This is a genomic window from Bacteroides sp. HMSC067B03 (assembly GCF_001811315.1).
GTDB lineage: Bacteria > Bacteroidota > Bacteroidia > Bacteroidales > Bacteroidaceae > Bacteroides > Bacteroides faecis.
The window spans coordinates 8,049-65,719 of sequence record NZ_KV804408.1 but is presented as its reverse complement, the minus strand read 5'-3'; the positions used below and the strand labels follow the sequence as shown (position 1 = coordinate 65,719).

43 protein-coding genes and 2 pseudogenes (1 of these 45 only partly in view) are annotated in these 57,671 nt (G+C 43.9%); 24 read left to right on the top strand and 21 right to left on the bottom strand.

Annotated features, from left to right (window positions below):
- Positions 1-212 carry the end of a malate dehydrogenase gene (locus HMPREF2794_RS17990; protein WP_010535477.1) on the top strand. Its footprint begins 790 nt before the window's first position, so the window shows 212 of its 1,002 coding nt (coding positions 791-1,002); its start codon lies off the left edge, out of view; it ends in the stop codon at positions 210-212.
- Between the two features lie 93 nt (positions 213-305).
- Here HMPREF2794_RS17990 and HMPREF2794_RS17985 read toward each other — a convergent pair whose 3' ends face one another.
- The 10 genes from HMPREF2794_RS17985 to rpoN form a co-directional block, all read right to left on the bottom strand.
- Entirely contained in the window at positions 306-731 is a 426-nt protein-coding gene (locus HMPREF2794_RS17985) for a Fur family transcriptional regulator (protein ID WP_010535478.1), read from the bottom strand.
- Between the two features lie 6 nt (positions 732-737).
- Positions 738-2,693, bottom strand: a complete 1,956-nt coding sequence (locus tag HMPREF2794_RS17980) for a heavy metal translocating P-type ATPase (RefSeq protein WP_070752129.1) — start codon at positions 2,691-2,693, stop codon at positions 738-740.
- A 147-nt stretch (positions 2,694-2,840) separates the two neighbouring features.
- Complete coding sequence (locus HMPREF2794_RS17975) at positions 2,841-5,156, bottom strand: GH92 family glycosyl hydrolase (protein WP_010535480.1); 2,316 nt, start codon at positions 5,154-5,156, stop codon at positions 2,841-2,843.
- A gap of 137 nt (positions 5,157-5,293) precedes the next feature.
- Positions 5,294-5,851 carry a YdeI/OmpD-associated family protein gene (locus HMPREF2794_RS17970; RefSeq protein WP_010535481.1) on the bottom strand — a complete coding sequence of 186 codons (558 nt, stop codon included), beginning with the start codon at positions 5,849-5,851 and terminating at the stop codon, positions 5,294-5,296.
- Positions 5,852-6,557: 706 nt separating this feature from the next.
- Positions 6,558-6,992, bottom strand: a complete 435-nt coding sequence (locus HMPREF2794_RS17965; protein ID WP_010535482.1) for a DUF6078 family protein — start codon at positions 6,990-6,992, stop codon at positions 6,558-6,560.
- Positions 6,993-7,096: 104 nt separating this feature from the next.
- The gene (locus tag HMPREF2794_RS17960) at positions 7,097-8,938 is read right to left on the bottom strand and encodes a 4-hydroxy-3-methylbut-2-en-1-yl diphosphate synthase (RefSeq protein ID WP_070752110.1); all 1,842 of its coding nucleotides are present in this window, start codon (positions 8,936-8,938) and stop codon (positions 7,097-7,099) included.
- 118 nt (positions 8,939-9,056) lie between these two features.
- Complete coding sequence (purE, locus tag HMPREF2794_RS17955) at positions 9,057-9,566, bottom strand: 5-(carboxyamino)imidazole ribonucleotide mutase (RefSeq protein ID WP_008763604.1); 510 nt, start codon at positions 9,564-9,566, stop codon at positions 9,057-9,059.
- Positions 9,567-9,678: 112 nt separating this feature from the next.
- Positions 9,679-10,059, bottom strand: a complete 381-nt coding sequence (gcvH, locus tag HMPREF2794_RS17950) for a glycine cleavage system protein GcvH (RefSeq protein ID WP_010535484.1) — start codon at positions 10,057-10,059, stop codon at positions 9,679-9,681.
- Between the two features lie 30 nt (positions 10,060-10,089).
- A complete protein-coding gene (locus HMPREF2794_RS17945) occupies positions 10,090-10,761 on the bottom strand; it encodes a membrane protein (protein ID WP_010535485.1) in 672 nt (223 codons plus the stop codon).
- A 42-nt stretch (positions 10,762-10,803) separates the two neighbouring features.
- Positions 10,804-12,288, bottom strand: a complete 1,485-nt coding sequence (gene rpoN / locus HMPREF2794_RS17940; protein ID WP_010535486.1) for an RNA polymerase factor sigma-54 — start codon at positions 12,286-12,288, stop codon at positions 10,804-10,806.
- Positions 12,289-12,426: 138 nt separating this feature from the next.
- On the opposite strand from rpoN, the gene HMPREF2794_RS17935 reads away from it, so the two are divergent.
- From HMPREF2794_RS17935 to HMPREF2794_RS17920, 4 genes are all read left to right on the top strand, one after another.
- The gene (locus tag HMPREF2794_RS17935; RefSeq protein ID WP_022301523.1) at positions 12,427-13,800 is read left to right on the top strand and encodes an aminopeptidase P family protein; all 1,374 of its coding nucleotides are present in this window, start codon (positions 12,427-12,429) and stop codon (positions 13,798-13,800) included.
- Between the two features lie 204 nt (positions 13,801-14,004).
- Entirely contained in the window at positions 14,005-17,460 is a 3,456-nt protein-coding gene (locus tag HMPREF2794_RS17930; protein WP_055268919.1) for a glycoside hydrolase family 78 protein, read from the top strand.
- A gap of 10 nt (positions 17,461-17,470) precedes the next feature.
- Positions 17,471-20,116 carry a glycoside hydrolase family 78 protein gene (locus tag HMPREF2794_RS17925; RefSeq protein ID WP_022301524.1) on the top strand — a complete coding sequence of 882 codons (2,646 nt, stop codon included), beginning with the start codon at positions 17,471-17,473 and terminating at the stop codon, positions 20,114-20,116.
- Positions 20,117-20,265: 149 nt separating this feature from the next.
- Entirely contained in the window at positions 20,266-21,570 is a 1,305-nt protein-coding gene (locus HMPREF2794_RS17920; RefSeq protein ID WP_162097083.1) for an acetylxylan esterase, read from the top strand.
- 143 nt (positions 21,571-21,713) lie between these two features.
- Here HMPREF2794_RS17920 and HMPREF2794_RS17915 read toward each other — a convergent pair whose 3' ends face one another.
- Positions 21,714-22,112, bottom strand: coding sequence for a hypothetical protein (locus HMPREF2794_RS17915; protein ID WP_010535491.1), 399 nt, complete (start codon positions 22,110-22,112; stop codon positions 21,714-21,716).
- Positions 22,113-22,313: 201 nt separating this feature from the next.
- Entirely contained in the window at positions 22,314-23,987 is a 1,674-nt protein-coding gene (locus HMPREF2794_RS17910) for a nucleoside kinase (RefSeq protein ID WP_029425039.1), read from the bottom strand.
- 85 nt (positions 23,988-24,072) lie between these two features.
- On the opposite strand from HMPREF2794_RS17910, the gene HMPREF2794_RS17905 reads away from it, so the two are divergent.
- The gene (locus HMPREF2794_RS17905) at positions 24,073-25,770 is read left to right on the top strand and encodes a Na/Pi cotransporter family protein (RefSeq protein ID WP_070752108.1); all 1,698 of its coding nucleotides are present in this window, start codon (positions 24,073-24,075) and stop codon (positions 25,768-25,770) included.
- Positions 25,771-25,781: 11 nt separating this feature from the next.
- Here the strand turns inward: HMPREF2794_RS17905 and HMPREF2794_RS29025 are convergent, their stop codons facing one another.
- Positions 25,782-25,943, bottom strand: a complete 162-nt coding sequence (locus tag HMPREF2794_RS29025; RefSeq protein WP_022301526.1) for a hypothetical protein — start codon at positions 25,941-25,943, stop codon at positions 25,782-25,784.
- Between the two features lie 214 nt (positions 25,944-26,157).
- Between HMPREF2794_RS29025 and HMPREF2794_RS17900 the strand changes: the two genes are divergently transcribed.
- The 5 genes from HMPREF2794_RS17900 (at position 26,158) to HMPREF2794_RS17880 (ending at position 34,816) form a co-directional block, all read left to right on the top strand.
- The gene (locus HMPREF2794_RS17900; protein ID WP_010535494.1) at positions 26,158-27,249 is read left to right on the top strand and encodes an Sb-PDE family phosphodiesterase; all 1,092 of its coding nucleotides are present in this window, start codon (positions 26,158-26,160) and stop codon (positions 27,247-27,249) included.
- 126 nt (positions 27,250-27,375) lie between these two features.
- A complete protein-coding gene (locus HMPREF2794_RS17895; RefSeq protein ID WP_010535495.1) occupies positions 27,376-28,701 on the top strand; it encodes an IPT/TIG domain-containing protein in 1,326 nt (441 codons plus the stop codon).
- Positions 28,702-28,716: 15 nt separating this feature from the next.
- Positions 28,717-31,845: a SusC/RagA family TonB-linked outer membrane protein gene (locus HMPREF2794_RS17890; RefSeq protein ID WP_010535496.1), complete on the top strand. Its 3,129-nt coding sequence runs from the start codon at positions 28,717-28,719 to the stop codon at positions 31,843-31,845.
- A 20-nt stretch (positions 31,846-31,865) separates the two neighbouring features.
- On the top strand, positions 31,866-33,893 hold the full coding sequence (locus tag HMPREF2794_RS17885) for a RagB/SusD family nutrient uptake outer membrane protein (RefSeq protein ID WP_022301527.1): 2,028 nt from the start codon (positions 31,866-31,868) through the stop codon (positions 33,891-33,893).
- Between the two features lie 20 nt (positions 33,894-33,913).
- Complete coding sequence (locus HMPREF2794_RS17880) at positions 33,914-34,816, top strand: BT_3044 domain-containing protein (protein ID WP_070752106.1); 903 nt, start codon at positions 33,914-33,916, stop codon at positions 34,814-34,816.
- Between the two features lie 423 nt (positions 34,817-35,239).
- On the opposite strand, the gene rd is transcribed toward HMPREF2794_RS17880, so the two are convergent.
- Positions 35,240-35,404 carry a rubredoxin gene (gene rd, locus HMPREF2794_RS17875; protein WP_010535499.1) on the bottom strand — a complete coding sequence of 55 codons (165 nt, stop codon included), beginning with the start codon at positions 35,402-35,404 and terminating at the stop codon, positions 35,240-35,242.
- A gap of 219 nt (positions 35,405-35,623) precedes the next feature.
- Here rd and HMPREF2794_RS17870 point away from each other — a divergent pair, with 219 nt between their 5' ends.
- From HMPREF2794_RS17870 to HMPREF2794_RS17840, 7 genes and pseudogenes are all read left to right on the top strand, one after another.
- Entirely contained in the window at positions 35,624-36,799 is a 1,176-nt protein-coding gene (locus HMPREF2794_RS17870; protein ID WP_010535500.1) for a sensor histidine kinase, read from the top strand.
- 86 nt (positions 36,800-36,885) lie between these two features.
- Positions 36,886-39,594 carry a calcium-translocating P-type ATPase, PMCA-type gene (locus tag HMPREF2794_RS17865; RefSeq protein ID WP_070752104.1) on the top strand — a complete coding sequence of 903 codons (2,709 nt, stop codon included), beginning with the start codon at positions 36,886-36,888 and terminating at the stop codon, positions 39,592-39,594.
- On the top strand, positions 39,584-40,207 hold the full coding sequence (locus tag HMPREF2794_RS17860) for an HAD family hydrolase (protein WP_010535502.1): 624 nt from the start codon (positions 39,584-39,586) through the stop codon (positions 40,205-40,207). Before HMPREF2794_RS17865 ends, HMPREF2794_RS17860 begins: the two co-directional genes overlap by 11 nt.
- A gap of 10 nt (positions 40,208-40,217) precedes the next feature.
- On the top strand, positions 40,218-41,177 hold the full coding sequence (locus tag HMPREF2794_RS17855) for a bifunctional riboflavin kinase/FAD synthetase (protein WP_022300836.1): 960 nt from the start codon (positions 40,218-40,220) through the stop codon (positions 41,175-41,177).
- 326 nt (positions 41,178-41,503) lie between these two features.
- Positions 41,504-42,265, top strand: a pseudogene (locus HMPREF2794_RS17850) (lysostaphin resistance A-like protein); the annotation flags it as partial.
- Between the two features lie 60 nt (positions 42,266-42,325).
- Positions 42,326-42,982, top strand: a complete 657-nt coding sequence (locus HMPREF2794_RS29610) for a DUF2975 domain-containing protein (RefSeq protein ID WP_070752127.1) — start codon at positions 42,326-42,328, stop codon at positions 42,980-42,982.
- A gap of 22 nt (positions 42,983-43,004) precedes the next feature.
- Positions 43,005-43,220, top strand: a complete 216-nt coding sequence (locus HMPREF2794_RS17840) for a helix-turn-helix domain-containing protein (protein WP_010535506.1) — start codon at positions 43,005-43,007, stop codon at positions 43,218-43,220.
- A gap of 130 nt (positions 43,221-43,350) precedes the next feature.
- Here HMPREF2794_RS17840 and HMPREF2794_RS17835 read toward each other — a convergent pair whose 3' ends face one another.
- The 4 genes from HMPREF2794_RS17835 to HMPREF2794_RS17820 form a co-directional block, all read right to left on the bottom strand.
- Positions 43,351-43,776, bottom strand: coding sequence for a SufE family protein (locus HMPREF2794_RS17835; protein ID WP_010535507.1), 426 nt, complete (start codon positions 43,774-43,776; stop codon positions 43,351-43,353).
- A 90-nt stretch (positions 43,777-43,866) separates the two neighbouring features.
- Positions 43,867-44,862, bottom strand: a complete 996-nt coding sequence (locus tag HMPREF2794_RS17830; RefSeq protein WP_010535508.1) for a M20 family metallopeptidase — start codon at positions 44,860-44,862, stop codon at positions 43,867-43,869.
- A 70-nt stretch (positions 44,863-44,932) separates the two neighbouring features.
- On the bottom strand, positions 44,933-45,841 hold the full coding sequence (locus tag HMPREF2794_RS17825; protein ID WP_010535509.1) for a S66 peptidase family protein: 909 nt from the start codon (positions 45,839-45,841) through the stop codon (positions 44,933-44,935).
- A 9-nt stretch (positions 45,842-45,850) separates the two neighbouring features.
- Positions 45,851-46,657, bottom strand: coding sequence for a glycoside hydrolase family 16 protein (locus HMPREF2794_RS17820; RefSeq protein ID WP_010535510.1), 807 nt, complete (start codon positions 46,655-46,657; stop codon positions 45,851-45,853).
- A 179-nt stretch (positions 46,658-46,836) separates the two neighbouring features.
- Here HMPREF2794_RS17820 and HMPREF2794_RS17815 point away from each other — a divergent pair, with 179 nt between their 5' ends.
- The 3 genes and pseudogenes from HMPREF2794_RS17815 to HMPREF2794_RS27935 form a co-directional block, all read left to right on the top strand.
- Positions 46,837-47,790, top strand: coding sequence for a phosphate acyltransferase (locus HMPREF2794_RS17815; RefSeq protein ID WP_010535511.1), 954 nt, complete (start codon positions 46,837-46,839; stop codon positions 47,788-47,790).
- A gap of 18 nt (positions 47,791-47,808) precedes the next feature.
- On the top strand, positions 47,809-48,870 hold the full coding sequence (buk, locus tag HMPREF2794_RS17810) for a butyrate kinase (protein ID WP_010535512.1): 1,062 nt from the start codon (positions 47,809-47,811) through the stop codon (positions 48,868-48,870).
- A gap of 41 nt (positions 48,871-48,911) precedes the next feature.
- Positions 48,912-49,019, top strand: a pseudogene (locus HMPREF2794_RS27935) (VOC family protein); the annotation flags it as partial.
- A gap of 1,566 nt (positions 49,020-50,585) precedes the next feature.
- Here the strand turns inward: HMPREF2794_RS27935 and pnp are convergent.
- Entirely contained in the window at positions 50,586-52,712 is a 2,127-nt protein-coding gene (gene pnp, locus HMPREF2794_RS17795) for a polyribonucleotide nucleotidyltransferase (RefSeq protein WP_010535515.1), read from the bottom strand.
- Positions 52,713-52,907: 195 nt separating this feature from the next.
- On the opposite strand from pnp, the gene HMPREF2794_RS17790 reads away from it, so the two are divergent.
- From HMPREF2794_RS17790 to HMPREF2794_RS17780, 3 genes are all read left to right on the top strand, one after another.
- A complete protein-coding gene (locus HMPREF2794_RS17790; protein WP_055268925.1) occupies positions 52,908-54,059 on the top strand; it encodes a TlpA disulfide reductase family protein in 1,152 nt (383 codons plus the stop codon).
- A 181-nt stretch (positions 54,060-54,240) separates the two neighbouring features.
- On the top strand, positions 54,241-54,705 hold the full coding sequence (gene greA / locus HMPREF2794_RS17785) for a transcription elongation factor GreA (protein WP_010535517.1): 465 nt from the start codon (positions 54,241-54,243) through the stop codon (positions 54,703-54,705).
- Positions 54,706-54,757: 52 nt separating this feature from the next.
- The gene (locus HMPREF2794_RS17780) at positions 54,758-55,150 is read left to right on the top strand and encodes an HIT family protein (protein ID WP_010535518.1); all 393 of its coding nucleotides are present in this window, start codon (positions 54,758-54,760) and stop codon (positions 55,148-55,150) included.
- 88 nt (positions 55,151-55,238) lie between these two features.
- Here HMPREF2794_RS17780 and HMPREF2794_RS17775 read toward each other — a convergent pair whose 3' ends face one another.
- Positions 55,239-56,159: a DMT family transporter gene (locus HMPREF2794_RS17775; RefSeq protein WP_010535519.1), complete on the bottom strand. Its 921-nt coding sequence runs from the start codon at positions 56,157-56,159 to the stop codon at positions 55,239-55,241.
- Positions 56,160-56,164: 5 nt separating this feature from the next.
- Positions 56,165-57,397: an MFS transporter gene (locus HMPREF2794_RS17770; RefSeq protein WP_010535520.1), complete on the bottom strand. Its 1,233-nt coding sequence runs from the start codon at positions 57,395-57,397 to the stop codon at positions 56,165-56,167.
- Positions 57,398-57,671: the final 274 nt, after the last annotated feature.

The window sequence follows — 57,671 nt, the reverse complement described above, 5'->3', positions numbered from 1 at the left end:
CCAATGATAAGTTCAATCACATCATGATGGCTATGGAAACTTCCATTACTAAAGATGGCGTTACTTATAAAGAGGTGGCCGGATCTCCTTCTGAACAGGAAGAACTGGAAAAGAGCTACGAACACTTGTGCAAGCTTCGTGATGAAGTGATCGAAATGGGTATCATTCCGGCCATCAAAGACTGGCATGCCTTGAATCCCAATATTGACTAACCAGTAATCATTAAATAATAAACACCGGAATTCGATGATATTTTTCAGTTCGGATTCCGGTGTTTTTTATTATTTATTCTTATCGATCTGCTATTAATCCCCCACTCTGGAACATCCTGCACAAACTCCCTTTACTACATAATTCACACTATTCAAAGTAAATCCTTTCGGCAGGTCGATTACCGGAATATGAATCTTCTCAAGACAGAATGTCCGATGGCATCTTTCGCAATAAAAATGCGAATGCAGGTCTTTCAGCACACAATTACAAGCATCATCACAAACTGCATATTTCCATGAGCCGCTTCCATCATCTATACTGTGTATCAGATGATGAGACAGGAAAAGTGTAATTGTCCGGGATATAGTCGACTTATCAACCGTATCCAGCAACGTTTCAAGATCAAGCTGAGACACTGCACGTCCCGCTTCCATCATACTCTTTAATATGAGAAGTCTTATTGCCGTCGGCTTGATGTCTCTTTTTGCCAACTTATCCAAATAAACTTTTTCTTCCATATTCTTTTATTTTATCATTTTCTGTATCCTCACAGCATTCATGATGGCAATCAGCGCCACACCGACATCCGCAAAGACAGCTTCCCAAAGTGTAGCCAGTCCACCGGCTCCCAATATCAGCACAAGCAATTTCACCCCAAATGCCAGTGAAATATTCTGCCATACAATCCTGCGCGTCAGTTTTCCTACCTTTATCGCCTCAGCAACCTTAGAAGGCTGGTCAGTCTGTATTACCACATCAGCCGTTTCAATAGCTGCATCACTGCCCAGGCCACCCATGGCAATACCTACGTTGCTTAAAGCCAGTACCGGAGCATCATTCATGCCGTCGCCCACAAAGGCAACCTGATTTTCGGCATGCCGGCGCAATTCTTCCAAATGCTTCACCTTTCCATCAGGAAGCAGATCACCGTAAGCTTCCGAGATGCCCAGCTTCTCTGCAAAGTTACTAACAATACTTTGTTTATCACCGGATAATATCTGAATGTTTTGGATTCCCAGCGCTTTCAAGTTCTGAACAGCTGCCGTTGCATCCTCTTTCAAAGTATCTGATAACAACAGATAACCGGCATAACTGTTCCCTATCGCACAGACAACAATCGTATCTGTGATAAAAAGGAGTTCGGGCGGATACTTTATCTGAAACTTAGCAAGTAGACGGCAATTACCTACCAAGACAGAGACGTCACCCACTGTCGCTTCCAGACCAAGTCCCGCATATTCTTTGCTGTCAGTAACGGGTGGTGAGAGTTCTATATGCCGCAGCTTTGCATAGTTCACAACAGCTTTAGCAATAGGATGCGTACTGTCACGCTCTACCGAAGCGACTAATCTGACAAGCTCTTCCTCGGAAATACCGGGTTCGCATTTACAGGACTGTACCTCAAATGTACCTTTCGTAAGGGTTCCGGTCTTATCAAAGACCACTGTGTTTATTTTTGTAATGGCATCCAGATAATTCCCTCCTTTAAATAAGATTCCCAACCGGGAGGCCGCTCCGATACCACCGAAATATCCCAGCGGAATACTTACTACCAAAGCACACGGACACGAGATCACCAGAAAAACCAAAGCCCTGTACAACCAGTCATTAAAAGCAAACACAAACGGAGGACTTATCAATGAATAAAGGAATGGAAGCAGAACGATCAGAACCGCCAAACCCGTAACAATAGGTGTATAGACACGGGCAAATTTACGGATAAACAATTCTGCCGGAGCTTTACGTTCCGATGCATTCTGAACGAGTTCCAGGATACGGGCAAGGGCGCTCTTATCGAAAGGCCTGGTCACTCTTATCCGGATTACTTTATCGGTAACAATCATTCCGGCAAGTACTTCCTCATTCTTGCGTATGCTACGAGGTACACTTTCTCCTGTCAGTGCTGACGTATTGAACGCTGCTACATCATTCAGCATCATTCCGTCCAAAGGTACACGGCCACCTGTTTTTATTTCAATCGTTTCTCCTACTTTTACCTTCTTAGGATTCTCGACAACTACCCCATTTTCTCTGACGACTGCCGCCTCTTCCGGCCTGACATCTAATAGTGCCCCGATATTACGTTTTGCCCTATCAACAGCCTTTTCCTGAAACAGTTCTCCTATGGAATAAAACAGCATAACTGCTACTCCTTCGGGATATTCGCCAATATAAAAAGCTCCAAGCGTAGCTATAAACATCAGTGTGAACTCACTGAAGTAATCCTTATCCTTTATACTCTCCCATGCTTCTTTCATTACGGGTAAGCCGACCGGGAGATATGCTACAATATACCATATCAAGGAAAAATATCCTTCACGGAAAAAAGTGAAGTCCAAAGCATTCATTACAATTCCACTTATCAGCAGAATAAATGAAAGTCCCACTTTCCAATATTCAGAGAATATCGATTCTTGCTTTTCTATATGCTTTTCAGGTGCACATTCATGTGTATGTGCGCAACAACTACAATGTCCCATAATCATCCTTTCTTTTTATCTGTTGCAAAGGTAGCGAATGATTCGTGCAACAAAGTTGCAAACGTTGCAATTGTAAGGCGGTTTATTTCAGCAACGACACTTGGTGTATAAACAAAATAAATCAAAGCATTTGTGCAGGTTTCCTGCTCAATTAACTCCCCATGATTTATTCGGAGTATCACCTAACTCAATCACCAGATGTCCTCCTTTAACTAATTCTTCATGCGCCAACTGAAAAGAAGAGTGTTCCACTCCGTTCCAGCTTACTCTCTGAATATAAACATTCTTCGGAGAGTTATTAACCGTTTCAATAACAACCTCCTTGCCCGGATAATATCTGTTATCAAGCTGAATGGTAATCTTATCGAATATCGGAGATGTTATTTCATATTGTGGCGTAGTGGAGGCACCTCCCTGCACATCAAACAGACCGATAGCCATCAATACACCCAATGCCCCCATCTGTCCCTGATCTTCATCTCCATTGTATCCTCCAAACGGAGTAATATCACCGAAAACTTCTTTCTTGATGCGTCTCACCCAATATTGCGTAAGCCAAGGTGCACCGGCATGACTAAACAGATGCGCCATGTGAAGAGAGGGCTGATTCTCATAATCAATCCAGTTGTGAGCATGTTCTCCATGCTTACTTATGAAGTTATCCTGTGAAGCCAGTTCAAACTGTTGGTTGAGTTTCGTGACAAAAGCCTCATTTCCCCCTATTAAATAAATCAGATCTTTGATGTTATGGGGTACATAATAGGTAAAAATAGCAGCATTACTCTCCACAAATCCCGGCATGTTGAATCCTTTCCCAATCGGTGAGAAGTTCCTCATCCAAGAACCATCCGTTGTACGCGGACGCATCCATCCGCTTTGTTTATCGTACACATAGCGGTAGTTGAACGAGCGTTGCAAGTATTTCCGGTATACATCTTCTTTTTCCAGTCCTTTGGCGAACTGTGCCATGCACCAGTCCTCGTAAGCGAAGTAAAGAGTCATCGCACATCCCTCCGCATGAGGACTTTTAGTCGTTGGCTCCGGCACAAATCCCTTATCAACGTATTGCTGCATAAAATTACCGGGATTTGTCTTATAGCCTACATAATCACGGATACCACCCGGCTCAGAATTCTTCAAACAACCCTGATAAGCGGATTCTATATCAAAATCGCGGATTCCCTTATTATAGGCAGCCGCAATGAGAGGAGTGGCCTGATCACCCACCATCACATAAGTATAATTACCACCACTGGGGCCGCGAGCAATCATCCCGCCATTCGTATAATAATCCACTAAAGTAGAGACAAATTCACTCATTACTTTCGGATATGCTATCGACCACAATATATTCAGATTAAATTCACTTCCCCAAAAAGCATCCGAATTATATGTATTTCTTGTCGGTGTACCATTATCCAAAGGAACTTGACGCACTACAGGCTCCTCGCCTGTATTATCTATATATTTTCCATTGAAATCCGAAAACGTGTGACGGCCCAGAAGAGAATGCCAAAGGTCTGTATAAAACTTAATCTTTTCCTCTTCACTACCACCTTCTACGGTTATCTTGCCTAGTTCACGATTCCATTCGGCAAAAGCATCCTCTTTCACACGGTCAAAATTCCAGTGGGCAAGTTCCTTTTCCAGATTGATGCGAGCTTGCTCTTCACTGACATAGGATATGCCCACCTTCATCAACAAAGTTTGTTTTTTCAGTTTTCCAAACGAAGCGTATCCTCCGATATCTGCTCCTTCAATTGAGTTTTTATGTACCAGTTTCTTCTCCTTGCCTTCCTTCTCCCAGCCTCCGAATGCTGTCATATTCTGATTGAACCGGGCCACAAAATACACTGTCACCGGCTTTTTGCGACGTGATGTAGGTGCCAGAACAGAATATCCTCCGATTTCTTTTGATGATATCCGGTGAATAGCGGCCTTTTCTGTTTTTCCATGTGCCAGAAGAGCACCAACATCAAAAAGTACATTTGCTTTTTCTCCTGCAGGATAAGTATACCGATGCATACCGACTCTGGATGTAGAGGTCAGTTCCACTCTTATCTGATAAGTATCAAGTTCTACTTTATGATATCCGGGTTTCACTATTTCCGTCTCGTGAGAGTAGGTTGATTTATAGGCATCCATACCTTTGTGTCCCTTTACCTCTCCGGTTGTAGGCATCACCGGGACACCGGCAAGCTGCCAGCAATGTACGTGACTGAAACAACGTATCTCCTTGGAGTTATACAGATAACCTGAATTCCAGCTTCCTTCCGTCCATGTATCCGGGCTCAGACTAACCATTCCAAACGGGCGGGAAGCCGAAGAGAAAAAGAACCATCTCGATTTGTGAGTATCAATCTGAGGACGCACATAATCGACAGGGGTTACTTTCGGTTGCATCGCAAATAAATTTAATGCAATAATCTGTACACAGAAGAATATAGAAATATATTTATTCATTATAAAGTATATTATGTCTTTAAGACCTTCAAGTTGGACAAGCCTAATTATAGAGTTTTTTATTTTTTACGCTATTCAAACAGAACAACAGTAAATATTATGATACAAGTCAGTTAGACGCCGGCATCTAATCTGAATCAATAGTATTTGTCAATTCCACCAAATCCTGCTATTATTTTGTTGTCTTTCGTTTTATTGATAAAGTTATTTAATCGCTTTTCAAATTCTTCAGGTCGTTTCCTCGCTGCTTCAATATATGCTATTCGAATACGTTTATATGCATCAGAAAAACGTTGATAATTTTCCCATATTATTTTATCTTCTTTCAATCTGTCGATTATATCATCTGGAAAGACAAAAGGATCAGACAAAACATTTCGTATTTTATCCTCAAACTTAGGATGCACCATTTTATTTCCCAATAACCACTTAAGTCTTTCTTTGTTGGCTTGTGAGTATGTGCTTTTAGGGTTTCTAGGTGTGAAATGCTGAATTTTATGTTCTTCATCAAGCGACTTTATTGTACTGTCAATCCACTCAAAACAAAGGGCTTCTTCCACAGCGTCATTGTATGTAATACTTTTCTTTCCCGAAGATTTGCCGGGAAATACAAACCAAATTTCATTGGCAGTCTCAAAGTTGTCAATCAGCCACTTTCGCCAATCATTTCTGTCTTCAAAATATTTTATTTCCATTGATATAACAAGTCATTTAAACGAACAATTTTACTGCCTTTACTTTCATAACGAAGCATTTCATCAATTTTCCTTTTATCATAAACAGCATCTGTCCCTGCTATATAGAACTCATATTCTTTGTTACGAAAAACATCCGATCGCACACACCGGTATCCAACGATGCAAAGGCTTACATCTGCCAAATGTACTAAATCTTAGAAAAACAACCCCAAGTTACCTCTTAAAACATTGCTATTTAAGCAATGAAAAGTGATATAGACAGTAGATGTTAGCATCCACATATTAGAGAAGTACAGTTTCAATATCTGTTTCAACCGATGAAACAAAGTGTTCCATGCTTTGAAACAGAGTGTTTCATGCCTTGAAACAAAGTGTTTCGTACGGTGAAACAAAGTGTTTCAAGCTTTTGAAACTGCCTGAAACAAATATCAGGCAGAAATCATCTATATACCAACGACTTATAGCAATATAGCAAAATATTCATTTTACCGTTACTTCTATGCAGAAAAGGAGGACAAACAAAGTGAATAGCCTTCACCTACAGTGATATGGGACGAAGTATGGAGAAACAGGATGTGTAATATAAGGTAGTATTAAAACAACAGACAGTATTGCAGATATCTTAATCTACAATACTATCTGCAACCGTATAATTCATTATACATCAACACAATACACACGATTTGTTACAGATGGCAGATAATTACCACTTATATTCTTCTGTGTAGTACTCAAATGCCGGCTCTTTCTTGATACCTTTCTGACGAAACAATCGACGGATAAATTCCTGTTGTTCAGGGTCAATCGAGTATTCTTTACGATAAAAGCGATAGTATAGCGACCGTCCGAAATGTTGGAGCAGACGGTCTTTAATGGATACAGCATCTTTGAGAGGCACATCATCCAGCAAAGCCCGGACACCCCATGCCACACGTATCTTGCGAATAGACTTATAGAAAGGACAAGCTTTCGCGTCCTCCGGAATACAGTTCGGATTAACTACTGACAGTGTAGGATATTGATTAGTACTATGCACCGCCACCAAACGATGCAAACATTTCTCTCCTTTCGGACAGCAGGCATTGAAGCAGTGGGTATATCCATAGGGCACTGCCTGATAATTAAATTCATCTTCCATTATTTTATTCATGTTTGATATTATGTTAATGATAAAAGAAAAGACAGAAATTGCCCTAAGCAAACTTAAGGCAACTCCTGTCTTAACTATAAAAAATATTCTAATTAAAGCTCTATATCTTTCCGGTCATTCCGAATAAATTCCAGCAGTCTTTCCACTGCTTCTTCTTCCGGAATATTTTTCTCCACACAAACCTTGCCTTTATAAAGACTAATCTTTCCGCGTCCTGCACCTACATAACCGTAATCTGCATCCGCCATTTCACCGGGACCATTCACAATGCATCCCATGATACCAATCTTCAGACCTTTTAAATGCGAAGTAGCTGCCTTGATACGGGCAATCGTCTTTTCCAGATCATAGAGCGTACGTCCACAGCCCGGACAAGAAATATATTCAGTTTTAGAAGTACGGAGACGACCCGCCTGTAAGATTCCGAAAGCGATGCCATCCACTACCGCATGACTCAAACTTCCCTGATTGAACAAGAAAAGACCATCGCAAAGACCATCAAAAATCAATGCACCCATATCTGCAGCAGACTTGATCTGCAAATCCTCGGCATTATCTTCTGCATAATGCTGGAAAAAGACAACGGGATTCTGCAGCCCTTCCGTCATAAGCTGATGCACTAAAGCGCGATGCTCGCCCAAACGATTCGGATGATTGCTTTGAGAAATAATAACTACTTCGGGATGTGCCTTCAGACAGGCAATCACCTCATCCGTCTGTGCCATGTAAGGCATAAACAGGAATTTTAGTTCAGCATCACACCCGCCCATCAACGGCAACTGCACATGATTGAAAGCAGGCCATGTACCGGCTTCTCCCTGCCATACATCCGCATCGAGGATATACTCTACACCTGCTTCCCGCTGCTCGGGCAATGTTCTTCCGGCATAAATGTAATCCGGCGTGAACTGCGGATTTACTTCCGTGCCTCCATCCATCCGCTCGGCTATGACTACAGGAAGATGTTCACCTCCGATATTGCGGACGGCTTGTGTCTTTCTGCGTGAAGGAGACAGATAATTGAATTCCGGCGCATCCATTCCCGGAATAAACGGATGGTCCTGCCTTAACAAGATATAGTCCACCAACTTACGTGCAACCGGAATCTCAGCCTCGGGAGCTTCGCTCAAAGACACACGGATAGTATCTCCCAACCCGTCACTCAGCAAGGCACCGATACCCAAAGCCGATTTGATGCGTCCGTCTTCTCCGTCTCCGGCTTCTGTCACCCCAAGATGTAAAGGGAATGACATACCTTCCTGTTCCATAACAGCAACAAGCAGGCGAACGGTTTTCACCATCACCACCGTATTGGACGCCTTGATTGAGATCACCACGTCTGTAAAATGTTCTTCTACACAAATGCGCAGAAACTCCATACAAGACTCTACCATTCCTTCGGGAGTATCTCCGTAGCGGGACATGATACGGTCTGATAGAGAGCCGTGATTGACTCCGATACGAATAGCCGTATGATTCTCTTTGCAGATATTCAGAAACGGAACAAAACGATCATGAATTTTCTGTATTTCCTGCGCATACTCTTCATCGGTATATTCCAGTTTTTTAAAAGTACGCGCCGCATCTACATAATTGCCCGGATTGATCCGCACTTTCTCTGCGTATTGAGCTGCGACATCGGCAACCTTCGGATTAAAATGTACATCGGCCACCAACGGAACCATATATCCCTGGCTACGCAGTCCGATATTGATATTCATCAGATTCTCCGCTTCTTTAATGCCCTGCGTAGTCAGACGGACATATTCTCCACCTGCATCAACGATGCGTTTGGCCTGCTCCACACAAGCCTCCGTATCCTGTGTAGACGTATTTGTCATCGACTGGACACGAATGGAATTGGGGCCGCCCAACGGCACAGCCCCAATATTTACTTCTGATGTTTCTCTTCGAGAGTAATTGAATAAATCCATTTTTTCAATTGACAATTGACAGTTGACAATTGACAATTGAGAATCGAGCATCAACAACCGGCTCAATAAAACGCCCAAAGCGCCAGCCCATTGTCAATTGTCAATCGTCAATTGTCAATTAATTAGTTTTATATTCAAACTTAACTTCTTTCAGCTCTTCGTTTGCTTTTACGATTTTCTTTTTCAGACCTTCCTTGTAAGCAGCAAAAGCCTCAGCCAAAGCCGCATCACTCAAAGCAAGCATCTGAATAGCAAGGATAGCTGCATTCATCGCTCCATTGATGGCAACCGTAGCTACCGGGATTCCGGGAGGCATCTGGATAATAGAGTAAAGAGCGTCTACACCATCGAGCACAGACCCTTTTACAGGTACTCCGATCACCGGCAGCGTAGTATTGGCTGCAATTACACCGGGAAGGGCGGCAGCCATTCCGGCAGCAGCAATGATTACTTTAATGCCACGGCTACGGGCATTCTTGGCAAACTCTTCCACAGCCTCCGGCGTGCGGTGAGCAGAAAGGGCGTTCATTTCGAACGGTACATGCATATCATTCAGCAGTTGCGCAGCCTTCTCCATAACAGGAAGGTCGGACGTGCTACCCATGATGATACTTACAATTGGAGTCATTTGATTTACAATTTTACGATTTACTATTTACTATTTTACTGTTCAGATACGGACGTTCGGGCATGAAGGCCGGTACGCCGGTATCTGCGAGGCTCGTTGTCTGATAAGGAGTTTATCCGTTGATGACTGCTTTGTATGCTTCGGCATCCAACAGGTCTTCCGCAGCTTTCACGTCAGCAGGTTTCATCTTGATCAGCCAGCCTTCGCCATAAGGATCTTTGTTTACCAACTCCGGATTTTCCTCCAGAGCTTCGTTCTGTTCGAGTATCTCGCCGGCCAGCGGTAAGAAAAGATCGGAAATGGTTTTTACCACTTCAATGGTTCCGAAAGTCTCTCCGGCTTCCAACGTTTCTCCTACAGTAGGGATGTCAACGAATACGATATCGCCCAGTTGTTCCTGTGCATAATCTGTGATACCTACGTAAGCGATGTCTCCTTCTACACGAATCCACTCGTGTTCATTCGTGTACTTTAAATTCTGTGGAAAGTTCATAATAATTAGTTTTTAGGATTTATATTGTTTTTAAAATAAAAAAACTCTGAACATAAAGTTGTACGCCGGATGGAGTACCAAAAAGGCGCATACCAAGCCGACAACAAAACCGGAAAGCACTTCGCCTAAAGTGTGATGTCCCAAAACAATCCGTGCAGAGCCCAATATGCCCGCAATCAGAATAAACAGGCACAACCACACCACCGGATTATAGCTGAACAGTGCACTGAACGACACCAGTCCACCGATAATACCTCCCATTCCTGCCATGTGTTCACTCAGTTTCCATTTCAGATTGACCAGAATGCAAATGATCGATACTACCAGAGAAACAAAAATAATTCCTGTCATATACCAGGGAATATTCAGTTTCCGCATCATCAACAGACAGAATACGTAAGAAATGATAGTCAGCAAGATAGGTACATAACGTTTCTTACGTTCGCTCAGGTCCTGACGGGCAAACCCGTTAATCTTGCGGAACAGGAAAATGGTAATGGTAGGCGTCAGTATGGTGAAGCAATAAACGATTCCCAGCACAATCCCCTTATAGAGTATCGGCATGATACGGAGATAAGAAAACAGGAATAACACCAGAAACGCCAAAAACGGGATAGAAAATGGAGTAAACACGATGGAGGTAACCCGTGCCACCCGCAACATTGTTTTATCCGCTATGATATGCTCTCTTTCTTTATCCATCAGCACCTAATAGTTAATACTTTATAGTTAATACTTTAAAACTCATTTCCTCAGCCTTGCCACCGGTATATTCAGCTGCTGACGGTATTTTGCCACCGTCCTCCGGGCAATAGGATAGCCTTTTTCTTTCAGGATATCTGCCAGTTCATCATCTGTCAGCGGTTTCTTTTTGTCCTCCCCGTCAATGCATTCTTTCAGAATCTTACGGATCTCACGTACGGACATCTCTTCTCCGTCCTCCGTCGTGTAACCATCACTGAAAAAGAATTTAAGTGGATAGATACCGAAGTTAGTCTGTACATATTTGCTGTTGCTGACACGGGAAATCGTGGAAATATCCAGTCCGGTACGTTCTGCCACATCTTTGAGAATCATCGGTTTCAACAGTGACTCGTCACCCTCCAGGAAGAAAGGACGCTGCAAGTCGATAATCGCCTGCATAGTGGTCATCAGCGTATTCTGCCGCTGTTTCACCGCATCAATAAATCCCTGCGCGGCATCCATCTTCTGCTTCAGGAACATCATGGCTTCTTTCGACTCTTTGGACTGGTTTGCCTTATTTTTGGTATGTTCCTCCACCATCTCGGTAAAGTCACGACTCATACGGAGTTCGGGAACATTACGGTTATTCAGGCTTATGTTAATGGTTCCGTCGTCATAGGTGTCCACCAGAAAATCAGGAACTATTTGCTGAAAGCTTCTTCCGATAGCCTCTCCGAGCGAAGCACCCGGACGGGGATTCAACTTGGTGATCTCGGCAATCGCCTCACTGAAAGTTTCTTCTTTCACATCCAGTTTCTTGATGATCTTCTCCCAGTGTTTTCGGGTGAATTCTTCATAACAATCACTGATGATACGTTCTTCCAAGTCCAGTATCGGTGCCGGCTTTTTCTCCTCGCTCTTTTTCCGGAGGATCTGTATCATCAGGCATTCCTGAAGACTACGTGCTCCGATACCTGCCGGATCAAAATCCTGCAAGATGCACAGAGCCTCTTCCAGTTCCTCTTCCGTAGATTCGATGCCGGCATAAATAGCCAGTTCATCGCAGATACTCTCCAGCGATTTGCGAAGCAGTCCGTCGTCGTCCAGCGAACCGATCAGGTATTCTACCAGTTCGCACTGATGTTCGGTCAGGTTACGTTCACGAAGTTGTTCTTTCAGAATTTCATAAAAAGAAGTTGTATCGGAGAAAGGAATATCTTCCGCCTGCTCGTCCCGCGAGCGGTTGTTCTCCTGCAATTTATAGTCGGGAATATCGTCTTCGGTGAGATAATCGCTTAATGAATCATAATCGTTGGCATCGTTATCCATGCCTTCTTCCGAGTTGACATCTTCTGCATATTCATCGGCAGCAGTGTCTTCTTTACCTTCTTCAAGCGCCGGATTCTCCAATAGTTCAGCATGGATACGGTCTTCCAGCTCGACTGCGGGAAGCTCCAACAGCTTCACGACCAGAATCTGCTGTGGCGAGAGCGTTTGTATCTGCTGTTGCGCCTGCGATTGTATTTGACGGGAACCTTGTGCCATATTCGTTTTTGCTTTCTACTGTTTCTCGCTACAAAAGTAACTTTTTAACGAGAGATTACACAGATTAGTGGGATTATTTTTAATCCTATAACACAAAAATCTTTATCTTTGTTGCACGAACTTAAAAATTAGGACAGTATGTTTGCCAAAGAGACGTATATGCAGCGCAGAGCCCTGCTGAAAAAGAATTTAGGCTCCGGAGTTTTGTTATTTCTTGGAAATGACGAGTGCGGGCTGAATTATGAGGATAACACGTTCCGTTATCGTCAGGACTCCACCTTTCTTTATTATTTCGGTCTTTCGTGTGCCGGACTATCGGCTATCATTGATATTGACGAAGATAAAGAAATTATTTTCGGTGACGAATTGTCTATCGATGCCATCGTGTGGATGGGTTCACAACCTACATTACGCGAAAAATGCGAACGTGTCGGCATCAAGGAGCAGATGGCTTCCGCCGATATAGTAGGTTATCTGCACAAATGTGTCCAGAGTGGTAAAGCAATTCATTATCTTCCTCCTTACCGCCCTGAACATAAACTGAAATTGATGGACTGGCTGGGTATACCGCCTGCACGCCAGGAAGGTTCCGTACCTTTCATCCGTGCTGTAATAGCTCAGCGTAACTATAAATCAGCAGAAGAAATCGTAGAAATAGAGAAAGCCTGTGACGTGACTGCCGATATGCACATCACCGCCATGAAAGTTCTTCGTCCGGGAATGTATGAATATGAAGTAGTAGCGGAAATGAACCGGGTGGCAGAGTCTAATAACTGCGAGCTGTCTTTCGCTACGATTGCCACTATCAACGGGCAGACCCTGCATAACCATTATCACGGGAATAAAGTAAAACCGGGCGATTTGTTCCTGATTGATGCAGGTGCGGAAGTGGAATCGGGCTATGCCGGTGACATGTCGTCCACCATTCCTGCGGATAAGAAATTCACAACCCGCCAGCGCGAAGTCTACGAAATCCAGAATGCAATGCATCTGGAATCTGTCAAGGCACTTCGTCCGGGCATCCCTTATATGGATGTATACGATTTGTCCGCCCGTGTCATGGTAGACGGAATGAAAGCTCTCGGACTGATGAAGGGAAATACGGAAGATGCTGTTCGTGAAGGAGCACACGCTTTGTTCTACCCGCACGGATTAGGCCACATGATGGGACTGGACGTTCATGATATGGAGAACCTGGGTGAAGTATGGGTAGGTTATAACGGTCAGCCGAAGAGTACACAGTTCGGACGCAAGTCTCAACGCCTCGCCATCCCACTGGAACCGGGATTTGTACATACAGTGGAACCGGGTATCTACTTCATCCCCGAACTGATCGAAATGTGGAAAGCGGAAAATAAGTTCGCCGATTTCATCAATTACGATAAAGTAGTCACTTACAAAGACTTCGGCGGTATCCGCAACGAAGAGGATTATCTCATCACGGAGACAGGCGCCCGCCGGCTCGGCAAAAAGATTCCGCTGACTCCGGAAGAAGTGGAAGCTTTAAGATAACCGGCTGCTTTACTCAACAAGGCACTAAAAATCACATAAGAAAACGATAAATGCCTGTACTATAATCAAGTATAGGCATTTATCATTTCAGGGGGACGGTCATTTTTTTAAGTATTAGTGTCATAATTCTTATCCTTATACACGACAATAGGCACTATATTTGCCAATATCCCCATCATAACAAACTATTAATACTTTAAACTAATGGCACGAACTACTTTATTACTTTTGTCTATTCTTTTTCTACTGCCTGTAAACGCATCTGTCAAAAAATTGCAGGTCGAATACCTTACCAATCCTATCGGGCTGGACATTACAGTTCCCCGATTCAGCTGGCAATTGGAATCAGCAGAAAGAGGAGTGAAACAAATAGCTTATCAAATTACCGTAGCAACTGATGCAGCCTGTTCAAATACAGTCTGGACTTCCGGAAAGGTAGCATCCGACAAATCACTGAACATCTGCTATGCAGGACCGGCTCTCGCACCTTCCACCCGTTATTATTGGAAAGTAACCGTATGGAACAATAAAACCGGTGAAGAAGCCTCAACAGAAAAGGCTTTTTTCGAAACAGGATTATTATCCGACGGATGGTCGGGAGCACAATGGATCAAAGCTACTCAAATAAACAAAAACTCTAAAATCAATCCGGAAGACAAAAAACAGGCCAAAGCACGCATGTTACTGGAAATGGATGTTACACTGACTTCCGGTAACGCATCCGTTCTTTTTGGCGCACGTGATGCTTCCAATGTATTCATGTGGTCTGTCAATACACTGGATAACGAAAAAGAGCCTCTAATCAGAAGACATATTTACGAAGGAGGACGGCTGCAAAGCTCAGACACCCCCATAGGCAAGTTCTTTTCCAAATCCGATTTACTGAATAAAGAACATCATCTGGCAATTGAAGCGAAAGAGGGAGTGATTAAGACTTCTATTGACGGAGTACTGGTAGATACTTATACGGATACTGACTCAAAACTATCGAATGGATATATCGGTTTCCGGGCATTCAGAGGTAATAATACCAATGAAACGGCTATGTTCGATAATATTGTACTGACAGAGTATGAGTTGAAAGACGGCAAAGAAGAAGCCAAAGTCGTTTTGAAAGAAGATTTTGAGAAACCTCAGTCCCTGTTTGAAGGAGGCGAAATCGTTTCAGTGGGAAATAATCACAAACTGAATATGGTTTCCGGCTCCGGTGATTATCGGGTGTTACAGGGTGCCATGAGCGGAGTACCTATGTTCCGTAAAGAATTTAAAGCAAAAAAGAAAATCGCATCTGCCCGCATCTACAGTTCGGCTCTGGGAGTTTATGATTTATTTATCAATGGACAGCGGGTAGGAAATAAGCTGGAAGATGGCAGCATACGCTATGACGAGCTGAAACCGGAGTGGACAGATTTCAGCAAAACAGCACATTACCTGACCTATGACATCACCCATCTGCTCCAAAAAGGGACTAATGCGGTCGGTGCGCAAGTATCCTCCGGTTGGTGGAACAGCGATGTCTGTCACGGAGAATATGGCGGTCATGAAGTAGGATTCATCGCAAAGATACTGCTGAAATATACAGATGCTACTTCGGAAACAGTAGTGACGGACCTTTCCTGGCTATCATCCATGGATGGTGCCATACGAATGGGAGACATCTACCACGGAGAAACGTATGACGCCCGAAAAGAAAGTGCATGGACAAAGCCCGGATATAATACCGCCAATTGGAATAAAACAGCTGTCAACCCTCACTTTAAAGGAGAATTAATCGCCTTTGCCGGACCAACCGTTCAAGTGCGCCCGCATTTGAACCGTACCCCTCTGTCTACTACCATTTACCGAGGTGAGAAAGATGGAAAAATCAATGTGCTGAGTGTTACGGACAAACCGGCTCCCATTCGGTTAAAGAAAGGTGAAACGGCTATCTACAACTTAGGTCAGAACATGGTCGGCTGGGTTCGGTTCAAAGTAAAAGGTACTTCGGGCACGGAGATGAAACTCCGTTTCGGAGAAATGCTGAATGATACAGGAGACAAATCACGCGGTGATGATGGTCCTGCCGGAAGTATATATACCGCCAACCTCAGAAGTGCGAAAGCAACATTGAAATATATTCTGAAAGGAAGCAAAGAAGGCGAGTCCTTCCATCCGTCCATGACTTTCTTCGGCTTTCAATATTGTGAGATAACGGCTAGTGAAGATATCGAGGTGCTTTCCCTGACAGGTGAAGTAGTTGGCTCTGCTACAGAAGAGGGAGCTTCGTTCGTCACCAGCAGCAGTTCGATCAATCAGCTGTATAGCAACGTCATGTGGGGACAGAGAGGTAACTATCTGAGCATCCCTACCGACTGTCCGCAAAGAGACGAGCGTTTGGGATGGACCGGAGATACGCAAGTATTCTGTCGTGCCGCTTCTTATAATGCAAACGTATCCGCCTTCTTTGAAAAATGGATGAGAGATATGCGCGACGGTCAAAGAAGTGACGGTGCCTATCCGGATGTAGCCCCTCACTCATGGGTAGGTTATGGGCAGGCAGCCTGGGCAGATGCCGGCATCATCGTTCCCTGGACAATCTATCTGATGTACGACAATAAAAAGATATTGCAGGACAACTATGCATCTATGGAAAAATACATGGAATTCCTGTCACATCAAAAAGGAGACGGATATAACTATAACGGTGCCGGAACAAATTACGGTGACTGGTTATCATACGAAGATACTGAACGCCGTTTTGTCAGCGTATGCTATTACGCATATACGGCACAATTGATGGCCAAAATTTCGGAAGCGCTGAAAACAGATGACTGTGATGCCTATGCCGCTAAAGCGAAAGCCTATAGAAATCTGGCACAGGAGATCAAGGAAGAATTCCAGACACGCTATGTGGACGCAGACGGAGACTTAAAGCAAAAGAGCCAGACAGCCTACCTGCTTGCCCTGAAACAGGATTTGTTTCCAACAGAAGAAGCCAGGAAGAAAGGACTGGAAACACTGACCCGCAAAATTGCCGGTAACGGCAATCGCCTGAGCACAGGATTCGTGGGCACAGCCATCCTGAACCAGACATTAAGCCAGTTCGGAGAATCGGATACAGCTTATAACCTATTGCTCCAACGAGGCAATCCTTCCTGGCTATATAGCATAGACCAAGGAGCAACGACTATCTGGGAGCGCTGGGATTCATATACTAAGGAGAAAGGCTTTGGCCCTGTATCCATGAACTCGTTCAATCATTATTCATACGGGGCAGTTTCCGAATGGATGTACCGTACAATGGGTGGTATCGATATTGACGAAACACGTCCGGGATTCAAACACATCGTATTACAGCCGGTTCCGGACAACCGTACGGAAATTCCCGCCGGTCAGGAACGGATTAACTGGGTCAATGCATCTTTCCCTTCCTGTTATGGAGACATCAAGAGCAGCTGGAAAAAAGAAAATGACGGAGCGGTTTCTTATCAAATAAGCATACCGGCCAACACCACCGCAACTCTTCACTTACAATTGCCCACCCTCGACTACGTGGTAGAAGAAAGCGGAAAAGCTGCTGTAAAAGCAGAAGGCGTTTCTTCGATTACCTTCATGAACGGGAAAGCTGTATTGGAGTTACAGTCCGGTAGTTATCAGTTTGTAGTTAAAAAAGGAAAATAAATAGAACAGGATGAAAAATATATATTTAGTTACCGCACTTGCGTTTTGTACCCTGCAATCAATATCTGCCCAAAAGCAAGAAGCGTGCAAGCCTGCGAATCTTCAATGTGACCACCTTGTCAATCCTTTAGGTATCGATCATGCCAATCCCAGATTGTCATGGATGCTGAACGATACACGACAAGGAGCACGCCAGACCGCTTATCAACTATTAGTCAGTACAGACTCACTGAAAGTAAACGATGAGAAAGGAGATATCTGGAATTCGGGAAAGAAAGAATCGGACGAGATTCTTGTGACTTATCCGGAAAAGAATCTCCGGCCTTTTACGAAATATTACTGGAAAGTAAATGTATGGGACAAGGACGGAGTTAAAGTCTCTTCGGACATCAACAGCTTTGAAACAGGAATGATGGGAATGCAAAACTGGCAGGGTGCCTGGATTGGCGACAACAGAGATATCAATTATAAGCCGGCTCCGTATTTCAGAAAAACATTCAATACCCAAAAGAAGATAAAATCAGCCAGAGCCTATATTGCAGTGGCTGGTTTGTACGAATTGTATATAAATGGAGAAAAGATCGGTAATCACCGGTTAGACCCACTATATACCCGTTTTGACAGAAGGAACTTTTATGTGACTTATGATGTGACCCGGCAATTGCAAAAAGGCAAAAACGCAATTGGAGTATTGCTAGGAAATGGCTGGTATAACCACCAGTCAAAGGCAGTATGGGACTTTGACCGTGCACCGTGGCGTAACCGTCCTGCCTTCTGCATGGATCTGAGAATTACATACGAAGACGGCAGCGTCGAAGTTATCCCTTCCGAAAGAGACTGGAAAACATCATCTGGCGCATTGATATTCAACAGCATCTACACAGCAGAGCATTATGATGTCCGTCTGGAGCAGAAAGACTGGAGTACTGCAGATTTTGACGACTCCAAATGGAACGGAGTAGGTTACCGAGGAGCCCCTTCTCAAAATGTGGTATCCCAACAGGTTCAGCCAATCCGTATCGTAGAAACAATACCTGCAAATACATGGAAGAAAATAAATGATTCCACCTATATATTCGACTTTGCCAGAAATATGTCCGGAGTTACCCGCATTAAAGTATCCGGAGAAGAGGGAACGGTCGTAAAACTCAAACACGGCGAACGCCTCTATGACAACGGACGGGTAAACACATCGAATATAGATGTATACCACCGTCCGGTAGATGATTCGGACCCATTCCAGACAGATATCCTTATCCTTAGCGGAAAAGGGGAAGATGAATTTATGGCTCGGTTCAATTACAAAGGCTTCAGATATGTGGAAGTGACAAGCAGTAAACCAATTGAATTACAGCAAAATAGCCTGACTGCCTACTTTGTTCACAGTGACGTTCCTCAAAAAGGGGAGATAAGTACGTCGAATCCACTTGTCAACCGTTTGTGGTGGGCTACTAACAATGCCTATCTATCTAACTTGATGGGATATCCCACAGACTGTCCTCAACGTGAGAAGAACGGCTGGACGGGCGACGGACACTTTGCGATTGAAACCGCCTTATACAATTACGATGGAATCACCGTTTATGAAAAATGGCTGGCAGACCACCGGGATGAACAACAGCCGAATGGAGTATTGCCTGACATCATCCCTACAGGAGGCTGGGGATATGGCACGGATAATGGTCTGGACTGGACAAGTACCATCGCAATCATTCCATGGAATATCTACCTGTTCTACGGAGACAGCAAATTATTGTCAGACTGCTATGAAAATATAAAACGATATGTGAATTATGTAGATCGTACCAGCCCGAACGGTTTGACTTCATGGGGAAGAGGCGACTGGGTTCCTGTAAAATCCCATTCATCGAAAGAGTTGACTTCATCAGTATACTTCTATGTAGACACAAAGATACTGGCAAACGCGGCAAAACTGTTCAACAAGCAAGAAGATTACGAACACTACCAGGCTCTTGCCGAGAAAATAAAGAATGCAATCAACGCTAAATATCTGAATAGAGAAACCGGAATCTATGCCAGCGGTGTCCAAACAGAGTTAAGCGTACCTTTGATGTGGGGAGTTGTTCCCGAAGATATGAAAACAAAAGTAGCCAGGAATCTGGCAAAGAAAGTGGAAGAAGCCGGTTTCCATCTGGATGTAGGGGTATTGGGAGCCAAAGCCATACTGAACGCTCTGAGTGAAAACGGAGAAGCGGAGACTGCTTATAAAGTAGCTGCACAAGATACATATCCTTCATGGGGATGCTGGATAGCCAACGGTGCCACTACCCTATTGGAAAATTGGGATTTGAATGCCACACGTGATATCTCCGACAATCACATGATGTTCGGAGAAATCGGCGGATGGTTCTATAAAGGTTTGGGGGGTATCTTCCCCGATCCGCAACAGCCCGGTTTTAAACACATTATTCTGCGCCCCAATTTCCCGAGTGATTTGAAGCAATTTGAAGCCAGACATCACTCTCCCTATGGAGAAATCATTTCAAAATGGGAACGCAAGAAAAAAAGTGTTGTATATGTGGTTACTATTCCAGCTAACAGTAGTGCTACTTTATATTTGCCGGATCATGTAAAAGGAGAACGTATGATAGAACTAGAAGCGGGGCAGCATCAGTTTGAATGGAAGTTATTCTAACCTCAAAACTAATTTTTACCCGTAATAGAACATTTAGTCTACCTCTGTCTTTCTAATCTTTCCTAATATTGCATCGTAATTAATGAACTAATAATATGAAAAGTAGGACAACACATTTAATGACATCTATTTTGAATAGTAAAATGAATATGAGAAGATTTTGTTTGTCTGTCGGAGTATTGTTAACGACTCTGCTGGCTGTAGCCGAGAACAACCCCTATCGGAGTGACGTATTCTGGGTGACAGTCCCCAACCACTCCGACTGGCTTTACAAAACCGGAGAACAGGCAAGTGTAGAAGTGCAATTTTATAAATATGGCATTCCGGGAGACAACATCATTGTTAACTATGAAACAGGTGGAGAGATGATGCCCGCCGACAGTAAAGGAACAGTAACTCTACAGAAAGGGAAAGCAGTAATCCCCATAGGTACCATGAAAGAACCGGGCTTCCGTGACTGTCGCCTGACAGCCACAGTAGACGGTAAGACTTATTCTCATCATGTAAAAGTAGGCTTCTCTCCTGAAAAGCTGCGTCCATACACTACTATGCCTGCTGATTTTCAGGAATTCTGGAAGAAAGAAAAAACTGAACTGGCTAAATGTCCACTGGTATACACCAAAGAACATGTGAAAAAGTATTCTACGGATAAAATAGACTGCTATCTCATTAAACTCCAGATAAACCAACGCGGGCAAAGCATCTACGGTTATTTGTTTTATCCGAAAAAGGAAGGCAAATTTCCTGTTGTGCTATGCCCTCCGGGAGCCGGAATCAAGACCATCAAAGAGCCTTTACGCCATAAATACTACGCAGAACAAGGTTGTATCCGTTTCGAAATTGAAATTCACGGACTGAATCCGGAAATGAGCGAGGAAGAGTTCCGGGAAATCAGCGCAGCTTTCAACGGCAGAGAGAATGGATATTTGTCCAATGGTCTGGACAGCCGCGACAATTATTATATGAAACGTGTATATCTGGCATGTGTCCGTAGTATCGACTTTCTCACTTCCCTGCCGGAATGGGACGAAAAGAATGTGGTTGTTCAGGGAGGCAGCCAGGGAGGTGCTTTGGCATTGGTTACCGCCGGACTGGACCAACGGGTAACAGCATGTGTCGCCAATCATCCGGCATTAAGTGATATGGCAGGATATAAAGCCGGCCGTGCAGGAGGTTATCCACACTTCTTCAGAAATTCCGTAGATATGGATACGCCCGAAAAAATAAAAACAATGGCTTATTATGATGTCGTGAACTTTGCTAAACTAATTAAAGCTGATACCTATATGACATGGGGATTCAACGACAATGTATGTCCGCCAACCACCAGCTATATTGTATACAATATGCTGAACTGTCCGAAGGAATCACTGATTACGCCCATCAACGAGCACTGGACTTCCAGTGATACGGAGTATGGACATTTACTATGGATAAAAAAACATCTGAGATAAAACAGAATAATCACAAGATTACCAACAGACAAGATTACTCATAGATATCTTCCAAACATAAAAAGCCCCTGTTACAACTATAATTTGTTACAGGGGTAAATAACTTAAATATTAGCTTCCAGGAAAACAAAATGTTTTAGCCATTAATCATCCCACTCCGACGCAGGAAGAGTTTTCTTGCCATACCACTTCATCCAGGCAAAAGACTTCCTCTTTCGCAGATACATAGCATCCCCACAGAAAGTCAAAGCTTCCCAATCGAAAACTGAATGAGGAAAAAACATTTTCTCAAACCAGTAAAACAGATGATATGCTATGAACGGAAGTATCATCCACCACCATGATAACCACAGTGATAAGGCCAATGCCGGGATTAAAGTCAATAAAAAACATTCCCAGAATTGCCGCGCATGTATTCTCAACTCCATTTCCTCCCAGACTTCCAGATACTTATACCGAGTGAAGAATAACCCTCCTATCATAAAATAATGCTTCTTTTTCCCTAAAAAGCATTTCGCTAAAAAATTGTTGTAAAATATCATATACCCTTTTTTGTTGTGTAATAACATAAACGGAAAAAACATACAAATGTTCACTAAGTAAGTCTAATCTAACAGTTATTTCCTTTCCCTGGAATACAACAACATTATTGCCACGCTTGTTTTTTGCGGCGCGAAGTTACGAACTTATATTTATACAATGACTATAAATTCCAAAATAAATATCTTAAATAAAATTATTATCTAATATTTGAAGCTACTTCCTCCCAAAAACTCTCTGAGCAAAGATGTCGGGGGGATTTCTTTATCCTGCACCGGAACGAAATATTTAATAAATTTCAGTAACCGATATGCCTCACAATATTCCGGACAATTGCGCGGTACTCCCATCAGAATGGGTTCCGCATGTAAACGAAGAACCGCAAATTCATACAGCAAAGCAGAATTGAACATGACATCAGCATTTTCCTGATAAGGAAAAATCCATTTATCTTCACCGGCACGCACACTGGGCCAACGGGAAATAGTCTCGCGAGCCGAATATCCCCGATAATTAAAATCACGAATAATGCGGCGGAGCAGACGATTATCAGTCGTAGGTATCCAGTTGTGGTCATCCAAAGAAATAGTAGTCAATGCCGAAACATAAATCTTAAACTTCTTTTCCTCGGGAATATGTGGTGTCAATTCCGGATTCAACGCATGAATACCTTCCAATATCAAAATGGTATTATCTTCTATTTTCAGTTTATCACCTTTATACTCTTTCTTTCCAAGAGAAAAGTTAAAGCGGGGAAGTTCCACCTCTTCACCACGCAGCAAAGCCTGTAACTGCTGATTAAACAGTTCCAGATCGAGCGCATAAAGAGACTCGTAATCATAGTTGCCGTTTTCATCCAAAGGAGTTTCCTCACGGTCTACAAAATAATTATCTAATGATATCGGGAACGGTTTGAGCCCGTTTGTCATCAACTGTATGGAGAGCCGTTTACTGAACGTTGTCTTTCCTGAAGACGACGGACCGGAAATCAGTACCAGTTTCACACGATTACCGTTTTCTCCCCGGTGGAAAATAGTATCGGCTATCTGGGCTATTTTCTTTTCCTGCAATGCTTCTCCCACATTAATCAAATCCGTAGCATGCCCCTCTTCGCAAGCGATATTAAAATCTCCGGCATTGTTAAGGCCTGTAATGTAACTCCAGTTCAGATACTCCTTAAATACATCCAGCATCTTTTCCTGCTTCACCACTTCTTCCAATACATCCGGATTGTCCTTATTCGGAATACGCAAAAGCAAGCCATCGTAATATTTCACGATGTCGAACAACTTTAGATACCCGGTGCTGGGCAACAGATTACCATAATAATAATCAATGGTATCCCCTAACGTATAATAATAGGTATATAGTGAACCCGAAGTTTCGAGCAGTTTCACTTTATCATTCATTCCCCGTTCACTGAACACACGTACAGCCTCAGTCGTATGGCATTCGATCCGATGATAAGAAATATTTTCGGCTATGATTTCCTGCATGCGCTGCTTGATACGCGTCACATCTTCCAAGGTAATAGGACGTCCAATTCTCAAATTACAGAAATAACCTTTAGATACCGGATGCTCCACATACAGTTTTCCTTCCGGAAAAAGTTCGCTGACAGCCTTAAACAAGACGAAGCAGAGCGACCGTACATAAGTGCGCATCCCTGACGAATCACGTACATCGAGGAACTCTACATCCTTATTATTATAAACCTTGAAATTGAGTCCTTCGGAGCGGTTATTCACCTTGGCACTGACTACCTGATAAGGAAAATTAAGATTAAAACCGTAATAAATATCCAAAAGTGAGCTTCCGATAGGGAATTCTTTATAAATATTATTATTTTTGCAACATATTTGTAACATCTGTTTCATCGTAGTCTGTTTATAAGGTGAATACATGGGACTAAATATACTTAGTAATCAGATAGAGAACAAACAACCACTAAAATTATTATAGATGGAATATTCTTTTTATGATTTTTTAAAGCTCATAGGCTCGTTGGGGCTCTTCCTTTATGGCATGAAGATAATGAGCGAGGGCTTACAAAAGGTCGCAGGTGACAGGTTACGAAGTATCCTGACAGCTATGACCACCAATCGGGTAACGGGGGTATTAACAGGAGTGTTAATCACAGCCCTTATCCAGTCCTCTTCGGCGACAACAGTGATGGTCGTCAGTTTCGTTAATGCAGGACTGTTAACTCTCGCCGAATCCATTAGTGTCATCATGGGTGCCAATATCGGAACGACAGTTACCGCATGGATTATTTCTATTTTCGGATTTAAGGTTGACATGGCCGCTTTCGCTCTCCCACTTCTGGCCATCGCCCTTCCGCTCATCTTCTCCGGCAAGAGCAACCGTAAATCCATCGGTGAATTCATTTTCGGTTTTTCCTTCCTCTTCATGGGACTTTCTTACCTGAAAGCAAACGCTCCCGACCTGAACGCCAACCCGGAAATGCTCGCCTTTGTTCAGAACTACACGGATATGGGATTCTTCTCCATCCTCCTGTTCTTATTCATCGGTACCATACTGACAATGATCGTACAGGCATCAGCTGCCACCATGGCAATAACATTAATTATGTGCGCCAATGGCTGGATCAGCCTGGAACTAGGAGCAGCACTCGTATTGGGTGAAAATATCGGAACTACCATCACGGCCAATCTTGCCGCATTAACAGCCAACACACAGGCTAAGCGAGCAGCATTGGCCCATTTTGTTTTTAATGTATTCGGTGTTATTTGGGTATTAATCATCTTCCACCCTTTCATGCAACTTGTCAATTGGGTGGTAGATACCTTCTTCCAAACTAATAATCCGGAAGTTGCTATTTCCTATAAACTCTCCGCTTTCCACTCTATTTTCAATATCTGTAACGTATGTCTTTTGATATGGGGTGTGAAACTGATCGAACGTACTGTATGTGCATTAATCCGTCCAAAGGAGGAAGACGAGGAACCTCGCCTGCGGTTTATCACCGGTGGAATGCTTTCTACTGCGGAACTTTCGATCTTGCAGGCACGCAAAGAAATTCACTTGTTTGCCGAACGTACGCATCGTATGTTCGGGATGGTGCAGGACTTGCTGCATACCGACAAGGATGATGACTTCAACAAACTGTTTAGCCGGGTAGAGAAATACGAGAACATCAGCGACAACATGGAACTGGAAATAGCCAACTACCTGAATCAAGTATCCGAAGGTCGTTTGAGTTCTGAAAGTAAGTTGCAGATACGTGCCATGCTGCGCGAAGTAACGGAAATTGAAAGTATCGGAGACAGCTGTTATAATCTGGCACGCACCATCAACCGGAAACGCCAGACAAATCAGGACTTTACCGAAAAGCAATACGAGCACATCCACTTCATGATGAAACTGACCGATGATGCTCTTGCACAAATGATTGTGGTGGTAGAGAAACCGGAACATCAAAGCATTGATATCAATAAGTCTTTCAACATTGAAAATGAAATCAATAACTACCGCAACCAATTGAAGAATCAGAATATTCTGGATGTTAACAACAAGGAATATGATTATCAGATGGGAGTCTATTACATGGATATCATCGCCGAATGCGAAAAATTGGGTGACTATGTAGTGAATGTGGTAGAAGCCAGCAGTGATGTAAAAGAGAAGAAAGCTTCCTAATAAAGAAAAATCTAACCTAAGAAATGGATGGTCTGTTTTATGCTATAACGCATAAAACAGACCATCCATTTCTTTTTGTTTTTAGGCGAACCGTTCGTCCCCCATCCTAACATACCATTCTGAATATCTTCTTCACACAAGTGAAACAACTCCCCGTCTATACAAGCATCCATAGTTTACAAAGGTATTACGTTTTTTTACAGACATTAACGATTACATTTCTTTTCCATGAAGTTCTCGTTAAGCTTTTACTGCTCCTATTGTAAGTTTTGTTTTTGCATATACATTTGCACCAAAATACACAGGAGCCTATGTTTACTACCATTCTTCAATGACAAAGCAAAGGCTTCTTTAAGAAAACCAATTATCTAATTTAAAGCAAAAAAGATGAAATTTAAAAAAGTATTGATTGGAGTTGCACTAGCAGTAACATGTTTAATGAGTGCACAAGCGCAACGCCGCCATGAGATTCAAGTGCCCAATCCGGATGGGTATACTACACTAAAATGTGACTTTCACATGCACACCGTTTTTTCCGATGGCCTGGTATGGCCTACCGTACGCGTAGACGAAGCGTACAGGGAAGGACTGGACGCCATTTCTTTGACGGAACACATTGAATACCGTCCGCACAAGAAAGATATTGTGGCAGATCATAACCGTTCCTACGAACTTTCCCAGAAACAAGCCAAAAAGTTAGGAATACTTTTAATCAGAGGTAGCGAGATTACCCGTTCCATGCCCCCGGGACATTTTAATGCCATCTTCCTGTCCGACTCTAATCCATTAGAACAGAAAGGGTATAAAGACGCTTTCAATGAGGCCAAAAAACAAAATGCGTTTATCTTCTGGAATCACCCGGGTTGGGCACGTCAACAACCGGATTCTACACTGTGGTGGCCTGAGCATACACAACTTTACAATGACGGTTGCATGCACGGCATCGAGGTAGCCAACGGGGGACTTTTTATGCCCGAAGCCATTCAATGGTGTCTGGACAAAAATCTGACGATGATAGGAACTTCCGATATCCATCAGCCTATTCAGACTGATTATGATTTTGCCAAAGGCGAACACCGCACGATGACATTTGTTTTTGCCAAAGAACGTACTGTAGAAGGTATCCGTGAAGCACTTGACAATCGCCGTACTGCCGCTTACTACCGCGAATTGGTGATTGGGCGTGAAGAAATCCTCCGGCCATTCTTTGAAAAATGTATAGAAATAAAAGAGGTGAAGCGCACCGATAAAGAAGTGACACTCTCTGTTACCAATTCTACCGATCTGGTACTGAAGCTGAAAAAGACTGCGCATGATACTTCTCTGGTTTACTTCCGCGAAATGACACTAAAGCCACATACCCAACATACAATTTCTGTGAAATTTGAGAATGGTATCAAAGGAGGAGACTGCAATTTTGAGGTAACAAACTTCATTGTAGCCCCCGACAAAGGCTTGAATTACACCATTAAGCTGTAAAGTCCAACTACCCCAAGCGTAAACAATCAGAAACACGAAATAAATATATATACAAAATTAGCTGTGTAATGTCAGAGACTTAACGGACAGTATGCAGACAATCATTTAATTTTAAATTATTACTTTATGAATCGATACTTATCACTAGTCTATTTTCTGGGAGCTTTCTTCTATTTCTCCAGTTGTGAAAGCTACAATGAGTCCACGGAGAAAATCCACAAATCCGATAAACCGATTGTACTGACCTCCTTCTATCCCAAAGAAGGAGGAGCACGTGATAAAATTCTCCTGGATGGAGAAAATTTCGGAAACGACGTAAGCAAAATCAAGGTGTATTTCAACAACGCCAGAGCCTCCGTCGTTTCATCCAGTGGAAGCCGCATTTATGCTATTGTCCCCCGCCTTCCGGGCGATAATCCCCGTATTTCCGTGGTAGTCGATGCAGACTCCGTTACTTACGAAGAAACATATGCTTATCATACTCAGACATTAGTTAGTACAGTTACCGGAAACGGTGAAACAAGCTTTCTTGCCGGAACGCTTTCCACGGCTCAGGTGTATGGTAAATATCTGGATCTGGACGCCGAAGGTAATCTTTTCATGTCGTGGCGCGATGGCGGTACATTTGGAATCGCCCGAATAAACGAGCAGCAAAACATAGTGACTCCGCTGATTGAAGCAGGTTCTGCTGACCGTATACTTTATGCCAACGGTTTGACAGTGGACCGTGCCACCGGAATGCTGACTGCTGCACACGAATCAGTGAAAGAAGTAACGTTTACCTTCGATCCCCGGGAGGCTTGGTATCCGCGCCAGCGCAACATAAAATACTCACAGTCCGATTTAAATTCAATAGTAGATGCCGATAAGTACAAGAACTTTATCACTTTTTGTCCCTACGACGGATATTTGTATACGCGATACCGTGATGGAAAGGTCGCCAAGATTGATCCGGAGACATTTGAAGGCCATATTATTCATCAAGGACCCAGCGGATCACAATACGGACAAGCTATCAACCCTGCCAAACCCTGGCTTTTGTACATAACACTTCACTCCAATGCTCCTACCGCCTACAGACAAGGAATTTCGGTACTCGACCTCCGTGATCCGGATGGAACAGGCGGATTCAAACGGCTCAATGCTCCCGGCGGCAGTGCCTTTCGTGATGGTCCGATTGAAGATGCTCTGTTTAATTATCCCAAAGACATCAAGTTCGACAACGATGGTAACATGTTCGTAGCCGACTACGGGAACCATTGCATCCGTATGGTCTCTGCCGACAACATAGTTACGACAGTTGCCGGACAGCCCGGTGTTGCCGGATACAAGGACGGAGGGCCGTTAGAATCATTATTCAAAAATCCTTGGGGAGTGGCTGTTAATGAACAAGGTGACATTTACATCGCAGACTGGGGTAATGCACGCATTCGCAAATTAGTTATTGAATAACAAAGTCAATTTACAATGAAAATCAAACAGATTTTATACTTAATGTCGTTCTGCTTATTGCTTTCGGCAACAACTTTCGCACAACAAGTTCAGGAATTTACCATTTCCGGAACTGTAGTGGATAAGGATAAGCTATCCATGCCCGGTGTGTCGGTATACATCAAAGACAAACCCTCCAAAGGTACAACGACCGACAACGACGGTAATTTCAAGCTGAAAGTAGTTTATGGAGACAAAATGATATTTTCTTTTATCGGCTTCAAGCCGTCGGAGCATGTGGCCATCGAGCCCAAAACAGGTTTAACGATCACACTGCTTGAAGACAACAATTCACTTGACGAAGTAGTCGTTGTCGGGCTGGGAAACGTTCAGCGAAAAATCAGTTCGGTAGGTGCCATCACAACGGTCAGCACCAAAGATATCCAGTCTCCCTCCCCCTCCATCAGTAACCTGCTGGGAGGCAGGGCAGCCGGTGTCATTTCGTTGCAAAGCAGCGGTGAGCCCGGTCAAAACATAGCCGATTTCTGGGTGCGCGGTATCGGTACTTTCGGTGCCAACAGCAGTGCCCTTGTACTGATTGACGGTCTGGAAGGTGACCTTAACACCATTGATCCCGCCGATGTAGAAAGTTTCTCCATTCTGAAAGATGCGTCGGCAACTGCCGTGTATGGGGTAAGAGGAGCCAACGGAGTAGTACTGGTCAACACCAAGAAAGGTCTTTCGGGTAAAATTCAGATTACCGGACGTTTCAATACTACACTCTCCGTCCTCAATCGCTTACCGGAATATTTAGGAGCTTATGAATATGCTCAGTTAGCCAACGAGGCCAGAACGGTACGAAATGAAACTCCCTTGTACGACGAGACTGAGATGGGAATCATCCGCGATGGTCTGGACCCGGACCTGTATCCCAATGTGAACTGGCAGGATGAGATACTTAACAAAACCTTCTGGCGTCACACTTATTATGTAAGCGGTCGTGGCGGTAGTGATGTGGCGCGTTATTTCCTGAGCTTAGGCGGTAAAAATGAAAGTGCAGCTTATAAGGTAGACAAGAATAGTATTTATAGCTCGAATGTAAGCTATAACACTTATAATTACCGTATCAATCTCGACGTAAATCTGACCAAATCGACGAAAGTTTATTTAGGTTCCGACGGATTCCTGTCTCAGTTGAATCAGCCCGGTGTAGCCAATACCGAATATATATGGGGAGCACAGTCACGACTCACTCCATTGTCCATCCCGACCCAATATTCCAATGGTTTGCTGCCCGGTCGCGGAGCCGGAGAGCTATCATCACCCTATGTCATGATTAACCATACGGGAAAGGCTGCCAACGAAGTATACAAAGGCAAATCAACTTTAGCTATCAATCAGGACTTTTCCGAATTAGTCAGCGGACTTAAATTGCGTATTCAGGGAGCTTACGATATCCATAGCTATTTCAGTGAGCGGAGAAGCGTGCAACCTGCCCTCTACAATGCTTTAGGCAGAGCCAGCGACGGATCACTTATCATGCAGGAGACAGTACAGGAGAAAAAAGCCTCATACAGCAAGTCTACCCGTCAGTACCGCAAATACCACTTCGAAGCTACGCTCAATTACGACCGTCTTTTCGGCACAGATCACCGGACATCCGCACTGGTCTATTACTACATCAGTGATTCCAAAGACACAGATGACGCTACAAGCAATCTATCAGCCATTCCATTGCGTTATCAGGGGGTATCCAGCCGGTTTACTTACGGTTACAAAGACACTTACCTGCTCGACGTCAACTTCGGATATACCGGCTCAGAAAACTTTCAGCCCGGCAGACAATATGGTTTCTTCCCGTCCGTTGCATTAGGCTGGGTACCTACAGGCTACAAGTTTATACAAGAAACATTCCCATGGCTCGACTATCTTAAAATCAGGGCTTCGTACGGTTCGGTAGGTAACGACCGGATTACCGATGTCCGGTTCCCTTATCTTACTAAAGTGAATGAGGGTACAGGATCGACCTGGGGAGTCACGAATATCGAAATCATCAACGAGACACGTATCGGAGCCGACAATCTGGCTTGGGAAAAAGCCATCAAGTCCAATCTGGGTATTGAAGGGAAGCTGTTTAATAACAAGCTCGATTTCGTTGTCGACATCTTCCACGACCAGCGCAACGGAATTTTCCAACAACGCGTACAAGTGCCCGAATACGTAGGAGTTGTCTCTAATCCGTATGCGAATGTGGGTAAAATGAAAAGTTACGGTGCTGACGGAAATATCAGCTTCACGCAGGACATCACGCCAGATTTCGGCTTCACGCTACGAGGAAATTTCACGTATTCAAAAAATAAAGTACAAAACTGGGAGCAGGCTTATCTGGAGTATCCATATCTGGAGTATAATAACTTCCCGTACAATTCTATCCGCGGCTATCAGGCAATCGGACTGTTTAAGGACGAAGATGACATCAAATACAGTCCTAAACAAACCTTCGGAGAGGTAATGCCCGGTGATATCAAGTATAAAGATATCAATGGAGACGGTATAGTAGACAAGCTGGATATGGTGCCGCTGACACACAGCACCTACCCGTTACTGATGTACGGTCTGGGGGCGGAAATCCGTTACAAAAACCTGACTTTAGGTGTATTGTTCAAGGGAACCGGCAAGACTTCCTTTTTCTATGTAGGACAAAAGACCACGGTAAACGACGAAAGCCGCCTGAACGGAATGGGATATATGCCGTTCTTCGAAGGTAACACAGGCAATGTACTTACTTTAGCTGCCGATCCCGCCAACCGATGGATTCCCAGAGATTATGCCCTTGCACATGGAATCGATCCGTCTTTGGCTGAAAACCCGAACGCACGCTTTCCCCGCCTGCAATACGGTAACAATAGCAACAACAGCCAACTGTCTACCTTCTGGCAAGGCGATTCACGATACATACGCCTGCAGGAAATCACGCTGAATTACCATCTTGCCTGGGCATTTCTGAGACGCATAGGAGTCTCTTCACTGGATATCCAATTTGTGGGAAACAATCTCTATGTCTGGGACAAAGTGAAACTCTTCGACCCGGAACAAGCTCGTTGGAACGGTCGTGTATATCCCATACCATCCACCTATTCCCTGCAATTATATGTCAATTTCTAATAAATACATCACCCGATAGAATGAAAAGGTCAATAATAAAAATAATAACCAGAGCGTTTGTCCTGGTTCAGGCAGTCATGATAACAACATCCTGCAGCAATTTCTTAAACATAGATAATTATTTTGATGATGAATTCAACATCGATTCGGTTTTTACCAATGCCCGATATATGGAAGCGTATATGTGGGGAGCAGCAGCGATGTTTCCGGATGAGGCACAGACCATCCGAAACGGGTATACACCGGGCCCCATGGCCACCGATGAAGGATTTAACGGACTGACCGGAAGCGGAACAGCCAATATATATCATGGCATGGATTTCGCCAATGGAAAGATCACGCAGGATTTCTTGGGTTCCGGTTCACCCAACCTGAACCAATGGGGCAAATACTATAAAATCATCCGTAAATGTAACAGCATCCTGCAAAATCTGGACCGCCCGAAGGACCTGACGAACTCAGACCGGCTCAGACTGGAAGGCTATACACGTTTTATTCGTGCCTTCGCCTACTACAACATCTTAGTCGATTACGGTCCGGCAATCTTATTGGGAGATGAGGTAGTCAATACGAATGAGCCTATCGAATACTACGACCGCCCCAGAGCCACCTATGACGAAACAATGAACTATACTTGTGAAGAGTTTGAAAAAGCAGCCCGTTTGCTGCCTTTGCCTCAGGATGTTTCTACTCTGGACTTCGGACGGCCCACCAAAGGGGCTGCACTCGGTCTGGTAGCCCGCCTGCGATTGATACATGCCAGCCCGTTGTTCAACGGAGGACCTGTTGCCAGTGCCTACTTCGGCAACTGGAAGCGCAAGACTGATGGTGTACACTATGTATCTCAACAATATGACGAAAGCCGCTGGGCAGTGGCTGCAGCAGCAGCCAAGCGAGTAATGGATATGGGAGCATACAAGCTCTATACGTATGCGAAAGACGACAACACCCCGGAACTTCCTGCCGGAGTCACTTCCGACCCTCATTTCTACGACAACTATCCGGACGGAGCCAACGGAATAGACCCTTTTAAATCCTATTCGGACATCTTTACCGGTGAAGCTGTGGCAGCCATCAATCCGGAGCTAATCTGGGGAAGAAACACGACATACATCAACGAAACCATCAGTAAAGGTTCTTTCCCCCCCTCCATGGGTGGATGGGGACGTTTCTGTGTCACTCAGAAAGTGGTAGACGCCTATCTGATGGACGATGGCCGTACAAAGGAAGAAGCCACAGCCGACGGATATTACTCGGAAACAGGTTTCACTTCCGAACCGCGTAACTTTTCCGGTTATCCTCTCAACGCCGGCATATATAAGATGTATGCCAATCGCGAAATGCGATTCTATGCATCGGTAGGATTCAACGAGGCAGTATGGCAGGCATTGTCCAGTTCGACCCTCAACAACCACACGGCAAAGTACTACTATCAGGATGAAGACGGTCGGGGTGGAGTAACAGCCACCTCTCCCAACTACCCTATCACCGGATACGTCATCAAAAAGTACAATAATCCGATGGATGCCTGGACCGGAACAGGAGCCCGACATATCCAAAAAGCCTACCCGATTATCCGCTATGCAGAAATCCTGTTGTCTTATGCAGAGGCACTCAACAACCTGACCAGTGCCCATACTGTAGAACTGGACGGGCAGTCCTATACTGTAGACCGGAATAAAGAAGAAATCAAAAAGGCATTTAATCAAGTCCGTTATAGAGCCGGACTGCCGGGGTTAACCACCAGCCAGCTTGACAATACGTCTGAAATACAAAAACAGATAGAACGTGAACGTATGGTAGAATTCTTATGGGAAAACAGACGTTTCTATGATGTCCGCCGCTGGGGTATCTATGAAGAAACGGAACAGGAACCTATCCGCGGGATGAACCCCGACGGCGCCACCAAAGAGACTTACTACCAGCGTGTCATCCCGAGTTCCTCCTCTTTCCTGACAAGAGTCGTTGATAAAAGGTCTGTCTGGGTACCTATCCCACGTGACGAAATGAGAAGATTACCTTCTCTCGACCAGAATCCGGGTTATTAAATTAAACGATAAAGAAGAAGATGAAACGAAATCTTATAACGATACTCGCACTTATTATAGCGCTTTCGTCATGCAATGACGACGCACTGTTTGAAAAGGAAATGTACAAGAATGTTGTAGCACTGATCAGCAGTGACTATTACAACACCTTCGAAGAAGTAGTCACCTTATCTCCTACGGGAGAGGAGGCGACAGGATATATTGCAGCCTGCACGGGAGGTACGCATGCTCCGAAAAAGAATATGGTCATCGGGCTGGAAGAAGACCTGACTTCATTAGAATTCTACAACCGGTCCCTTTATGACGTCGATGAAGCTTGTTATGCTAAATTCCTGCCCAGTGACAAATACGAGATTGTGGATTACAAGATTCAGATTAATGCAGGTGAACGGACAGGCAGAACCATGATCAAGATACGTCCCGAAGGATTGTCACCGGATTCTACCTACTTCGTAGGATTAAAAGCTACGGATATCTCCGGCGTCGAAATTAATGAAAGCAAAAACACCATTCTATATCAGATACTCATTAAGAACGCCTATGCAACACAGGGAGAAAACGTTTTCTATTCAATGACCGGTCTGGCAGACGAAATGGCAACCGCAGGCAACAAGAAGCTGTTTCCCCTCACTCACAACAGTGTACGCGTGATAGCCGGAACAGAGTCTTTTGAAAGCGATGTGGATCATATCAATAAAACCGCGATTATATTGGAAGTAGAAGAAAACAACCACGTCAAGATAAAGCCATACAAGGATATTGATGTCACTCCAATAGAAGGTGATTCTAAATATCCCAATATATTCAGGGTAGAGGAATCTTACGGACACACTTATAATGTATTTCTATTGTCATACCGATACACGATCAACGGGAAAAGCAGAGTTATGCAAGAGGAGTTGCGTCTGGAAATAAATAGTTAACGCAAAAAACTTGTAAAATTAACCCTTTTCTCCATTAAATCATTACTTTTGCGTACTATCTACCTTTCGTACCATCTTGGTGGTACGAAAGGTAAGTTATAGTAGAATAAATTAATATTCAAGCCGATCCCATAGTTTACGGGAATGAAAGCTTTAAATACACAACAAAAAAACTAAACTTATGAGCGTACTGTATGATCTTTACGAAACTCCCGATATGATGACCGGTCATGATAAATACAGCTTTAAATTCACACCTTTATTAATCTGTTCGGATTAGTATTTTGATACGACGAGGAGACCATCTGAGTAATATATAATATATAAACTGACAAAACAAAGCTCAGCATGAGCTGAAATCAAAAAAGACCGGGATGCAATGCACCCGGTCATCTCGTAATAATCTCTTCTCTCTTTTAGTTTTTATCCTTCGTACGGTTCAAAGTCTTCTTTTCCGACTCCACAAAGTGGACAAGTCCAATCATCTGGAATGTCTTCAAAAGCTGTTCCCGGTTCAATACCGCTATCAGGATCTCCTTGTGCGGGGTCGTAAATGTATTCACAGACTGTGCAAATGTACTTCTTCATAATGTTCGCTTTTTATTGGTTTACTAAATAATATAACGTAAATAGCTGCAAATTGTTCAAACTTCTTTTTCATCCCAAGTAAAAAAGTTATCTTTGTAGCATATTTGTAGAACAAAGCCAACAAGTTACATCATGCTAATAGCATTGCTATCTATTCTGATCATTTTATGCGCAGTTCTCCTGCTCAGTTACCTATGGGAACGGAGAAAATGTCTTCGGATGCAAAAGCGACTATTCCGGGAATCCAGAAAACTGGAACATACCAGTCACATCGCCAGTGCTATTCTGAAAAATGTTCATGCCTATATTCTATTAATAGATAACGACTTCAAAGTATTAAAAACCAATTACTACCAACTGACAGGAACACAAAAGAGCCTGGAAGAAAAGAGAGTAGGCGACTTGTTGCAGTGCCGCAATGCATTATCAGCAGAGGGCGGTTGTGGTACACATGCTTACTGCGGTTCCTGCCCCATACGTTGCGCCATCCGTCAGGCTTTCGAGCAAAGAAGAGGCTTCACTGACTTGGAAGCAACCCTGAACGTACTGACTGCCGAAAAAAAATCCGTAGCATGTGACGCCGTCATATCCGGCTCCTATTTTCTCCTTAATGAAGAAGAAAACATGGTCCTCACCGTTCATGATATCACCCAACTCAAACAAGCTGAAAAGGAACTGACACTGGCTAAAGAGAAAGCTGAAAATGCCGATATTTCAAAGTCAGCATTTCTGGCTAACATGAGCCATGAAATCCGCACTCCCCTCAATGCCATTACCGGATTTGCCGAAATACTGGCCAGTGCCAACACAGAAGAAGAGAAGGCGCAATATCAGGAAATTATCAAAATGAATGCCGACTTGCTGCTGCAACTGGTGAATGATATTCTCGATATGTCGAAAATAGAAGCAGGTACACTGGAATTTGTATATACCAAAGTAGATATCAATCTGTTGCTATCCGACTTGCAACAACTTTTCCAAATGAGAGTCAACGAGGCAGGAGGAAATATTCAAATAATAGCAGAGCCGGGGCTTCCCTCCTGTACCATAGAGACAGACCGGAACCGGGTTGCACAGGTACTCTCCAATTTTACGACCAATGCCATTAAATTCACTCAAGAAGGAAATGTCCGTATAGGCTACAAGGCAAGAGACACCGAACTTTATTTTTATGTCACAGACACCGGAACCGGAATTCCCGCTGACAAACTACCGGAAGTTTTCGGTCGCTTTGTGAAACTGAACAAGGAAAAGAAAGGGACAGGACTGGGACTCTCTATCTCCAAAACCATCGTAAACAAACTGGAGGGACAAATTGGCGCAGACTCTGTAGAGGGCAAAGGATCAACGTTCTGGTTTACGATTCCCTATCGCACTTGTGGCCGTCCTGAATAAAGTTACTTCATAAAAAGTTTTAATTAAACATTTTATCACAATTTTATGTTGTATTTTTGCGGTCCTAACCAAACGCATGTATCTGCATGAGTACTACAAAAAAAGACGATTATTATCATTCAGGCCTTACGGACAATGAAGTCCTGCAAAGCAGAGAAAAGAACGGTGTCAATCTGTTAACACCCCCCAAGCGCCCTTCCCTTTGGAAGCTTTACCTCGAAAAATTCGAAGACCCGGTTGTACGCGTATTATTGGTAGCAGCCATATTCTCACTAGTCATTTCCATTATCGAGAATGAATATGCCGAGACGATCGGAATTATAGCAGCTATCCTGCTGGCTACTGGTATCGGTTTCTTTTTCGAATACGATGCCAATAAGAAATTCGACTTACTGAACGCTGTCAACGAAGAAACACTCGTAAAGGTGATTCGTAACGGACATGTACAGGAAATTCCACGCAAAGACGTCGTTGTAGACGACATTATCATATTGGAAACAGGCGAAGAGATTCCCGCCGACGGACAGTTACTGGAAGCTATCTCACTGCAAGTAAACGAGTCCAACCTGACCGGAGAACCGGTGATCAATAAGACCGTAATCGAAGCGGATTTTGATGAAGAAGCAACCTATGCCTCCAATCTGGTGATGCGTGGTACGACAGTAGTAGACGGACACGGCACCATGCGCGTACTGCATGTAGGAGACGCTACGGAGATCGGTAAGGTAGCCCGTCAGAGCACCGAAGAAAATCTGGAGCCGACTCCTCTGAATATACAGCTGACCAAGCTTGCAAACCTGATCGGAAAGATAGGATTTACCGTTGCCGGACTTGCCTTCCTTATTTTCTTTGTAAAAGATGTACTGCTGTTCTACGATTTCAGTTCGCTGAACGGTTGGCACGAGTGGCTTCCGGTTTTCGAGCGGACCCTCAAATATTTCATGATGGCTGTAACCTTGATTGTAGTAGCCGTCCCCGAAGGATTACCGATGAGTGTAACGCTCAGTCTGGCTCTGAATATGCGCCGCATGCTCTCGACCAACAACCTGGTACGAAAAATGCACGCCTGTGAAACCATGGGAGCTATCACCGTGATTTGTACCGACAAAACGGGTACACTGACGCAAAACCTGATGCAGGTACACGAACCTAATTTCTACGGAATCAAAAATGGCGGTCATCTGGCCGATGATGATATCAGTGCTCTCGTCGCAGAGGGAATCAGTGCCAACTCCACCGCTTTCCTCGAAGAAGCAGCCACCGGGGAAAAACCCAAAGGGGTGGGCAATCCAACAGAAGTCGCCTTGTTATTATGGCTCAACAGTCAAGGCAAAAATTACCTCGAACTGCGTGAAAAGGCTCATATCCTCGACCAGCTTACATTCTCGACCGAACGCAAATTCATGGCGACTCTCGTCGAGTCTCCGATCATCGGAAAGAAAGTACTCTATATCAAGGGAGCACCCGAAATCGTACTCGGCAAATGTAAGGAAGTCGTGCTGGACGGAAGACGGGTGGATGCAGTCGAATATCGTTCGACGGTAGAAGCGCAGTTACTGAATTATCAGAATATGGCGATGCGTACTCTCGGATTCGCCTTCAAAATAGTAGGAGAAAACGAACCGAACGACTGTGCGGAACTGGTATCTGCCAACGACCTGAATTTCTTAGGGGTCGTAGCTATCTCAGATCCGATTCGTCCGGATGTACCCGCTGCTGTAGCCAAATGCCAGTCGGCAGGTATCGGTATTAAGATTGTTACCGGTGACACTCCGGGAACAGCTACGGAGATTGCCCGTCAGATCGGACTGTGGCAACCGGAAACAGATACCGAACGGAACCGTATCACCGGTGTTGCCTTTGCCGAACTTAGTGACGAAGAAGCACTGGACCGCGTAATGGATCTCAAAATCATGTCGCGTGCCCGTCCGACGGACAAGCAACGTCTTGTGCAGCTACTCCAGCAGAAAGGAGCCGTAGTCGCTGTAACCGGAGACGGTACGAATGACGCACCTGCTCTGAACCATGCGCAAGTAGGTTTGTCAATGGGTACAGGTACTTCCGTTGCCAAAGAAGCCAGTGACATCACGTTGCTCGACGACTCATTCAACAGTATCGGCACTGCCGTTATGTGGGGACGTTCTCTGTATAAGAATATCCAGCGTTTCATCGTATTTCAGTTAACAATCAACTTTGTTGCTCTGCTGATCGTACTGTTAGGTTCAATGATCGGAACAGAACTTCCATTGACCGTGACACAAATGTTGTGGGTTAACCTGATCATGGACACCTTTGCCGCTCTGGCTCTGGCTTCCATTCCTCCCAGCGAAACCGTCATGCAGGAGAAACCGCGCCGCAGCACTGATTTCATCATCAGCAAAGCGATGCGTACTAATATAATAGGTGTAGGCACTCTCTTCCTTGTCGTATTGCTCGGAATGATTTATTATTTCGACCACAGCGCGCAAGGTATGGACGTACACAACCTCACCATTTTCTTCACTTTCTTTGTCATGTTGCAATTCTGGAACCTGTTCAATGCCCGCGTATTCGGCACTACCGACTCAGCATTCAAGGGACTTTCCAAATCGTATGGCATGGAGTTAATTGTGCTGGCTATCCTGATCGGCCAATTTCTGATCGTACAGTTCGGTGGAGCTGTATTCCGCACGGTGCCGCTCGACTGGCAGACGTGGCTTCTGATTATAGGCGTTTCGTCCATGGTGTTATGGGTTGGAGAACTTATTCGCCTTGTTCAACGTATCATTCACAAAAGAGAAAATAATGAAAAGTAAAGGAATTAAAAACTTACTTATTGATTTAGGCGGTGTATTGATAAATCTGGACCGCGAACGCTGTATTGAGAACTTTAAAAAGATTGGGTTCCAGCATGTAGAAGAAAAATTCTGCACCCACCAGTTAGACGGAATCTTCTTGCAGCAGGAGAAAGGACTGATCACTCCTGCTGAATTCCGCGACGGCATCAGGGATATGATGGGAAAAGCAGTAAGCGATGAGCAGATTGATGCAGCCTGGAACAGTTTTTTAGTAGATATCCCTGCATATAAACTCGATCTGCTGCTCAAACTACGCGAGAAATACGTAGTCTATCTGCTCAGCAATACGAATGACATCCACTGGCAATGGGTTTGCCAAAACGCTTTCCCCTATCGCACATTCAAAGTAGAGGACTACTTCGAAAAGACTTATCTTTCTTATGAAATGAAAATGGCCAAACCCGAACCGGAGATATTCAAAGCAGTGACTGAAGATGCGGGTATCGATCCGAAGGAGACCTTTTTTATTGATGATTCCGAAATAAACTGTAAAGTAGCTCAGGAACTGGGTATCTCGACCTATACACCGAAAGCCGGTGAAGACTGGAGCCATCTTTTCAGAAAAAAATAAGATGGCAAACATGCAGATTATAAATGATACATCGGCTATGATCCCCGAACCATGTGTAGCTACCATCGGCTTCTTCGACGGTGTACACACGGGGCACCGCTATCTGATTCAACAAGTGAAAGAGATAGCGGCAGCCAAAGGTCTGCGTTCTGCATTAGTAACCTTCCCTGTTCATCCGCGCAAAGTGATGAACGCCACTTATCATCCGGAATTATTGACTACCCCCGAAGAGAAAATAAACCTGCTGGCAGGTACGGGAGTAGATTATTGCCTGATGCTCGATTTTACGCCCGACATTTCCCGGCTGACAGCCAAAGAATTCATGACTCAGGTGCTGAAGGAACGTTATCAGGTCAGGTATCTGGTGATAGGCTACGACCACCGTTTCGGCCATAACCGCAGCGAAGGGTTTGAGGATTATGTACGCTACGGACAATCTATCGGCATCGATGTTATCCGTGCACAAGCTTACACAAACGACATCCGGATAGATGCTTCCCAAAGCGTTCCGGTCAGTTCTTCTTTAATCCGGAAATTACTACATCAGGGAGACGTGGATATAGCTGCCCGCTGTCTGGGATACGAATATTTTCTGGACGGAACCGTAGTAGGAGGTTATCAGGTAGGCAGAAAAATCGGTTTCCCCACTGCCAATTTAAGCGTGGACGATCCGGACAAACTGATTCCCGCAGACGGAGTCTACGCCGTATGGGTTACATTCGACGGAAAAACTTATATGGGCATGCTGAATATAGGTGTCCGCCCCACTATCAACAATGGTCCCAACCGTACCATCGAAGTGAATATCCTTCATTTCCACTCCGACATTTATGATAAATTTATCCGGCTTACTTTCGTGAAGCGGACACGGCCCGAACTAAAATACGATAGCATCGACCAGCTAATCGCCCAACTCCACAAAGATGCAGAAGAAACAGAAACGATCCTCTTTGCTGCCAAACGGAGATAAATACCCCTTCCTTCCTCCATCATCAGCACAAATAATATCGAAAAACATATCTTTTTTATTGTTTTTCGATAAATATTTTCTCCTTTTTCTTTGTCAACTCAAAACTTACCTCTACATTTGCATATCGATAAACGATAAATAATCATCGAAAAACAACTATTTTCCATTCAATCATCTATTAAAAAATAACACTTTATGAAAAAGTCACTAATGAGCATATCGATACTGGTAGTATCCGTCTCAATGATTGCCATGTTTCTGTGCAGCTTTATTGCCAGTAAATAACAAACGATTATCTTTGTATCTCAGCTAAGAACACTACGAATATGAGAACTGCTATTAAACTGATATTACTGAATCTACTTATTGCACAAATCATTGCTCCTATCCTGGTCATGATTCCCTGTGTGATTTATCTGGTAGCCACTACCGGAAATTTAGACAAAGATGCGCTTATCACCATGCTCATGATTCCGGCGCAACTGGCCGGGCAATTGATGATGGGTGTCTATTTATGGAAGGCCGGCTACATCAGCACAAAGAAAACAACCTGGTCGCCTGTTTCGTCCTCTTATCTCTTTTTCAGTGCACTGGCCGTCCTTACCTGCGGTTTTGTGGTATCTGCGTTAACAGAACTGATGGACTGGATTCCCAATATCATGGAACAATCTTTCGATATTCTCCAGTCCGGCTGGGGCGGCATTCTTGCCATAGCCATCATAGGTCCCGTACTCGAAGAGTTGTTGTTCCGCGGAGCCATCACCAAGGCACTGCTGCAACAGTACAGCCCGACGAAAGCAATTCTGCTTTCAGCACTTCTGTTCGGCGTTTTTCATATCAATCCTGCCCAGATCCTTCCGGCATTTCTGATCGGTATCCTGTTTGCATGGACTTATTATAAGACTGCCAGCCTCATCCCTTGTATACTGATGCACGTACTGAACAATTCTTTATCCGTATTTCTCAGTATAAAATATCCGGAAGCTGAAAACATGAGTGACCTGATGAATACCAGCACTTATCTAATGGTTATTTTTGCAGCAGTTTTGATACTTGCAGGAGTAATCTGGGGAATGCGCCGAACAACCATCCCCTACCCCTGGAAAGAAGAAACAAATATCACAGACCAAAATAATAAAAAGACAGCGATGAAAAAACGTTTGAACATTCTCTGCATATTGGTATTCATAGTTTTGGGACTTTCCCTATATACCACAGGATACCAGTTTGGAACAGGTATGAAAGCCGGCATGAGTCTGGCCAAAGAACAGCACAAAGAGCCGAAGCAATGCGACGGTACCATGCTGGCAGGTGATTTCCGGTTTGTAGATGTCGTACCTACAATCGCTATGATCAAACCGGACAGGATCATCAATGCCCAAAGCAAAGAGAAAGTGCCCGTCATGTATACGCAAATGGCTGTGCGCATTGGGAAAGACGTGAATTACAGTTACCTGATTATCAGTAGTTCCTGCTCATTAATGAATACATTGCTCACCATTTCAGCACTCATCATCTTTGTCATGCTGATTCTGAGCATCAACAAATCACAGATATTTGAATGGAAGAATGTACGCCGCCTGCGCTGGCTGGGCAGTTTGCTGATCATTTCCTTTCTATTTTACCTGATTCCTCTAGTTGTCAATTACTGGGGATTAAAAGAAGTATTCGCACTCGACAAATACATCATTGCTCCCCTGGCGCTACAAGCGACTGATTTATTATTGGGACTTGGCTGTCTGATTGTAGCAGAGACATTCGCTATCGGACTGAAAATGAAAGAAGAACAGGAGCTCACGATTTAACTCAAACCGAGAAAATAGAATTATGGCAATTATAGTAAACCTTGACATCATGATGGCGCGCAGAAAAATCTCTCTGGGCGAACTGGCGGAGAAAATCGATATCACTCCCGCCAACCTTTCTATATTAAAAACCGGAAAAGCAAAGGCAATCCGCTTCTCCACGCTGGAGGCCATCTGCAAAGTACTTGACTGCCAACCGGCAGATATATTGGAGTATCAGGAAGAAATTAGTAAATGAAAGGAGTACGAAAGACAGCTGTTTACTTGATTTTAGGCACGGATAACACGGATTTACGCTGTTTTTAGTTGCTTATAATCTCTTAAAACCGCGTAAATCCGTGTTATCCGTGCCTAAAATGATATGCTTATTATTTTCCTTCTTTCGCCTTAAATGCCAGCGCATACATACGTATCTGCTTTACCATCGACAGCAAACCGTTGCTACGTGTAGGAGACAGATGTTCTCTCAGCCCTATCTTATCTATAAAATAAAGATCAGCATTCAGAATTTCATCAGGTGTATGTCCTGAAAGGACTTTGATTAATAAAGCAATAATTCCTTTTACAATCAAAGCATCACTTTCCGCATTAAATACGATCTTTCCATCCACCTCGTCCGCCTGAAGCCACACACGGCTCTGGCAGCCTTCGATCAGATTCTGTTCGGTTTTATATTTTTCATCGAGTGGTTCCTGTTCATTTCCTAAGTCTATGAGCAGCTGGTATCGATCCATCCAGTCATCGAAGTCGCTGAATTCAGCAATTACTTCGTCTTGTAATTCATTAATTGACATGATGATATTTACGATTTACTGTTTAACAATTTATTAATTCAGCACAAAGCTGTCAGGTCTTTGAAGTAACAAAGAAGCGGACTAACAAGATCACTTTTCATTATAGATTACTTCCAATACCGTCTGTCCGACAGCCTTCAGGGTATTCTTGTCGATATGATCCATAGTATCATTGACAGTATGCCAAGTCGGGGTGAAATCACCATCCGGACTGGTGGGAATGATATCAATCGTCTTGATACGCGCCAGACGGTTGATGAACAGATGATCATCCGTTACCAATCCGCCGTTACCGTCCATGAAAGTTTTTCCGTAACCCAGTTTCTTGGCAGCTTTCCATACTTTCTTATTAATATCCGGTGCAAAATCTTCGGAATAACCTTCTTTCATAAATACGCTGCCTTCGCCACCTACCATATCCAGCAAGATGCCGAAACGTGCATTATATCCCTGCACATGAGAATGACGTGCCCAATATTGGGAACCGAGACACCAGAATTCTTCTTTATGCTTTCCTTCATAGAATTGGGGAGCACCATAATCTTCTGCATCCAGCAGGATAATATCTATACCCAGTTCCGGCTGCTGCTTATTGACCAGACGGGCAATCTCCAACAAAGCACCTACCCCGCTGGCACCGTCGTTTGCCCCCAAAATAGGAGTATGATGATTCTTTGAGTCAGCATCATTATCCGCCCACGGACGAGTATCCCAATGCGCGAACAATGCTATCCTCTTTTTACTTTCCGGCTTATAAGAACCGATAATATTTCTCGCTTTCAGCAGGGTACCGTCATAAGCTATGAGGTCCGCATATTGATTAGTAACCTGAGCACCAAAGGCTTCCAGTTGCTCCGCTAAATAATTTCCACAAGCGACATGCTCTTTCGTATTCGGAACACGGGGACCGAAATCGACCTGATTCTTCACATACAGATAAGCGCTGTCAGCGTCAAATTGAGGTACATTGACCACCACTTTTTCATTTTGCTCGTTCGCACTACTTGTCTTACTGCCTCCACCACAAGAAAAGGCAGAAAACATCATAAAGACACTTGCCAATACTATCATAGGTTTCTTTTTCATCGTCCTTTTATCTATTGAGGCTCCAAAATTAGTCATTTTCAGCACAGTATCGTTCAGATAGAATAGATTATTAACAAATAAACTTTAACTCGACATTCTTCTTTCCGACGGTAAATTCCACTTTTGCGCCATTGATAAGCGGCAGGTTATACGTCACGTGCCCCACCGGGAAGTTAAAACAAACCGGATAATCATACTCTTTCACCAGGTCTGCCAATGCTGCATAAAGCTCCTTACCCAGCGAACAATCTTCTTCATATTCGGTAAACTGCCCGATAATGAGTCCGGATAACTTTTCAAGTACACCGCCCAGCTTCAGGTTGTACATCATACGCTCAATCGCATGAGGGCGTTCGCTCACATCTTCGATAAACAAGACCGTTCCTTCTGCCGGAAGATCATAAGGAGTTCCCCGCAGTCCATAGGCCACTGCCATGTTTCCGCCTCGCAGAGTTCCCTGTGCAGTACCTTGTTTATTCAGTTTATGCTTTTCGCATGTATAAGCGGGCAGATTACCGAACAGGATATCTTTCAGATAGGCCACGCAAGGATCATCTTCCGGTTCCACAGTCAGATGGCGTGCCATCAGCGAATGCAAAGAGGCATAACCATTCTTCTGAAACAGGTTATGCAAGGCAGTGATGTCACTGAACCCCAACAACCATTTCGGATGTTCGCGAAAGGCAGTGAAATCTATCTTATCAATTAAATGTACAACACCGTATCCGCCACGACTGCAAAAAATGGCTTTCACCTTCGGATCATTCATCGCATCCTGCAAATCGCTCAACCGCTGTTTGACCGTCCCCGCATAGCGTCCGGAAGACCCTCCGGCATGTTTTCCTATGGCGACTTTCAAGCCCCACGATTCAATCCGTTTCTTTGCACCTTTCAGAAACTGTTTGTCGATCTTGCTGGAAGGTGATATTATGACTACTTTATCGCCCTTCTGTAAAAAAGGAGGAAGTTGAATTTTCATATTTATGCTCTATTTGAATGATTTCCGTTGATAAAAACGTACCCAGTCCACCTCCATTTCTACCGGAAGGTCTTTGGGATTGACTGCTCCGACCCATGAACCACCCAACTGCATATCAATCAGTAAATAGAACGGCTGATTGAACGGGAATTGCCCCTCCTTCTGCGTCCGTATACGGGGATAAGTAAACGTATGTACATCGTTGACAAAGAACGAAAGACTATCCGGATACATTTCGACAGCGAAAACATTGTAACGATCGGGATGGATCACTCCTGTGGAGTGCGACTTGGGATGATTCTTGATACCTAAAGTATACGTATAATGAGAATGAACCGTCTGGTAAGCGATAGAGTCATCATTCAGACGCTCCATCACATCTATCTCGCCTCCCGACGGCCATTTGGCATTTTCGGGCAACATCCAGATAGCAGGCCAGGCACCTTTTGCGGCATTCAGCCTGGCACAGATCTCGATCCGTCCGTCAGAAAAAGCCTTTTTACCTTTGGTATAAACGCCTCCTGTCAGATAAGGTGCCGTATCATTGGGCAGTGTCTGATTGACAATACCCCTCAGTACCAGTTTGCCTTTACGCATGGCATAGCAGGAATCAAAGTCCGTCATATAATTATTCCAGTCGGATTTCCCTCGCGGAATCTTACTCCAGACCTGCGAGTCAAAGTCCTTCCTTTGATTAAAGTTTTCTTCCCACACCAGCGACCAGCCGGCAGGAATTCTAGCCGTCGTTTTACAGGAAACGAGCATCCAACAAAGGAGTAATGTGCTAATAAACAATAGGTTTTTGAACTGTTTCATTTTGTTTTAAAGTTTAAGGGGGATTTATTTGCAAAAATACAGGAAAAAACGGTTCGGTGTATATCTACACAGTAAAACAACTGAAATATAACAAAATGTTACATAACAGGCGTAACTTTTCGGGTTGCAAGTATTATTTTCTCAATGATTTTTCTGATATTTGCTAAAAATCTAACGTTATGGAACCTATTCAGAACTTTGCCCAGCTAACAGCCCATCTTAAAGAACAGAATCGCAGAAAACGCATTGCCGTAGTCTGCGCCAACGATCCCAATACGGAATATGCTATCACCCGTGCTTTGGAGGAAGGAATTGCAGAGTTCCTTATGATTGGAGACTCGGCTATTCTGGAAAAATATCCCGCACTGAAACAATACCCTGACTATGTGAAAACCATTCACATCGAAGATTCGGACGAAGCGGCACGCGAAGCCGTCCGCATCGTGCGTGAAGGAGGAGCGGATATTTTAATGAAAGGCATCATCAACACGGACAATCTGCTGCACGCCATCCTCGACAAAGAGAAAGGACTGCTTCCCAAAGGGAAAATCCTCACACACTTGGCCGTGATGGAGATTCCGACTTACCACAAACTGCTGTTCTTCTCCGATGCCGCAGTGATTCCACGTCCAACGTTGCAACAACGCATAGAAATGATCTGGTATGCCATCTGCACCTGCCGTCATTTCGGCATTGAACAGCCCCGTGTCGCACTGATACACTGCACCGAGAAAGTCAGCGCCAAGTTTCCGCACTCTTTGGACTATGTGAATATCGTAGAGCTGGCCGAAGCCGGAGAATTCGGGAATGTAATCATTGACGGTCCGCTGGACGTACGCACTTCCTGCGAACAGGCAAGCGGAGACATCAAAGGCATTGTTTCCCCTATCAACGGACAGGCAGACGTGCTGATATTCCCGAATATCGAATCAGGAAACGCTTTCTACAAATCCGTCTCCCTGTTTGCCAACGCGGAAATGGCAGGATTGTTGCAAGGCCCTATCTGTCCGGTGGTTCTTCCTTCACGAAGCGATTCCGGATTGTCGAAATATTACAGCATCGCAATGGCCTGTCTGCAAGTAGCAGGAGACTGCAAATGCAGGGAAGAATTTAACAAAAGTCGTAACTCGTAATTCCTAAAAATAGATTCTATGAAAATACTGGTCATCAACCCCGGCTCCACATCAACGAAAATAGCAGTCTACGAGAATGAAACCCCGTTACTGGTTCGCAATATCAAACATTCGGTGGAAGAATTATCCGTTTATCCGCAGGTGATAGACCAGTTTGAATTTCGGAAGAACCTGGTCCTTCAGGAGCTGGAAGCGAACGGGATACCTTTCGAGTTCGATGCCGTCATCGGACGCGGCGGATTGGTGAAGCCTATTCCCGGAGGAGTGTATGAGGTCAACGAAGCAATGAAACGTGATACGCTACACGCCATGCGAACCCACGCCTGTAACTTAGGCGGACTGATTGCGGAAGAACTCGCCAGTTCCCTCCCCCATTGTCCCGCCTATATCGCCGATCCCGGAGTAGTGGATGAACTGGAAGAGGTAGCACGTATCACAGGCTCGCCGCTCATGCCGAAAATCACGATCTGGCATGCCTTGAATCAGAAAGCCATCGCACGTCGTTTTGCCAAAGAGCAAGATACAAAGTACGAAGAGCTAGATCTGGTTATCTGCCATTTGGGAGGTGGTATTTCCGTAGCAGTCCATCAGCACGGACGGGCCATTGACGCCAACAATGCATTGGACGGTGAAGGTCCTTTCTCACCGGAACGTGCAGGAACGCTCCCTGCCGGACAGCTGATCGACCTTTGCTATAGCGGGCAGCTTACCAAAGACGAATTGAAAAAGCGTATTTCCGGTCGTGCCGGATTGACAGCCCATCTGGGGACAACCGATGTGCCCGCCATCATTAAATCTATAGAAGAAGGCGACAAGAAAGCGGAACTAATATTGGACGCCATGATCTACAACGTGGCAAAAGCAATCGGCGGAGCCGCTACCGTACTTTGCGGAAAAGTGGATGCCATTCTGCTGACAGGAGGTATTGCCTATTCGGATTATATTATCTCAAGATTGAAAAAACGAATTTCTTTTTTAGCTCCTATACATGTCTATCCCGGGGAAGGAGAAATGGAATCGTTGGCTTATAATGCTTTAGGCGCGTTAAAAGGAGAACTGCCGGTGCAAATTTATAAGTAATTGCCGGAAGCATCCGTATTCTTTTCATCCGATAGAATGCCACCTTGTACCTGCGCGATCCTGAAAAAAATCTGATAGAGTTCTTTACCCCTCTGGCACCGGAACAATGTAGCCAGGAACTTCTCGAAGAAGATAAGAAATTTCAATAAGGAATATTGCCAAGAAGAAATGAGTTCACACAAGTGAACCGGGGAAACGACATTGAATGATTCAATCTTATATTAGAAAACTTCCCTATAAGTACAAGACTTGCTTCTGACAAGTACTTAAGTTGCCTGACTCTAGTACTACATTTGAGTAAAAGATGTACAACATCTGAGTGAAAGATGTACCACCTTTATAGTTCACACTATTCTATGGGTATTCTCAGCATTCAGCCCTTTCAGCCTTGCTCGCAAACGCCTTGATAGAAGGCGATAGCGGCTGAAGGCACTATTTTACACCCTAGTGTAAGGGCATTCTGAGTGGGGAGGGGTAGTTTCAGTCCTTTCAGCCTCGGTCGTACATAAACCCCAAAGCTGATTGGTTATAGCTATTCTGCTGACAAGTTATAGTTACTCAACACACGGACTGAATTCTGTAAGCCCGGAGATGGCCTTCACTTACCACCGAGATAAAGGTTACTCACTACCGAGATGAAAACGACTCACCACCGAGATGAAAGCTGGTGGAATACCGGCTTATTCAAATCAATCAATGGATCAATAGTTCAGAAAAAAACAGAGGGTCGGTTTACCTCGGACAGAGCCTTTGTTTGTTCCGAACAGAGACTCTGTTTGGAATAAATACAGGCTCTGTTGAATCGGAAATTATTAGCGTTTGAATCAATTCTTTTTCCGGCTGAAAGGGCTGAAGTTACTTACCCCTCTCAGCATACACCAGAGACGGGGTATAAAATAGTGCTTTCAGCCGCTATCGCCTTCCATCAAAGCGTTTGCGAGCAAGGCTGAAAGGGCTGAATGCGAAATGTCAACACTTTATTGGAGAGGGCTGTGTTCAGCCCAGATTTGACTCCAAGGAGCCTCAAGAATGAATAGTAGTTGGGGATATAGTTCCAGCACGCAGGAGATATAAATCCAATGTACAGGATATATAGATCCAATGTACAGGGTATATATAGCTTGTGTATTGGATGTTATACCCCTCTCAATGGCTGATTGTACATTCATTCCTTATCAGTTACGAACAAAAAAAAGAATAATATAATCCTCATAGCCAGTATTATTTGCTTAGATTCTAAACTTTTTGGGCAAAAAAGCCCTTTCAAAGAAATTTTTCTCATATCTTTGCAACGTGTTAAGTTAATAAATTGATTAAGGTCGATTTTTGACTGTTTCGAATCGGGAAGTATGGGGGTACTTTCCGATTCTTTTTTGTATGGGTAAACTATCATATTCATAATCATTATGTTTTTAAAGATTTTGAACTTACCCGTGCAACGATCATTCAGTACTTTTAGATTCTCTACTGTAATCTTCACATTATACATTTCTCCAATTTAGTAAGAGTGCAGTTGAAAGAAGAACCGTCGAAAGAATATAAGCCTTCCCACCAACGCAGATAATCATAGAAAGGCAGAATAGACTTTTTATACTTCCCCTGCAAAATGTATTTAAAGAACACATCTTTTCGCAGAAAAGCAAAATAACAGACAAAAAAATAGCCCGAATACTTAGTAATCGGGCTATTCCATTATCTAAAAGCGATCTGCTTTTTTACTTCTTTTCCGGTCTTGGCATCAACACTTTTCTTGAAAGTTTGAATTTTCCTGTCTTCGGATCGATGTCGATCAGTTTCACTTCAATCTCATCACCTTCCTTAATTCCGGCTTCTTCTACTGTTTCCAGACGTTTCCAGTCGATCTCGGAAATGTGCAACAAACCGTCTTTGCCCGGCAGGAATTCGATGAATGCACCGTAAGGCATGATAGAGCGAACTTTACCTTTATATACCTCACCTACTTCGGGAACAGCAACGATTGCCTTGATCATGCGCATAGCGTCTTCAATGCATTTCTTGTTTGTTCCGGAAACTTCGATGCGTCCTACACCATCTGTTTCTTCGATAGTGATCACTGCACCGGTTTCTTCCTGCATACCTTGAATGATTTTTCCACCAGGGCCGATTACAGCTCCGATAAATTCTTTAGGAATAGTCATTGTTTCAATGCGGGGAGCATGGTCTTTCAGGTCAGCACGCGGTTCGGCGATAGTCTCAGTGATCTTATCGAGGATGTGCATACGTCCTTCTTTAGCTTGATTCAAAGCGCGTTCCAGAATATCATAAGAAAGACCGTCTACCTTGATGTCCATCTGAGTAGCTGTGATACCGTCTCTTGTTCCGGTTACTTTGAAGTCCATATCTCCGAGGTGGTCTTCGTCACCGAGGATGTCAGACAATACTGCATATTTTTCTTCGCCCGGATTCTTGATCAATCCCATAGCGATACCTGATACCGGTTTTTTGATCTTCACACCGGCATCCATCAATGCCAGTGTTCCGGCACATACGGTAGCCATAGAAGAAGAACCGTTAGATTCGAGGATTTCTGAAACAACACGTACTACGTACGGATAGTCAGCAGGAATCTGTCCTTTCAAAGCACGCCAAGCCAAATGACCGTGACCAACTTCACGACGGCCTACACCACGTTGTGCCTTTGCTTCACCTGTAGAGAAAGGAGGGAAGTTATAATGCAACAGGAAACGTTCTTTTCCATGTTCCAATACATTGTCGATAATCTTTTCGTCGAGCTTGGTACCCAGAGTGACAGAAGTCAGAGATTGAGTTTCACCACGAGTAAAGATAGCAGATCCGTGAGGACCAGGCAGAGGGCCAACTTCGCACCAGATCGGGCGAATTTCCGTAGTCTTACGACCATCCAGACGCTTGCCTTCATCCAAAATAGAACGACGCATAGCTTCTTTCTCTACATCATGATAGTAACGGTCGATCAGCGCAGCTTTCTCTTCGAGTTCTTCTTCAGAGAACTGAGCCTTGAACTCTTCGCGGATAGCATCAAAAGCTTCGAAACGTTCGTGCTTATTATTATTTCCAGAAGCAGCAACGGCATAAGCCTTGTCATAGCAAGCCTCACGAACTGCCTTGCGCAATTCTTCGTCGTTTACTTCATGATTATATTCACGTTTCACCGTCTTTCCTACTTCTTCCATCAACTCCACCTGAGCCTTGCAATGAACCTTGATAGCTTCGTGAGCCACCTTCATTGCTTCCAGCAATTCAGCTTCGGATACCTCGTGCATTTCACCTTCTACCATCATGATGTTATCATAAGTAGCGGCTACCATCAGGTCCATATCAGCTTTTTCCAGTTGATCAAAAGTAGGATTAATTACAAATTGACCATCGATACGTGCTACACGTACCTCAGAAATCGGTCCGTTGAAAGGAATATCTGAAACAGCGAGTGCTGCAGAAGCTGCAAGTCCGGCCAGTGCATCCGGCATGTCTATACCGTCAGCAGAAAAAAGGATGATGTTTACATATACTTCTGCGTGATAATTATCAGGGAATAGTGGACGGAGAGCACGGTCTACGAGACGGCAAGTCAGAATCTCATAATCAGAAGCTCTACCCTCTCTCTTGGTGAAACCACCAGGAAAACGGCCGAATGCCGCAAATTTTTCTTTGTACTCTACCTGTAAAGGCATGAAATCTGTTCCGGGAACTGCATCTTTAGCGGCACAAACAGTAGCTAATAACATGGTGTTTCCCATGCGTAGCATTACAGAACCGTCTGCCTGTTTTGCCAACTTTCCCGTCTCGAGTGTGATGGTTCTTCCATCAGGTAACTCGATCGTCTTAACAATTGGGTTAATCATAAAAATTGTTTTATCTATACTTTTCTTTCAAAATTCCTGCAAAGATATACATTTATCGTTGTAATCAGGTGGAAATGAGCTAAAAAGTTAGATGCTATATGTTTTTTTTGCAAAATAGAGGTGAAGAAGCAGGCAAAAAGCTTTGAGTAATCTCGAAAAGACGTATATTTGCAACTCTTAAAAAACACACGAGATATGAAAAAGATAACTTTTGTAGCGCTTGCCGCACTTACCATTACAGCTTGTAGTTCCGGTCCTGAGTTTGAAGTGAACGGAGACGTATCAGGAGCCGACGGGAAAATGCTTTATCTCGAAGCTTCCGGTCTGGAAGGTATTGTCCCGCTTGATTCGGTAAAATTGAAAGGAGAAGGTACATTCAAATTCAAACAGCCCCGCCCCGAATCGCCTGAGTTTTACCGCTTGCGGGTAGACGACAAAGTCATCAACTTTTCTGTGGATTCTATCGAAACGATACAGATCAAAGCTCCGTACGTCGATTTCTCTACTGCCTACACGGTAGAAGGATCTGACAACAGCAACAAGATTAAGGAACTGACACTGAAACAAATCAATCTTCAAAAGAACGTAAACGACCAACTGAATGCGTTGCGTGCCAATAAACTGGGACACGACACGTTCGAAGAAAACCTGGCAACGTTACTGAAAAATTATAAAGAGGACGTAAAAGTGAATTATATATTCGCCGCTCCCAACACGTCAGCTGCTTACTTCGCCCTGTTCCAGAAATTGAATGATTATCTGATTTTCGATCCGCTGAACAATAAAGAGGACGTGAAATGTTTTGCGGCTGTTGCTACCAGCCTCAACAATGCATATCCGAACGCCGTACGTTCGAAAAATTTGTATAACATCGTGATCAAAGGTATGAAGAATACCCGCCAGCCACAAAGCAAGTCTCTGGAAATTCCACAAGACAAGATCATAGAAACAGGCATCATCGACATTGCTCTGCGTGACGTGAAAGGAAATACCCGCAAACTGACTGACCTGAAAGGAAAAGTAGTATTGCTGGATTTCTCCGTGTTCCAGTCACCGGCAGGAGCACCGCATAATATGATGCTTCGTGAACTATATAACAAGTATGCTTCGCAAGGACTGGAAATTTATCAGGTATCTCTCGACGCAGACGAACACTACTGGAAAACAGCTGCCGGCAACCTGCCCTGGGTTTGTGTGCGCGACGGAAACGGTGTCTATTCTACCAACGTAGCTGTATATAATGTTCGTCAGGTACCGTCCATCTTCCTGATCAACAGAAACAACGAATTGAAGCTTCGTGGCGAAGATATCAAAGACCTTGAAGCATCCGTCAAGTCACTGCTCTAAGTTGTTATAATTTAGCATATTTCATTTAAATATGTTACATAGCATCTTTTTTCACTTGACAGATATCACTTAAAAGGCTATCTTTGCAAAGAAATAATTGAGAAGAGGGTTCCAACATGTGCCATGTTGGAATTCTTTTTTGTTTATATGACCATTTTAAATAAAAAGGAGGAAAAACATCATGGCTTATATGTCAGAAGAAGGTTACAAAAAGTTAATGGCAGAATTGAAAGAACTGGAAACAGTGGAACGCCCTAAGATCTCTGCGGCCATCGCCGAAGCCAGAGATAAAGGCGACTTGTCGGAAAATGCAGAATATGATGCAGCCAAAGAAGCACAGGGGATGCTGGAAATGCGCATCAACAAATTGAAAGCGGTCATCGCAGATGCAAAAATCATAGATGAATCCAAACTAAAGACAGATTCTGTACAGATTCTGAACAAGGTGGAACTGAAGAACGTAAAGAATGGTATGAAGATGACTTATACCATCGTTTCCGAAAGTGAAGCCAACCTGAAGGAAGGCAAGATTTCCGTTAACACCCCGATCGCACAAGGTTTGCTTGGCAAGAAGGTGGGTGATGTTGCAGAAATTACCGTACCGCAGGGTAAAATTGCATTAGAAGTAGTAAACATATCCATTTAACAGTAAGGCAGGTCTCCGTGTGAGGCTTGCCTTCTTTTATCTATCAAAAGTTATGGCAACCATATTCAGTAGAATCATCGCAGGCGAAATTCCTTGCTACAAGATAGCGGAGAACGATCGTTTTTTTGCTTTTCTTGATATCAATCCGTTGGTAAAGGGACATACACTGGTAGTCCCCAAACAGGAAGTAGACTATATCTTCGATTTAAGTGACGAAGACCTCGCAGCCATGCACGTATTTGCCAAACAGATAGCCCGTGCCATCGAAAAAGCTTTCCCTTGCAAAAAGGTAGGCGAAGCGGTTATCGGTCTGGAAGTACCGCACGCTCATATCCACTTAATTCCTATTCAGAAGGAATCGGATATGTTGTTCTCCAATCCGAAACTGAAACTATCGGATGAAGAATTCAAATCCATTGCGCAAGCAATCAACTCCTCTCTATAAAACATGATGATGACATAAGCAAGCGGGCACCTTGAGAAAGGCGCCCGCTTTTTTGTATCATAACCGTCATCTTCTGATGTATATACAACTACTTCTTCAAAGGGTCCGGCGACTTATCTTTACTTTCGGCTACCTCAACCAGATATACACCAATACAGATAAAAATAATAGCGGCTGTCTGCGTCCAGCTAAAACGGTCCTGCCCCAAAGCCAGAGAAGCAATCGTCGCAACAATCAGAATCAGATAACCGTATATTGCCACAACTGTCGTTTTCAGATATTTCAAACCGACCGGAAGCAACATATAGCTGATCGTTGTTGGAAATACAAGTACAAACATCAGAATCAGGAAAGGTGTCCAATGGAACGGCATAGAAAACACCGGTGCATCGAATCCCGTAATAAATGTAACTATAATAGCAGAGACTGCCGCACCGGAAAATGTATATCTCAACATGGTCATCGCCCCGATGGAAGAAAGGATACGCTGGCTAAGTATCAGATAAACTGCATAAACGACAGAACTGAGCAGACAAAGCATATTCCCCATGAAAGCATCGGATGCCAGATCATCACTCTGCTGTGTCAGGATACAGACCAGCGCACCGATCAAACCGATCGAAATCCCGAGAATCTTCTTCCATGTCGCTTTCTCTTTATAAAAGAAGATCATAATCAGAAATACCCAGATAGGCTGAAGACTGGTAAAAATGGAACTGGACACCGGAGTTGTTTTACTCAGTCCGGCCAGATAAAGAAACATAAAGCCATACAGTCCGAATGCTCCCAACAGGAAAAGCAACCATTTATCTTTAGTAGATGACTTCTCCGGCGGCATGAACCATCCGATCACCCAGAATGCAACGGCGGCAAAGGTGCAACGAAGCGTCGCACCCGTCAACGGGCTCATCCATAAGGGAAGCAGATACTTCAAGGCATTCATATTTAAACCGCTGAATATTTTTGATACAGCCATACTCAGATTGGCTTCCAGTTTCTTATTCTTCATCTTTATTATTTCAATTGATCATTAAACAAAAAGGAATCGCGTCGCAGATAGGCCCAGAAGAAAGTAACGACCGTTATCAATAAATTGAAAATGAAAGGAAACTCCTGAGACTGAGTGTGAAACAACTTCTGGAGAAAATCGACAATAAAAGGATATAGCAGTATGGCGAGATAATTCATCATCATCACAAAAGCCAGCGCCAGGGTCGTCTTCTGAGGAAGTGCCGTATGTGTCGTTTTATCATAAAGCATAGGCTGGATAACTCCATATCCCAGCCCGACAAAAAGACCCCCCGGAATAATCATCCATTCGATCGGGGCAATCCAGATCAGAGCCAGCCCCACAGCCATAGATAGTAAGCTGTAAGCTTTGGTACGCTCTTTCAGCTCGTCCACAATCTTATCCAGACAAAATCCCGGAGCCATAATCGCCAAAAAGAAAAGCGATATCATCAGTCCCGAATCACCGCTGGTAAAATGGTGCTTCTCCATCAGGAAGGGCAGATTGAAGATAACTGCCAGCACAATATAGGTGGTCACCCCGTAGAAAAGCATAATCTGGAGCAAGTGCTTAGTATGGATTCCATATTTACTCCCTCCTGTATCTACAGAAGCAGATTGTTCGGGAGAGGAAGTTTCCGATTCAGGCTGCCGGACAACCGATTCATCCTGACGATCCTTCAGATGGCCGACCAGCAGAATCGAAACCAGAGGAAGCAGATAAACCAAAAACGGCAAATGCCAGCTAACTTCCGCCAGATAACCCGTGACGGCTGTAGCTATTACCAATGTAAAATTGGTGATAGCGGAACTCAGTCCGAACTGTTTCACCCGGTAAGCGCCCACAAAGTATTTCGACACCAATCCGGTAGATAAGGGAATGATTAATCCGGCTCCGATGCCCAGCATGGCACTCACTACGATCAGTTGCCACATTCTGTTGGAAATCAGATATAAAATGCCGCTTGCCGCAAAAAGCCAGAGTCCGATCTTCAGGATACGGACCAAATCAACTTTTTCCGTCAGTTTACCGCCCAGAAGGATAAAAGGGATAATCAGCAACGACGGCAACGAAGTCAACATCTGAATATCCAAGTCCGTTGCTTCCGGAAATATTTTAGTAAGGTCGCCCAGTATGGGCGAAACAGCCAGCCCCGGCAGAGAGGTCAGTGCCGAAATAGACCAGATAGCTAGTAAAGTGATGAGAGGTATAGTACCCCTTCCCGTCTGTATTTTCATATACCGGTTCGTTAAAAGTTTAGGTCTGATGAAAACAACAATGACCTTATAAAGTTCAAATGAGGCATTATTGAATACTCAAAAACTGAGTGAAAAACACCCATAAACTATCAGTTTATGACCTAAAAACTATCCGTAGACAGTTTTTAGGTCAAATTCCGTCAGTTTCTCCCCCAACGAACTTAAAAAAATCCCGTAAACTTGCATCATCGAAATTTAACAAAGAATACTCACAATTTAAAAAGCAACGTATATGAAAAGTTTAAGCTTCAGA

Coding starts and splice junctions, on each gene's coding strand:
- HMPREF2794_RS17895 (WP_010535495.1), top strand. CDS start 27,376: ATGAATCGATACTTATCACTAGTCTATTTTCTGGGAGCTTTCTTCTAT.
- purE (WP_008763604.1), bottom strand. CDS start 9,566: ATGACTCCAATTGTAAGTATCATCATGGGTAGCACGTCCGACCTTCCT.
- HMPREF2794_RS17775 (WP_010535519.1), bottom strand. CDS start 56,159: ATGAAGAATAAGAAACTGGAAGCCAATCTGAGTATGGCTGTATCAAAA.
- pnp (WP_010535515.1), bottom strand. CDS start 52,712: ATGATTAACCCAATTGTTAAGACGATCGAGTTACCTGATGGAAGAACC.
- HMPREF2794_RS17885 (WP_022301527.1), top strand. CDS start 31,866: ATGAAAAGGTCAATAATAAAAATAATAACCAGAGCGTTTGTCCTGGTT.
- HMPREF2794_RS17910 (WP_029425039.1), bottom strand. CDS start 23,987: ATGAAACAGATGTTACAAATATGTTGCAAAAATAATAATATTTATAAA.
- HMPREF2794_RS17780 (WP_010535518.1), top strand. CDS start 54,758: ATGGCAACCATATTCAGTAGAATCATCGCAGGCGAAATTCCTTGCTAC.
- HMPREF2794_RS17920 (WP_162097083.1), top strand. CDS start 20,266: ATGAGAAGATTTTGTTTGTCTGTCGGAGTATTGTTAACGACTCTGCTG.
- HMPREF2794_RS17835 (WP_010535507.1), bottom strand. CDS start 43,776: ATGTCAATTAATGAATTACAAGACGAAGTAATTGCTGAATTCAGCGAC.
- gcvH (WP_010535484.1), bottom strand. CDS start 10,059: ATGAACTTTCCACAGAATTTAAAGTACACGAATGAACACGAGTGGATT.
- HMPREF2794_RS17855 (WP_022300836.1), top strand. CDS start 40,218: ATGCAGATTATAAATGATACATCGGCTATGATCCCCGAACCATGTGTA.
- HMPREF2794_RS17980 (WP_070752129.1), bottom strand. CDS start 2,693: ATGGGACATTGTAGTTGTTGCGCACATACACATGAATGTGCACCTGAA.
- HMPREF2794_RS17770 (WP_010535520.1), bottom strand. CDS start 57,397: ATGAAAATACAGACGGGAAGGGGTACTATACCTCTCATCACTTTACTA.
- HMPREF2794_RS17915 (WP_010535491.1), bottom strand. CDS start 22,112: ATGATATTTTACAACAATTTTTTAGCGAAATGCTTTTTAGGGAAAAAG.
- HMPREF2794_RS17890 (WP_010535496.1), top strand. CDS start 28,717: ATGAAAATCAAACAGATTTTATACTTAATGTCGTTCTGCTTATTGCTT.
- HMPREF2794_RS17905 (WP_070752108.1), top strand. CDS start 24,073: ATGGAATATTCTTTTTATGATTTTTTAAAGCTCATAGGCTCGTTGGGG.
- HMPREF2794_RS17975 (WP_010535480.1), bottom strand. CDS start 5,156: ATGAATAAATATATTTCTATATTCTTCTGTGTACAGATTATTGCATTA.
- HMPREF2794_RS17860 (WP_010535502.1), top strand. CDS start 39,584: ATGAAAAGTAAAGGAATTAAAAACTTACTTATTGATTTAGGCGGTGTA.
- HMPREF2794_RS17840 (WP_010535506.1), top strand. CDS start 43,005: ATGGCAATTATAGTAAACCTTGACATCATGATGGCGCGCAGAAAAATC.
- HMPREF2794_RS17830 (WP_010535508.1), bottom strand. CDS start 44,862: ATGAAAAAGAAACCTATGATAGTATTGGCAAGTGTCTTTATGATGTTT.
- HMPREF2794_RS17930 (WP_055268919.1), top strand. CDS start 14,005: ATGGCACGAACTACTTTATTACTTTTGTCTATTCTTTTTCTACTGCCT.
- greA (WP_010535517.1), top strand. CDS start 54,241: ATGGCTTATATGTCAGAAGAAGGTTACAAAAAGTTAATGGCAGAATTG.
- HMPREF2794_RS17790 (WP_055268925.1), top strand. CDS start 52,908: ATGAAAAAGATAACTTTTGTAGCGCTTGCCGCACTTACCATTACAGCT.
- rd (WP_010535499.1), bottom strand. CDS start 35,404: ATGAAGAAGTACATTTGCACAGTCTGTGAATACATTTACGACCCCGCA.
- buk (WP_010535512.1), top strand. CDS start 47,809: ATGAAAATACTGGTCATCAACCCCGGCTCCACATCAACGAAAATAGCA.
- HMPREF2794_RS17960 (WP_070752110.1), bottom strand. CDS start 8,938: ATGGATTTATTCAATTACTCTCGAAGAGAAACATCAGAAGTAAATATT.
- HMPREF2794_RS17815 (WP_010535511.1), top strand. CDS start 46,837: ATGGAACCTATTCAGAACTTTGCCCAGCTAACAGCCCATCTTAAAGAA.
- HMPREF2794_RS17970 (WP_010535481.1), bottom strand. CDS start 5,851: ATGGAAATAAAATATTTTGAAGACAGAAATGATTGGCGAAAGTGGCTG.
- HMPREF2794_RS29610 (WP_070752127.1), top strand. CDS start 42,326: ATGAAAAAACGTTTGAACATTCTCTGCATATTGGTATTCATAGTTTTG.
- HMPREF2794_RS17820 (WP_010535510.1), bottom strand. CDS start 46,657: ATGAAACAGTTCAAAAACCTATTGTTTATTAGCACATTACTCCTTTGT.
- HMPREF2794_RS17985 (WP_010535478.1), bottom strand. CDS start 731: ATGGAAGAAAAAGTTTATTTGGATAAGTTGGCAAAAAGAGACATCAAG.
- HMPREF2794_RS17870 (WP_010535500.1), top strand. CDS start 35,624: ATGCAAAAGCGACTATTCCGGGAATCCAGAAAACTGGAACATACCAGT.
- HMPREF2794_RS17900 (WP_010535494.1), top strand. CDS start 26,158: ATGAAATTTAAAAAAGTATTGATTGGAGTTGCACTAGCAGTAACATGT.
- HMPREF2794_RS17965 (WP_010535482.1), bottom strand. CDS start 6,992: ATGGAAGATGAATTTAATTATCAGGCAGTGCCCTATGGATATACCCAC.
- HMPREF2794_RS17925 (WP_022301524.1), top strand. CDS start 17,471: ATGAAAAATATATATTTAGTTACCGCACTTGCGTTTTGTACCCTGCAA.
- HMPREF2794_RS17880 (WP_070752106.1), top strand. CDS start 33,914: ATGAAACGAAATCTTATAACGATACTCGCACTTATTATAGCGCTTTCG.
- HMPREF2794_RS17865 (WP_070752104.1), top strand. CDS start 36,886: ATGAGTACTACAAAAAAAGACGATTATTATCATTCAGGCCTTACGGAC.
- HMPREF2794_RS17935 (WP_022301523.1), top strand. CDS start 12,427: ATGTTTGCCAAAGAGACGTATATGCAGCGCAGAGCCCTGCTGAAAAAG.
- HMPREF2794_RS17945 (WP_010535485.1), bottom strand. CDS start 10,761: ATGGATAAAGAAAGAGAGCATATCATAGCGGATAAAACAATGTTGCGG.
- HMPREF2794_RS17825 (WP_010535509.1), bottom strand. CDS start 45,841: ATGAAAATTCAACTTCCTCCTTTTTTACAGAAGGGCGATAAAGTAGTC.
- HMPREF2794_RS29025 (WP_022301526.1), bottom strand. CDS start 25,943: ATGGATGCTTGTATAGACGGGGAGTTGTTTCACTTGTGTGAAGAAGAT.
- rpoN (WP_010535486.1), bottom strand. CDS start 12,288: ATGGCACAAGGTTCCCGTCAAATACAATCGCAGGCGCAACAGCAGATA.